This is a genomic window from Paracoccus sp. NSM (assembly GCF_052379855.1).
Classification (GTDB): domain Bacteria; phylum Pseudomonadota; class Alphaproteobacteria; order Rhodobacterales; family Rhodobacteraceae; genus Paracoccus.
The window spans coordinates 1-55,962 of sequence record NZ_JBQTCG010000008.1 but is presented as its reverse complement, the minus strand read 5'-3'; the positions used below and the strand labels follow the sequence as shown (position 1 = coordinate 55,962).

General features: G+C 67.2%; 53 protein-coding genes, 1 tRNA gene and 1 pseudogene (1 of these 55 only partly in view). 23 read left to right on the top strand and 32 right to left on the bottom strand.

Translation table 11 applies throughout. From position 1 onward, the window contains the following. A protein-coding gene (locus ACTZWU_RS12285) for a peptidoglycan -binding protein (RefSeq protein WP_444737652.1) crosses the window boundary here: on the top strand, nt 1–620 show its end. The gene continues 1,024 nt to the left of window position 1, outside the view; the window shows 620 of its 1,644 coding nt (coding positions 1,025–1,644); the start codon falls outside the window, past its left edge; it ends in the stop codon at nt 618–620. 9 nt (nt 621–629) lie between these two features. On the opposite strand, the gene ACTZWU_RS12280 is transcribed toward ACTZWU_RS12285, so the two are convergent. After that, entirely contained in the window at nt 630–1,667 is a 1,038-nt protein-coding gene (locus tag ACTZWU_RS12280) for a YihY/virulence factor BrkB family protein (RefSeq protein ID WP_444737651.1), read from the bottom strand. After that, nucleotides 1,664–2,323 (bottom strand): hypothetical protein, encoded by a 660-nt coding sequence (locus ACTZWU_RS12275; protein WP_444737650.1) that lies wholly within the window; start codon nt 2,321–2,323, stop codon nt 1,664–1,666. The genes ACTZWU_RS12280 and ACTZWU_RS12275 overlap by 4 nt, the downstream gene beginning before the upstream one ends. A gap of 141 nt (nt 2,324–2,464) precedes the next feature. On the opposite strand from ACTZWU_RS12275, the gene purB reads away from it, so the two are divergent. The 4 genes from purB to gap all read left to right on the top strand — a co-directional run bounded on the left by purB (nt 2,465) and on the right by gap (nt 6,175). After that, entirely contained in the window at nt 2,465–3,778 is a 1,314-nt protein-coding gene (gene purB, locus ACTZWU_RS12270; protein WP_444737649.1) for an adenylosuccinate lyase, read from the top strand. A 79-nt stretch (nt 3,779–3,857) separates the two neighbouring features. After that, nucleotides 3,858–4,871, top strand: coding sequence for a FliG C-terminal domain-containing protein (locus ACTZWU_RS12265; RefSeq protein ID WP_444737648.1), 1,014 nt, complete (start codon nt 3,858–3,860; stop codon nt 4,869–4,871). 63 nt (nt 4,872–4,934) lie between these two features. After that, on the top strand, nt 4,935–5,078 hold the full coding sequence (locus ACTZWU_RS12260; protein ID WP_444737647.1) for a hypothetical protein: 144 nt from the start codon (nt 4,935–4,937) through the stop codon (nt 5,076–5,078). A gap of 95 nt (nt 5,079–5,173) precedes the next feature. Beyond that, nucleotides 5,174–6,175 (top strand): type I glyceraldehyde-3-phosphate dehydrogenase, encoded by a 1,002-nt coding sequence (gene gap, locus ACTZWU_RS12255; protein WP_444737646.1) that lies wholly within the window; start codon nt 5,174–5,176, stop codon nt 6,173–6,175. Between the two features lie 65 nt (nt 6,176–6,240). On the opposite strand, the gene ACTZWU_RS12250 is transcribed toward gap, so the two are convergent. Continuing rightward, nucleotides 6,241–6,558: an antibiotic ABC transporter gene (locus ACTZWU_RS12250; protein ID WP_444737645.1), complete on the bottom strand. Its 318-nt coding sequence runs from the start codon at nt 6,556–6,558 to the stop codon at nt 6,241–6,243. A gap of 153 nt (nt 6,559–6,711) precedes the next feature. On the opposite strand from ACTZWU_RS12250, the gene pyrC reads away from it, so the two are divergent. The 9 genes from pyrC (at nt 6,712) to ACTZWU_RS12205 (ending at nt 16,799) form a co-directional block, all read left to right on the top strand. Beyond that, entirely contained in the window at nt 6,712–7,755 is a 1,044-nt protein-coding gene (pyrC, locus tag ACTZWU_RS12245) for a dihydroorotase (protein WP_444737644.1), read from the top strand. Continuing rightward, complete coding sequence (locus ACTZWU_RS12240) at nt 7,752–8,423, top strand: orotate phosphoribosyltransferase (protein ID WP_444737643.1); 672 nt, start codon at nt 7,752–7,754, stop codon at nt 8,421–8,423. Before pyrC ends, ACTZWU_RS12240 begins: the two co-directional genes overlap by 4 nt. A gap of 112 nt (nt 8,424–8,535) precedes the next feature. Beyond that, nucleotides 8,536–10,020: a replicative DNA helicase gene (locus ACTZWU_RS12235; protein ID WP_444737642.1), complete on the top strand. Its 1,485-nt coding sequence runs from the start codon at nt 8,536–8,538 to the stop codon at nt 10,018–10,020. A gap of 375 nt (nt 10,021–10,395) precedes the next feature. Beyond that, nucleotides 10,396–11,592, top strand: a complete 1,197-nt coding sequence (locus ACTZWU_RS12230; protein ID WP_444737641.1) for a multidrug effflux MFS transporter — start codon at nt 10,396–10,398, stop codon at nt 11,590–11,592. A gap of 160 nt (nt 11,593–11,752) precedes the next feature. Further along, nucleotides 11,753–13,150, top strand: coding sequence for a helix-turn-helix domain-containing protein (locus tag ACTZWU_RS12225; protein WP_444737717.1), 1,398 nt, complete (start codon nt 11,753–11,755; stop codon nt 13,148–13,150). A gap of 187 nt (nt 13,151–13,337) precedes the next feature. Then, nucleotides 13,338–14,627, top strand: a complete 1,290-nt coding sequence (locus tag ACTZWU_RS12220; protein ID WP_444737640.1) for a DUF5930 domain-containing protein — start codon at nt 13,338–13,340, stop codon at nt 14,625–14,627. Next, nucleotides 14,617–15,120: a polymer-forming cytoskeletal protein gene (locus ACTZWU_RS12215; protein ID WP_444737639.1), complete on the top strand. Its 504-nt coding sequence runs from the start codon at nt 14,617–14,619 to the stop codon at nt 15,118–15,120. Before ACTZWU_RS12220 ends, ACTZWU_RS12215 begins: the two co-directional genes overlap by 11 nt. Nucleotides 15,121–15,231: 111 nt before the next feature. After that, entirely contained in the window at nt 15,232–16,083 is an 852-nt protein-coding gene (locus ACTZWU_RS12210; protein ID WP_444737638.1) for a fumarylacetoacetate hydrolase family protein, read from the top strand. Then, complete coding sequence (locus tag ACTZWU_RS12205; RefSeq protein ID WP_444737637.1) at nt 16,080–16,799, top strand: SDR family oxidoreductase; 720 nt, start codon at nt 16,080–16,082, stop codon at nt 16,797–16,799. Before ACTZWU_RS12210 ends, ACTZWU_RS12205 begins: the two co-directional genes overlap by 4 nt. Here ACTZWU_RS12205 and ACTZWU_RS12200 read toward each other — a convergent pair. The 4 genes from ACTZWU_RS12200 to ACTZWU_RS12185 all read right to left on the bottom strand — a co-directional run bounded on the left by ACTZWU_RS12200 (nt 16,781) and on the right by ACTZWU_RS12185 (nt 19,687). Next, a complete protein-coding gene (locus ACTZWU_RS12200) occupies nt 16,781–17,602 on the bottom strand; it encodes a DUF2189 domain-containing protein (protein WP_444737636.1) in 822 nt (273 codons plus the stop codon). The two genes, ACTZWU_RS12205 and ACTZWU_RS12200, sit on opposite strands and share 19 nt — an antisense overlap. 69 nt (nt 17,603–17,671) lie before the next feature. Further along, the gene (coaD, locus tag ACTZWU_RS12195) at nt 17,672–18,163 is read right to left on the bottom strand and encodes a pantetheine-phosphate adenylyltransferase (RefSeq protein WP_304616515.1); all 492 of its coding nucleotides are present in this window, start codon (nt 18,161–18,163) and stop codon (nt 17,672–17,674) included. A gap of 96 nt (nt 18,164–18,259) precedes the next feature. Continuing rightward, the gene (locus ACTZWU_RS12190) at nt 18,260–18,721 is read right to left on the bottom strand and encodes a CBS domain-containing protein (RefSeq protein ID WP_444737635.1); all 462 of its coding nucleotides are present in this window, start codon (nt 18,719–18,721) and stop codon (nt 18,260–18,262) included. Nucleotides 18,722–18,775: 54 nt separating this feature from the next. Continuing rightward, nucleotides 18,776–19,687, bottom strand: coding sequence for a LysR family transcriptional regulator (locus ACTZWU_RS12185; protein ID WP_444737634.1), 912 nt, complete (start codon nt 19,685–19,687; stop codon nt 18,776–18,778). A gap of 102 nt (nt 19,688–19,789) precedes the next feature. Between ACTZWU_RS12185 and ACTZWU_RS12180 the strand changes: the two genes are divergently transcribed. The 5 genes from ACTZWU_RS12180 (at nt 19,790) to mmsB (ending at nt 25,629) form a co-directional block, all read left to right on the top strand. Continuing rightward, nucleotides 19,790–21,289, top strand: a complete 1,500-nt coding sequence (locus ACTZWU_RS12180) for a CoA-acylating methylmalonate-semialdehyde dehydrogenase (RefSeq protein ID WP_444737633.1) — start codon at nt 19,790–19,792, stop codon at nt 21,287–21,289. Nucleotides 21,290–21,392: 103 nt separating this feature from the next. Further along, nucleotides 21,393–22,520 carry a carboxylate-amine ligase gene (locus ACTZWU_RS12175; RefSeq protein WP_444737632.1) on the top strand — a complete coding sequence of 376 codons (1,128 nt, stop codon included), beginning with the start codon at nt 21,393–21,395 and terminating at the stop codon, nt 22,518–22,520. A gap of 86 nt (nt 22,521–22,606) precedes the next feature. Next, entirely contained in the window at nt 22,607–23,752 is a 1,146-nt protein-coding gene (locus ACTZWU_RS12170) for an acyl-CoA dehydrogenase family protein (RefSeq protein WP_444737631.1), read from the top strand. A gap of 3 nt (nt 23,753–23,755) precedes the next feature. After that, nucleotides 23,756–24,763, top strand: a complete 1,008-nt coding sequence (locus ACTZWU_RS12165; RefSeq protein ID WP_444737630.1) for an enoyl-CoA hydratase/isomerase family protein — start codon at nt 23,756–23,758, stop codon at nt 24,761–24,763. Next, nucleotides 24,760–25,629, top strand: a complete 870-nt coding sequence (gene mmsB / locus ACTZWU_RS12160) for a 3-hydroxyisobutyrate dehydrogenase (RefSeq protein ID WP_444737629.1) — start codon at nt 24,760–24,762, stop codon at nt 25,627–25,629. The genes ACTZWU_RS12165 and mmsB overlap by 4 nt, the downstream gene beginning before the upstream one ends. 28 nt (nt 25,630–25,657) lie before the next feature. On the opposite strand, the gene recN is transcribed toward mmsB, so the two are convergent. The 17 genes from recN to ACTZWU_RS12075 all read right to left on the bottom strand — a co-directional run bounded on the left by recN (nt 25,658) and on the right by ACTZWU_RS12075 (nt 45,225). After that, nucleotides 25,658–27,304, bottom strand: a complete 1,647-nt coding sequence (gene recN, locus ACTZWU_RS12155; RefSeq protein ID WP_444737628.1) for a DNA repair protein RecN — start codon at nt 27,302–27,304, stop codon at nt 25,658–25,660. 29 nt (nt 27,305–27,333) lie between these two features. Then, a complete protein-coding gene (locus ACTZWU_RS12150; protein ID WP_444737627.1) occupies nt 27,334–28,182 on the bottom strand; it encodes an outer membrane protein assembly factor BamD in 849 nt (282 codons plus the stop codon). 180 nt (nt 28,183–28,362) lie between these two features. Continuing rightward, nucleotides 28,363–29,307: a UDP-3-O-acyl-N-acetylglucosamine deacetylase gene (lpxC, locus tag ACTZWU_RS12145; protein ID WP_444737626.1), complete on the bottom strand. Its 945-nt coding sequence runs from the start codon at nt 29,305–29,307 to the stop codon at nt 28,363–28,365. A 230-nt stretch (nt 29,308–29,537) separates the two neighbouring features. Continuing rightward, nucleotides 29,538–31,112, bottom strand: a complete 1,575-nt coding sequence (gene ftsZ / locus ACTZWU_RS12140) for a cell division protein FtsZ (RefSeq protein WP_444737625.1) — start codon at nt 31,110–31,112, stop codon at nt 29,538–29,540. Between the two features lie 223 nt (nt 31,113–31,335). Then, a complete protein-coding gene (gene ftsA, locus ACTZWU_RS12135; protein ID WP_444737624.1) occupies nt 31,336–32,670 on the bottom strand; it encodes a cell division protein FtsA in 1,335 nt (444 codons plus the stop codon). Nucleotides 32,671–32,688: 18 nt separating this feature from the next. Beyond that, nucleotides 32,689–33,624 (bottom strand): cell division protein FtsQ/DivIB, encoded by a 936-nt coding sequence (locus tag ACTZWU_RS12130; RefSeq protein ID WP_444737623.1) that lies wholly within the window; start codon nt 33,622–33,624, stop codon nt 32,689–32,691. Continuing rightward, complete coding sequence (locus ACTZWU_RS12125) at nt 33,612–34,547, bottom strand: D-alanine--D-alanine ligase (RefSeq protein ID WP_444737622.1); 936 nt, start codon at nt 34,545–34,547, stop codon at nt 33,612–33,614. The genes ACTZWU_RS12130 and ACTZWU_RS12125 overlap by 13 nt, the downstream gene beginning before the upstream one ends. Before the next feature lie 221 nt (nt 34,548–34,768). After that, nucleotides 34,769–35,704, bottom strand: coding sequence for a UDP-N-acetylmuramate dehydrogenase (murB, locus tag ACTZWU_RS12120; protein ID WP_444737621.1), 936 nt, complete (start codon nt 35,702–35,704; stop codon nt 34,769–34,771). Between the two features lie 48 nt (nt 35,705–35,752). After that, complete coding sequence (locus ACTZWU_RS12115; protein ID WP_444737620.1) at nt 35,753–36,502, bottom strand: universal stress protein; 750 nt, start codon at nt 36,500–36,502, stop codon at nt 35,753–35,755. A gap of 76 nt (nt 36,503–36,578) precedes the next feature. After that, nucleotides 36,579–36,926 carry a hypothetical protein gene (locus ACTZWU_RS12110; protein ID WP_444737619.1) on the bottom strand — a complete coding sequence of 116 codons (348 nt, stop codon included), beginning with the start codon at nt 36,924–36,926 and terminating at the stop codon, nt 36,579–36,581. Next, nucleotides 36,923–37,189, bottom strand: a complete 267-nt coding sequence (locus ACTZWU_RS12105; protein ID WP_444737618.1) for a DUF2484 family protein — start codon at nt 37,187–37,189, stop codon at nt 36,923–36,925. The genes ACTZWU_RS12110 and ACTZWU_RS12105 overlap by 4 nt, the downstream gene beginning before the upstream one ends. Then, nucleotides 37,186–38,613, bottom strand: a complete 1,428-nt coding sequence (gene murC / locus ACTZWU_RS12100) for a UDP-N-acetylmuramate--L-alanine ligase (RefSeq protein ID WP_444737617.1) — start codon at nt 38,611–38,613, stop codon at nt 37,186–37,188. The genes ACTZWU_RS12105 and murC overlap by 4 nt, the downstream gene beginning before the upstream one ends. Continuing rightward, nucleotides 38,610–39,695, bottom strand: coding sequence for a UDP-N-acetylglucosamine--N-acetylmuramyl-(pentapeptide) pyrophosphoryl-undecaprenol N-acetylglucosamine transferase (locus tag ACTZWU_RS12095; RefSeq protein WP_444737616.1), 1,086 nt, complete (start codon nt 39,693–39,695; stop codon nt 38,610–38,612). The genes murC and ACTZWU_RS12095 overlap by 4 nt, the downstream gene beginning before the upstream one ends. Next, a complete protein-coding gene (gene ftsW, locus ACTZWU_RS12090) occupies nt 39,695–40,858 on the bottom strand; it encodes a putative lipid II flippase FtsW (protein WP_444737615.1) in 1,164 nt (387 codons plus the stop codon). Before ftsW ends, ACTZWU_RS12095 begins: the two co-directional genes overlap by 1 nt. Before the next feature lie 111 nt (nt 40,859–40,969). Beyond that, nucleotides 40,970–41,836, bottom strand: a complete 867-nt coding sequence (locus tag ACTZWU_RS12085) for an urea carboxylase-associated family protein (protein ID WP_444737614.1) — start codon at nt 41,834–41,836, stop codon at nt 40,970–40,972. Between the two features lie 53 nt (nt 41,837–41,889). Beyond that, nucleotides 41,890–42,633, bottom strand: a complete 744-nt coding sequence (locus ACTZWU_RS12080; RefSeq protein ID WP_444737613.1) for a cytochrome c biogenesis CcdA family protein — start codon at nt 42,631–42,633, stop codon at nt 41,890–41,892. Nucleotides 42,634–42,753: 120 nt separating this feature from the next. Then, the gene (locus tag ACTZWU_RS12075; protein ID WP_444737612.1) at nt 42,754–45,225 is read right to left on the bottom strand and encodes an Rne/Rng family ribonuclease; all 2,472 of its coding nucleotides are present in this window, start codon (nt 45,223–45,225) and stop codon (nt 42,754–42,756) included. A 611-nt stretch (nt 45,226–45,836) separates the two neighbouring features. On the opposite strand from ACTZWU_RS12075, the gene ACTZWU_RS12070 reads away from it, so the two are divergent. Next, on the top strand, nt 45,837–46,757 hold the full coding sequence (locus tag ACTZWU_RS12070; RefSeq protein ID WP_444737611.1) for a hypothetical protein: 921 nt from the start codon (nt 45,837–45,839) through the stop codon (nt 46,755–46,757). A gap of 5 nt (nt 46,758–46,762) precedes the next feature. On the opposite strand, the gene ACTZWU_RS12065 is transcribed toward ACTZWU_RS12070, so the two are convergent. From ACTZWU_RS12065 to ACTZWU_RS12055, 3 genes are read right to left on the bottom strand one after another with little or no spacing between them, the layout of a single operon-like run. After that, nucleotides 46,763–47,416, bottom strand: coding sequence for an inner membrane-spanning protein YciB (locus ACTZWU_RS12065; protein ID WP_444737610.1), 654 nt, complete (start codon nt 47,414–47,416; stop codon nt 46,763–46,765). Between the two features lie 22 nt (nt 47,417–47,438). After that, nucleotides 47,439–48,341: an EamA family transporter gene (locus tag ACTZWU_RS12060; protein ID WP_444737609.1), complete on the bottom strand. Its 903-nt coding sequence runs from the start codon at nt 48,339–48,341 to the stop codon at nt 47,439–47,441. A 42-nt stretch (nt 48,342–48,383) separates the two neighbouring features. Beyond that, nucleotides 48,384–49,406 (bottom strand): DUF1223 domain-containing protein, encoded by a 1,023-nt coding sequence (locus ACTZWU_RS12055; RefSeq protein ID WP_444737608.1) that lies wholly within the window; start codon nt 49,404–49,406, stop codon nt 48,384–48,386. A gap of 213 nt (nt 49,407–49,619) precedes the next feature. On the opposite strand from ACTZWU_RS12055, the gene acnA reads away from it, so the two are divergent. From acnA to ACTZWU_RS12040, 3 genes are all read left to right on the top strand, one after another. Next, nucleotides 49,620–52,397, top strand: coding sequence for an aconitate hydratase AcnA (acnA, locus tag ACTZWU_RS12050; RefSeq protein WP_444737607.1), 2,778 nt, complete (start codon nt 49,620–49,622; stop codon nt 52,395–52,397). Between the two features lie 167 nt (nt 52,398–52,564). After that, entirely contained in the window at nt 52,565–53,125 is a 561-nt protein-coding gene (phaR, locus tag ACTZWU_RS12045) for a polyhydroxyalkanoate synthesis repressor PhaR (protein WP_444737606.1), read from the top strand. A gap of 44 nt (nt 53,126–53,169) precedes the next feature. Further along, a tRNA-Ser gene (locus ACTZWU_RS12040) sits at nt 53,170–53,259 on the top strand. A gap of 132 nt (nt 53,260–53,391) precedes the next feature. On the opposite strand, the gene ACTZWU_RS12035 is transcribed toward ACTZWU_RS12040, so the two are convergent. From ACTZWU_RS12035 to ACTZWU_RS12015, 5 genes and pseudogenes are all read right to left on the bottom strand, one after another. Beyond that, a complete protein-coding gene (locus tag ACTZWU_RS12035) occupies nt 53,392–54,021 on the bottom strand; it encodes a hypothetical protein (RefSeq protein ID WP_444737724.1) in 630 nt (209 codons plus the stop codon). A 59-nt stretch (nt 54,022–54,080) separates the two neighbouring features. Continuing rightward, the gene (locus tag ACTZWU_RS12030; RefSeq protein ID WP_444737723.1) at nt 54,081–54,500 is read right to left on the bottom strand and encodes a hypothetical protein; all 420 of its coding nucleotides are present in this window, start codon (nt 54,498–54,500) and stop codon (nt 54,081–54,083) included. Nucleotides 54,501–54,927: 427 nt separating this feature from the next. Then, nucleotides 54,928–55,209, bottom strand: a pseudogene (locus ACTZWU_RS12025) (relaxase/mobilization nuclease domain-containing protein); the annotation flags it as partial. Nucleotides 55,210–55,358: 149 nt separating this feature from the next. Next, complete coding sequence (locus tag ACTZWU_RS12020) at nt 55,359–55,667, bottom strand: hypothetical protein (RefSeq protein WP_444737605.1); 309 nt, start codon at nt 55,665–55,667, stop codon at nt 55,359–55,361. Then, on the bottom strand, nt 55,664–55,962 hold a 299-nt coding region (locus ACTZWU_RS12015), incomplete at its 5' end, for a helix-turn-helix transcriptional regulator (protein WP_444737604.1). The genes ACTZWU_RS12020 and ACTZWU_RS12015, both read right to left, overlap by 4 nt.

Genomic DNA, 55,962 nt, shown 5'->3' with positions numbered 1-55,962 from the left:
TGGAGGTCGCGGGCGAAGAGCAGGCTCAGGCCGAATTGCGCGTGGCAGAACTGGGCCAGCAACTCAACGCCGCCCTTCTGCGCAATGCCGAGGAAACGCAGCGCCGCTTGGCGCTTGAGGAAGAGGCCCGCCTGCGCGCCGAGGCCGAGGCACAGGATCTGGCGCGCTATCGGTCGGAATTCTTCGGCCGGCTGTCGCAGATCCTGTCGGGGCGCGAGGGCGTGCAAGTCGTGGGCGACCGCTTCGTATTCCAGTCCGAGGTGCTGTTTGCCCCCGGCGAGGCCGCCCTTTCGGATGCAGGCCGCGATCAGGTGGCGGGTCTTGCGCGGCTGCTGGCCGACATCGCGGACGAGATCCCGCCCGAGATCGACTGGATCATCCGCGTGGACGGCCATACCGACAACATCCCCCTATCGGGAACGGGCCGGTTCCGCGACAATTGGGAATTGTCGCAGGCCCGCGCGCTGGCGGTGGTGCGCTATCTCACCGACGATCTGGGCTTTCCCGACACGCGGCTGGCGCCCACGGGCTTTGCCGATACGCGCCCGATCTCGACCGAGGACAGCGCCGAAGGGCGCGCCCTCAATCGCCGGATCGAGCTGAAGTTGACGGAACGATAGGGCGCGCTGTCAGAGCCGCGCGACCTCGGCCTTCAGCGCCTCGGCCTTGGGATCGGGCAGGCCCGCCATGCGGCGCAGGTGACGCTCCAATTCGGAATTCAGCTCGGCGCCGACCAGAACGATGGTCGCGTTCAGCCACAGCCAGGTCATCAGCGCGATCACCGCCCCGAGCGAGCCGTAAGTCTCGTTATAGCTGCCGAAATTCGCAGCATACCACGAGAAGAGGATCGAGGTGATGACCAGCGCAACCCCGGCAAAGACCGCGCCCGGCGAGACCCAGTGCCAGCGCGAGGCGTGCCGTGATGGACCCCACCGATAGACCGCCGCCAGTGCAAGCACGAGAACCGCGAACATGATCGGCCAGCGGATCAGGTTCAGCATCGTCTCGTTCGTAGGCGCCATCGGCACCCATCGCAGCAGCGCCGGGATCACCGCGACCACCGCCAGCATCACCGCAATCAGGATCAGCCCCGCGATGGTGAACCCCATCGACACGAGGTTGAACTTGACGAGGCTGCGCGTCTCTCGCTGGTAGAACGCGACGTTCAGCGCCGAAAGCAGCGCCTTCATCCCGCCATTCGCGGACCACAGCGCGATCAGCAGCGCCACTACCCCGGCAAGCGACAGGATGCCCGCCGGGCTGGCGGCGATGGTGTTGACCTGCGCGCTGATGATCTCCAGTCCGCCCTCGGGCAGCAGGTCCGACAACAGCGCCAGATGCCCCTCGATCGTGGCCGGATCGGCCATCAGACCGTAAAGCGAAACAAAGGCCGTGATCGCCGGAAACAGCGACAAAAGGCCGAAAAACGTCACGCCGCCGGACACGTAGGTCACGCGGTCCTCGCCGATCTGCTCGATGGTCGATTTCCCGACCGCCACCAGATCGGGCAACCGCAGATCGCGCAGGCCGACATCGCGGCCCTTCGGGCTGGGACGGTCGTCCGGTGCTGGATCAGCACGCTGGCCAAAGGGCCGCCCGGTGCGCGGATCGACCGAGCCGAACAGCGCGTCCAGAACGCCCGGACCTGACCTGTCGCGACGGCTCATCCGCGGCTCTGGTCGCGAGGATCCTGGGACCGGCCTTGTCGCGTGCCCGCCACGTCGCGGATCTGGTCCGCGGTCCGGGTGAACTGATCGACGACGCCGCGCGCCTGACTGGCCACGGTGTTGAAGGCCTCGAAGGCGCTCAGGACCGAGCCCACCACGGCGTTCAGCCCGGTCGAGACCTCGTTGGCGGTGTCGGTCAGGCGCTGTGCGGGCGTGCCCCGGCTGCGCGATGCCTTGGCACGCAGGCGGGCGGCGGCTTCGGCGTCCGCGCGGGCCTGGGCACGGACACGGCGGCGCATCGCCTCGCGTTCATCCTCGTCGATCTGGGCGAAGCGCGGCGCGACATGCGCGCGTTCTTCCGGGCGGTCATTCCCGGCGATAGCGCGACCCACGGCCACCCCCGCCGCCGTCAGCCCTGCGACGCCGGCCGCGACCCCGCCCCAGACGATGATCCGCGCCGCCAGCGACGGGCGCGGCCAGACATGCCGCCCGTCCGGCGAGACCTCGCCCGAGGGCGGAATGCGCGACGACACCATCTTGCGGTGCGGATAGGGGCTTGCGGTGCGATGCCCCTCGGGGACGCGGCGGGTGCCGAACCGGGTCTGGCTGTCGCGGTCGGCCTCGGTCAGGTGCGGATGGGGGTCTTGGGGGCGCATATGCGATCTCCGGCTGGCAAGGTGTCGCCATTCAAACCCGCATCCGGCGGGGAATGTTCCGCGATCAGGCCCCGGCCCGCATGAAAACTTGCCCCCCGGCCCCGCCAAGGCTATGCCGCGCCCATCGACAAGGAGCCCGCCATGATCCCTCGCTATGCCCGCCCCGAAATGGTCGCCATCTGGTCGCCCGAGACGAAGTTCAAGATCTGGTACGAGATCGAGGCCCATGCCTGCGACGCGCAGGCCGATCTGGGCGTGATCCCGCGCGAGAATGCCGAAGCCGTCTGGCGCGCCAAGGATGTCCAGTTCGACGTGGCCCGCATCGACGAGATCGAGGCCGTCACCAAGCATGACGTGATCGCCTTCCTGACCCATCTGGCCGAGCATGTCGGCAGCGACGAGGCGCGTTTCGTGCATCAGGGCATGACCTCGTCCGACGTTCTGGACACGACGCTGAACATCCAGCTGGTGCGCGCCGCCGACATCCTGCTGGCCGACATGGACCGCGTTCTGGCCGCGCTGAAGACCCGCGCTTACGAGCACAAGGACACGGTCCGCATCGGCCGCAGCCACGGCATCCATGCCGAACCGACGACGATGGGCCTGACCTTCGCGCGCTTCTACGCGGAAATGGCGCGCGGCCGTGCGCGCCTTCAGGCCGCGCGGGCCGAGGTGGCCACCGGCGCGATCAGCGGCGCGGTCGGCACCTTCGCCAATATCGACCCGGCGGTCGAGGAACATGTCTGCGCGAAACTGGGCCTGCGCCCCGAGCCGATCAGCACCCAGGTCATCCCGCGCGACCGCCATGCGATGTTCTTCGCCGTGCTCGGCGTCATCGCCTCCTCGATCGAGAATATCGCCATCGAGATCCGCCACATGCAGCGCACCGAGGTGCTGGAGGCCGAAGAGTTCTTCAGCCCCGGCCAGAAGGGCTCGTCGGCCATGCCGCACAAGCGCAACCCGGTCCTGACCGAGAACCTGACCGGCCTTGCCCGTCTGGTCCGCATGGCCGTGATCCCCGCGATGGAGAACGTGGCGCTGTGGCACGAGCGCGACATCAGCCATTCCTCGGTCGAGCGCGGCATCGCGCCGGATGCGACGATCACGCTGGATTTCGCGCTGAACCGACTGGCGGGCGTGATCGAGAAGCTGGTGATCTACCCTGACAACATGCTGGCGAACATGAACAAGTTTCGCGGTCTGGTCATGTCGCAGCGCGTGCTGCTGGCCCTGACGCAGGCGGGCGTGTCGCGCGAGGACGCCTATCGTCTGGTTCAGCGCAACGCGATGAAAGTCTGGGAGAAGGGCGCCGATTTCCGCGAGGAATTGCTGGCCGATGCGGAAGTGACCGCCGCCCTGTCGCCCGCCGAGATCAACGAGAAATTCGATCTGGGCTACCACACCAAGCATGTGGACACGATCTTCCGCCGCGTTTTCGAGGCTGATCCGGTCTGATAACCGGGCGGCGCTAACCGAATCTTAGGCCCTCTGTCGCATCCTGCCGCTAATCGGGATTGTGACAGGGGGCCTTTGCATGGGCGCAGCCATGATGTTGAACCAGCGGCAGAAGGCGGCGGTGATCGTGCGCCTGTTGCTTGAGGAAGAGGAAGGCATCAGCCTCGAACAATTGTCGGGCGATTGCCAGACCCTGCTGGCGCAGGAAATGGCGGCGATGGACATGATCGACCGCCAGACCCGCGACGCGGTGATCGACGAATTCTGCGAACATCTCGAATCTGTGGGGGTGACCTTTCCGGGCGATCTGGACGGCACGCTGGCCATGCTGGGCGCCAGTATCTCGGATGCCAGCAGCGACCGGCTGCGCAAGGCCGCCGCGGTCGAGGGGCGCGCCGATCCATGGCAGCGCATCGCCGCACTGCCGGCCGAGACGCTGATCGCGCTGGCCAAGGGCGAGGCCGCGGAACTCGTGGCGCTGCTTCTGTCGAAACTGCCGGTCGAGCAGGCATCCGAGGTTTTCGTCGCGCTTCCCCGCGACCGGGCGCGGGCCGTGGCGCAGGCCATGCCGATGACAGCGGGCGTCAACGCGGCCTCGTTGCACCGGATGGGCCGTGTGCTGCTGCAGGCCGCCGATGCCCTGCCCCGCCCCGCGATCGCGACCCCCGCGACCAGCCGGATGGGGGCGATTTTGAACTTCGCCTCGGCCGATCTGCGCGATCAGGTGCTGGAAACGCTGGAAGGCGCCGATCGAGGCTTTGCCGACGAAGTGCGCAAATCGATCTTTCTCTTTTCGCATATCCCCGCCCGCGTCTCGCCCCGCGATGTCCCCCGCATCCTGCGCGAGGTCGAGCAGCCCGTCCTGCTGCGCGCCCTCTCGGCGACCGAGGATGCGGATGGCGCGGCCGTGGCCTTCCTGATGGAGAACATCTCGCAGCGCATGGCCGACGGCCTGCGCGAAGAGATCGAGGCCATGGGCAAGCAGCGCCCCAAGGATATCGAGGATGCCATGACCGAGATGGTCTCGGCCATCCGGCGCCTCGAAGAGGCAGGCGAGATCGTCCTGGCCCTGCCCCAGACCGACGAGGGTTGAGATCACCGATCCGCTTGCCAGCGTCCCCGTCCGGCGCGATAACGGCGCCACTCGGAGGCCCGCATGACGAACCAGATCGCGATTGCCCTGCTGCTGCTGATTGCCGCGCTTCTGCTGGCCGATCACTTCTGGCTGCAGATGGACATGCCCATGTTCCTGGCCCGCCAGCTGGACCGGTTCATCGAGTATCTCAGCTTTTGGCGCTAGGCCGGTCACGCTGGCTGTTAGCGCGATCCGCATTTGCATCGCGCCTGCTTGTTGGCTAGAGGGTGGCAACCGTCATCTGCTCAGGAGGGGTACCCATGGCAGTCAAGGTCGCCATCAACGGCTTCGGTCGCATCGGACGCAACGTGCTGCGCGCCATCGTCGAATCGGGCCGCACCGATATCGAGGTCGTCGCCATCAACGATCTGGGCCCGGTCGAGACCAACGCCCATCTGCTGCGTTACGACAGCGTGCATGGCCGTTTCCCGGCGACCGTCACGGTCAGCGGCTCGACCATCGATGTGGGTCGCGGCCCGATCGAGGTGACTGCGATCCGCAACCCCGCCGAACTGCCCTGGGGCCATGTCGATGTCGTCATGGAATGCACCGGCCTCTTCACCTCGAAGGACAAGGTTCAGCCGCATCTGGCCACCGGCGCCAAGCGCGTGCTGATCTCGGCGCCCGGCGACAATGCCGACAAGACCATCGTCTATGGCGTCAACCATGACAGCCTGACCGCCGACGATCTGGTCGTCTCGAATGCCAGCTGCACGACGAACTGCCTGTCGCCGGTCGCCAAGGCGCTGAACGACGCCATCGGCATCACACGCGGCTTCATGACCACGATCCACAGCTATACCGGCGACCAGCCCACGCTGGACACGATGCACAAGGACCTGTACCGCGCCCGCGCCGCCGCGCTGTCGATGATCCCGACCTCGACCGGCGCCGCCAAGGCCGTGGGTCTGGTGCTGCCGGAACTCAAGGGCAAGCTGGACGGCGTCGCCATTCGCGTCCCCACCCCGAACGTGTCGGTCGTGGACCTGACCTTCGAGGCCGCCCGCGACACGACGGTCGAGGAAATCAACGCCGCCATCAAGGCTGCGGCCGACGGCCCGATGAATGGCGTTCTGGGCTACACGACCGAACCGCTTGTTTCGTCGGATTTCAACCACGACCCGCATTCCTCGGTCTTCCACATGGACCAGACCAAGGTGATGGAAGGCCGTCTGTGCCGCATCCTGACCTGGTACGACAACGAATGGGGCTTCTCGAACCGCATGTCCGATACGGCGGTCGCGATGGGCAAGCTGATCTGATCAGCCCCTCCGGAACGCAGAAAGGCCCCCGCTTCGGGGGCCTTTTTCATGCGCAAACGCCCCGCTCAGCGCGGCTTCGAGGTCGTCAGGCGGCGCGAATTGGCCCGGGTGCGGCGACCATAGGGGCGCAGGGCCGCCGACAGGACGCGTTCGGCGCTGTGCCCGCGCATCCCTGCACTGGCCATGGCGTAGAGCGCCTCGCTCGCAGCGGCCTGTTTCTCGGCCACCATCCGGAACGGCTCGCCGGGGGATTGGGCCATGATGCCCATCATGCCCGCCATGCGCAGGCCGATGACCGTATTGGCCTCGATCGCCATGCGGGCGAATTGGGTGACAAGACGCATCTGGGCGGCTGGCAGGATCAAGGGAAGAATCGGGGTCATGCGGAAGTCCTTGTTTTGCCGGACGAAGACCGCCGGACCGCGCGATTGTGCATTTGAAAGCGCCTTCATACAACTGCCACTTCGGTACAGTGTTCCCGAATTCTTGATAGGCCCGCTTGGCAAGAGGGGCATGTCATGGTTAGAGGCAGGCTCATGACACAGACCCTGACCCTCCGACGCCCGGACGACTGGCACCTGCATCTGCGCGACGGCGCGATGCTGGCGGCGGTCGCGCCCCATTCCGCGGGCTTCGGCCGCGCGATCATCATGCCCAATCTGGTGCCGCCGGTCGTGACCGGCGCCCAGGCCGCCGCCTATCGCGACCGCATCCGCGCCGCCCTGCCCCAGGGCGCCGCGCTCGAGCCGCAGATGACGCTGTACCTGACCGACACGACCGACCCGGCCGATGTGGTCGCCGCCTTCCGCGAGGGCATCATCCGCGCGGTCAAGCTCTATCCGGCGGGGGCCACGACGAACAGCGCCTCGGGCGTGACCGATTTCGCGCGCGTCCAGCCCGTGCTGGAGGCCATGGCCGAGGCGGGCGTGACGCTCTGCGTGCATGGCGAAGTAACCGCGCATGAGGTCGATATCTTCGACCGCGAGGCCGTCTTCATCGACAAGGTTCTCGATCCGCTGCGCCGCCGCACCCCCGGCCTGCGCGTCGTGATGGAGCATATCACCACCCGCGAGGGCGTCGCCTATGCGCGTTCGGGCGGCGACGATCTGGCCGCGACGATCACCACGCATCATCTGGTCATCAACCGCAACGCGATCCTCGCAGGCGGCATCCGGCCCCATTACTACTGCCTGCCCGTCGCCAAGCGCGAGGAACACCGGCTGGCCCTGCGCGAGGCCGCGACCTCGGGCGAGGGGCGGTTCTTCCTTGGCACCGACAGCGCGCCCCATGCCGACAGCGCAAAACTGCAACCCTGCGGCTGCGCGGGCTGCTTCACCGCGCCCAACACGATGTCGATCCTGGCCCAGGTCTTCGAGGACGAGGGCGCACTGGACCGGCTGGAGGCCTTCACCAGCCTGAACGGCGCGGCTTTCTATCGCATGGCCCCGAACGCGGACCGCATCACCCTGACCCGCCGCGACATTCCCGCCGAATACCCCGCCCGGATCGAGGCGGGCGGCGAGACGGTCACCGTCTTCGACCCCGGCTTCCCGCTCTACTGGCATCTGGAGGACAAATGAGCCTGACCTTCCCCGCGCGCGACGAAATCGCCCGCCTGACCGCCCGGATGCTGCTGGAGATCAAGGCCGTCGATTTCAACGCCGCCCAGCCCTTCACCTATGCGTCGGGCCTCAAGGGGCCGACCTATGTCGATTGCCGCCGCATCATCAGCTTTCCGCGCGTCCGCGCCTCGCTGATGGATTTCATGGCCGCAACCGTGCTGCGCGATGCGGGTTTCGAGGCATTCGACAATGTGGCGGGCGGCGAGACCGCGGGCATCCCCTTCGGCGCGCTGGTCGCCGAACGGCTTGGCCTGCCGATGACTTATGTCCGCAAGAAGCCCAAGGGTTACGGCCGAAATGCCCGGATCGAGGGCGTGATGACCGAAGGCCAGCGGGTTCTACTGGTCGAGGATCTGACCACCGATGGCGGCAGCAAGCTGTCCTTCGTCGATGCGATCCGCGAGACGGGGGCGACCTGCGCGCATACGGCGGTTGTCTTCTATTACGGCATCTTCCCGGAAACCGTGCAGCGCCTGGCCGATCACGGCGTCACGCTGCATCACCTCTGCACCTGGTGGGACGTGCTGGCCGAGGCCCGCGCGCAGGGCGCTTTCGACGAGGCCACGCTGGCCGAGGTCGAGACCTTCCTGAACGACCCGCGCGCCTGGCAGGCGGCCAACGCCTGACTTATCCACAGCTTCTCCACAGAAGCGCACACCGGAATTTGCGGCGGGCCGATTTCGCGGCCCGCCGCTTTGCTTTACACTGGGCGCAACCAGAACAAGGACAGGATCGGCCATGAGCAGCATCCGCGCAATCGTCCCCGGCCAGACCGAGGACGACGCCAAGCAGGCAGTCCCCTTTTCCCTGGAAGCCGAGCAGCAGCTTCTGGGCGCGCTTCTGACGAATAACGACGTGTTCGACCGCGTCAGCCAGATCATCCGCGCCGAACATTTCTACCACCCCGTCCATGCCCGCATCTTCGAGATCTGCGCCGAACGCATCCGTCGGAACGCGCTGGCCAGCCCGGTGACGATCAAGGCGTTTCTGGAACATGACGAGGGGCTCAAGGATCTGGGCGGCCCGGCCTATCTGGCGCGCATGGCGGCCGCCGCGATCAGCGCCTACGCCGCGCGCGACTACGCCCAGATGATCCGCGAATTCGCGCTGCGCCGCGAACTGATCCAGCTGGGTCAGGACATCTCGGCCCGCGCTGCCACTGTCGAGGTCGGCGACGAGGCCGAGGAACAGATCAAGGCCGCCGAACAGACATTGTATAAACTGGGCGAGGCAGGCGTCGCCGAGCGCGGCTTCCAAAGCTTCCTCAAGGCCGTGACCGGCGCCGTTCAGGCCGCCAATGCCGCCTATCAGCGCGACGGCAAGCTGTCGGGGATCTCGACCGGTCTGATCGACCTGGATGCCAAGATGGGCGGTCTGAACAATTCCGACCTCATTATTCTTGCCGGGCGTCCCTCGATGGGGAAAACCTCGCTTGCGACGAACATCGCCTTCAACATCGCCAAGGCGCACAAGATGGGCGAAAAGCCCGACGGGACCCACGGCACGGTCGAGGGCGGCATCGTCGGCTTCTTCAGCCTCGAGATGTCGGCCGAGCAGCTTGCCGCGCGCATCCTCTCCGAAGCCGCCGAAGTGCCAAGCGAACGCATTCGCTCGGGCAATATGGACGAGGCCGAATTCCGCCGCTTCGTCGAGGCCGCACATGCGTTGCAGAACTGTCCGCTCTATATCGACGACACGCCCGCTTTGCCGATCAACCAGCTGGCCGCCCGCGCGCGCAAGCTGAAGCGGACGCAGGGGCTTGATGTGCTGATGGTGGACTACCTTCAACTGCTGAAGGCCGCGACCGCCAAAGACAGCCGCGTCAACGAGGTTTCCGAGATCACGCAGGGCCTCAAGGCCATCGCCAAGGAGCTGAACATCCCCGTCATCGCCCTGTCGCAGCTGTCGCGTCAGGTCGAGAACCGAGAGGACAAGCGCCCGCAGCTTTCGGACCTGCGCGAATCGGGCTCGATCGAACAGGACGCGGACATCGTGATGTTCGTCTTCCGCGAGGAATATTACAAGGAACGGGAAAAACCTTCCGACAGCGATCTGGACGCGATGGCCAAGTGGCAGCAGGTCATGGAGGCCGTCCACGGCAAGGCTGAGGTGATCCTGGGCAAGCAGCGCCATGGCCCCATCGGCACGGTGGAACTGGCCTTCGAGGGGCAGTTCACCCGCTTCGGCAACCTTGCCAAGGATCGCCAGAGCCAATGGGACTGAGCCTGCCCTCCGCGTCATGATGCCGGTGACCAGCAACAGCATCATGCACGAGCATTTCGGCGCGGCGCTGCTCAAGACCCGGAGGTGGTCGGCCTCTTGGTCTTTGCCATCTTCTCGTGACTCCATCTGGGCGAAAGGCTGGGCTGGCAACAGGGCGCAGGCTTCTCACCGATCTGCGTCGGCATTCGGTTCATCTTCGACGATTTCGGCTTAACCAACCCGCGGGAGAGGCCCGGAGGGGGCGCCGCCCCCGCCGGCAGGGGGACCGGGGGGCGGCGCCCCCCGGCCTGTCGCGGGACGCAAACAATCGCGCTCCGATCAGCCGGGCTTGCAGCCCTCTGCACATGATGCAATTCCTTGCATCAGGAGAACCCCATGCCCGCCATTCGCACCCCCCCGCACCTCTTGACGCTGGTCGCCCTGTCAGGGGTCTCGGCGCTGTCGATGAACGTGTTCCTGCCCTCGCTTCCCGGCATGGCGCGCGATTTCGATGTCGATTACGGCGTCATGCAACTCTCGGTCTCGGCCTATATCGGTGCCAGCGCGGTGCTGCAGCTTCTGGGCGGCCCGATCAGCGACCGCTACGGGCGCCGCCCGGTGGTGATCTGGGGCCTGATCGGCTTTCTTCTTGCCACGATCGGCACGCTTCTGGCGACCACCGCGACGGTCTTCCTGATCTTCCGCCTGCTTCAATCGGTCATCACCGTCTGCATGCTGGTCCCGCGCGCCGTGATCCGCGACCTCTATGACGGTGACCGCGCCGCCTCGATGCTGGGCTATGTCACGATGGGCATGGCGGTCGTGCCGATGATGGCACCGGTCTTCGGCGGCGTCCTCGACGAGTTGTTCGGCTGGCAGGCCAATTTCGCGGTCATGGGCCTGCTGGGCATTGCCGTTCTGGTCGTCACCTGGCGCGACATGGGCGAGACCGTCCGCGGCGGAGGCCTGCCCATGCGTCAGCAGATGCAGAACTACCCCGCCCTGGCCCGCTCGCAGAGATTCTGGGGCTATTGCCTCGCAGCTACGCTGTCCTCGGGGGCGTTCTTCGCCTATCTCGGCGGCGCACCCTTCGTTGGCGACCAGGTCTTCGGGCTGACCCCGGCGCAGGTCGGCTACTGGTTCGCCGCGCCTTCGGTCGGCTATGTGCTGGGCAATTTCCTGTCGGGCCGCTACTCGGCGCGGCTGGGGCTGAACAGGATGATCCTGATCGGCGCGTCCTTGTGCTTTGCCGCGCTGACGCTGGCGCTGCTGGCCGATATGGCGGGCCTTTTGCGGCCGCTCGCATTCTTCGGCGCCATCGCCTTCATGGGGCTTGGCAACGGCATGGTCCTGCCCAATGCCAATGCCGGGATGATGAGCGTGCGGCCTGAACTGGCGGGCACAGCCTCGGGCCTGGGCGGTGCGCTGGCCGTTGCGGGGGGCGCGGCGCTTTCGGCTCTGGCGGGCGCGCTCTTGCAGCCGGGCAGCGGCGCGGGGCCGCTTCTGGTGATCATGTGCGGTTCGGCGCTTGGGTCTCTGGTCGCGGTGTTCTGGGTGCTCTTGCGCGAAAGACGCCTCGGGCTGGGGTCGTGACAACCCTATCTTAAACCTTTTGCGGCAGGGTTCGGGGATGGATCATCGCCCCGCCCTTGCGCTGCTGCTGTTCGTGACCCTGCTCTGGCAGGCCATGCAGCCCCTTGCGGCAATGCCTTTGCAAAAGCTAACGCTTGATTTGCAAAGGTTGGAGGCAAGGATGGCGGTGCAAAAGATCTATGCGGGCAGTGCGCTGCGCGAAACGCGGGCGCGGACGGGGCTGACGCAAAGGCGCTTTGCCGAAACGCTCGGGGTCTCGCTGCCCTATCTCTCGCAGATGGAAAACAACCACCGGCCGATCAGTGCCGGTGTCCTGCTGCGACTGGCGCAGGAATTCGGCGTCGATCTGACGACGCTTGCGGCGGGCGACGCGGAACGCATGGTCATCGACATGCAAGAGGCGCTGGCCGACCCGCTTTTCGACGCCACCCCACCCCTGGCCGACCTGCGGCTTGCGGCGACCAACGCGCCGGTTCTGGCGCGCGCCTTTCTGGACCTGCACCGCGCCTATCGCGAGGGGCAGGAGCGCCTTGCCGCGCTGGACGAGGCCATCGGCGCAGCCAGCCAGAGCACCCTGACCACGCCCTGGGAAGAAGTGCGCGACTTTTTCCACTATTGCGACAACTACATCGACGCCGTGGACCGCGCAGCCGAGCGTTTCGCCTGCCCCGACGGTCGGCGCGCTGACCCTTGGGCGCGCGCGGTCGAAGCCTTGAACAGCCGCGACATCCGCGTTTCGGTGGTCGAGCTTCCCGCCAATGCGGTCTTTCAGCGGGACGGGCGCGAGCTGCGCGTGAACGCCGCGGCCGAGGCGCCGACACGGCTGTTCCAGCTGTTGCATCTGGTCGCGCTTGAACGCCAATCGGACCTGCTCGAGGCAACGCTGGATCTGGGGCGGTTCCGCAGCAGCACCGCGCGCGAGATTGCGCGTCTGGGACTGGCCAATTATTTCGCGGGCGCCGCGCTGATGCCCTACCGCGCCTTTCTGGCCGCGGCCCAATCCGAACGGCACGATCTGGAACGGCTTGCGCATCTTTTCGGCGCCTCGCTGGAACAGGTCGCGCATCGCCTCTCAACCCTGCAGAGGCCGGGCGCCAAAGGTGTACCGTTCTTCTTTGTACGCGTCGATCAGGCAGGCACGATCACCAAGCGCCATTCCGCGACGCGACTGCAATTCGCGCGGTTCGGCGGCGCCTGCCCGCTCTGGAACGTGCATCAGGCCTTTGAACAGCCCGGCCGTTTCCTCAGACAACTGGCCGAGACGCCGGACGGCGTGCGCTATCTGCTGCTGTCGCGGGACGTGTCCAAACACGCAGGCGCCTTCAATGCGCCTGTCCGCCGCTTTGCCATCGGCTTGGGTTGCGAGGTGACGCATGCCTCGGGGTTGGTCTATGCGGACGGTTTGGACCTGACGCGCCCCCGCGCCTTCAAGCCGATCGGCATTTCCTGCCGAATCTGCCCCCGCCCCGATTGCCACCAAAGGTCTGTCCCCCCGATCGATAGGCCACTTCGCATTCCGAATGACCGTAGCGGATACCTTCCATATGAAATTGCGTGACAATTTCGACAAATACGAACTGGTTTCGGCGGAAATTCGCGCAGAAAGGCAGGTATCCGCCCATCTGCGGCGCGCGCGCCTGATGGTCTGTTGCCACGAAGGCACAGGTCCTGTTTACCCGACCTCGAATGGAACGACCGCGCCGCTGCCTGAACGATGGCGCACCGTCCGGGGACAGGGAACGCCTATGAAAGTCTATGACCGACTGAACGCGTCACTTGGCAAATGGTTGCCCGAAAAACGCATCTTCATTCGATCAGAAGACGGCACCCGTTTTCTGCGGCTTCGCCCGCTGACTCAGCTGACCGGCCTTGGCGGCCTGACGCTGGTCTTCGGCTGGACCCTTTTCTCAAGCTCACTCCTCGTGATTGACGCGGTCAGCGCGGGATCGTCCCGTGATCAGGGCCAGCACGCCCAAGCCTCGTTCGAACAGCGCCTTCTGGACCTGTCGGCCGAACGCGACACGCGTGCGGCCGAGGCCATTGCGGCGCAGAACCGCTTTGCCGTCGCACTGGAGAAAGTGTCGCAGATGCAATCGCAACTGCTGCAATCCGAAGAACAGCGCCGCGAGCTCGAGGCCGGGTTGCACAGCATCCAGGCCAGCCTGTCCGAATCGCTTGCTGAACGCGAAACGATCCAGCGTATCATGGGCCAGACCGATCCGCTCGACGCCGACCGGACCGAGGAGTTCTCGGTCGCGCTGGACATCCTGTCGGGAGAATTGCGTCAGGCCGCGGACCAGCGCGCCGCCGCCGTCCAGCAGGCAGAGGAAGCCCGGATTGCCGCCGAGGAACTGGCCGTCGAACGCGACCAGATCCTGGCTCGCAACGACGAGATCCTGACCCAGCTTGAGAACGCCGTGACGGTCTCGGTCAAGCCGCTGGACGACGTGTTCCGCTCGGTCGGGATGAACCCGGACGAGGTGCTGCGCACGATTCGTCGCGGCTATTCGGGCCAAGGCGGTCCGCTGACGCCGATCTCGTACTCGACGCGAGGCAACGCCGCACTGAGCGAGGGCGAGGTCAAGGCGCGTCAGATCGTCGTGACGCTGGACCAGATGAACACCTACCGCATCGCGATGGAAAAGCTGCCTCTGGCGATGCCTGTGCGACAGAATTTCCGGTATACTTCGGGCTTTGGCCGCCGGTGGGGTCGGATGCACGAAGGCATCGACATGGCGGGTCCCGTCGGCACGCCCATCCACGCGACCGGCGACGGGGTTGTCGTCTTTTCGGGGCGCCAGGGCGCCTATGGCAACCTCATCAAGATCCGGCACGAGCTGGGAACCGAGACCCGCTATGCCCACCTGAACCGCATCTCGGTCCGCGTCGGCCAAAGGGTGTCGCAAGGAGAGCGGATCGGTGATATGGGGAACACCGGACGCTCGACCGGGCCACATCTGCACTATGAAGTGCGTGTGAACGGCCGGGCCGTTGACCCGATGAGCTTCATCAAGGCAGCAGAGAATGTTCAGTAAGACACGCGTGACCGAAACCCGCCCCTCGACAAGCCCGGCACCGGCCGGCACCAGCGCCGCGCCCGACCAGCCCCTGCCCGAGCGCCCCACCCCTGAAATGGCGGCCGCCCCCGTTTCGGCCCCCAAGCCGCGCAGCGCGCCCTCGATCCTGTCGGCCGACCTGCATGTGACCGGCAACCTGAAGACGCAGGGCGATGTCCAGATTGAGGGCATCGTCGAGGGCGACATCCGCGCCCATCAACTGACCATCGGCGAATCGGCCACCATCAAGGGCGAGATTGTCGCCGATGACGTGGTGGTTCATGGCCGCGTCGTGGGCCGCCTGCGTGGCCTGAAGGTGCGTCTGACCGCATCGGCCCGCGTCGAGGGCGACATCATCCACAAGACCATCGCCATCGAATCGGGTGCCCATTTCGAGGGCTCGGTCCAGCGTCAGGACGACCCGCTGAGCAACGGCATCACGAAGAAGCTCGCACCGCCCACCTCCGACTGAGCCCTCATTGCCCTTTGCATCTGGCCCGCCTTGGCGGGCCTTTTGCTTGGCCGGTCTTGACGGCGCCGACCTGTCGGTCTTCCCTGCCCGCGAATACCAAGGGAGGATGCGATGAAATTGCTGCGACACGGGCCCAAGGGTCAGGAAAAGCCGGGCCTGCTGGACGCCGGGGGCCGCGTCCGCGATCTTTCGGCGCATATCCCCGACCTGTCGGGCGATGTTCTGACGCGGGCCGGGCTGGCGCGGCTTGCGGCACTGGACCCGGCCTCGCTGCCCGTCGTGGCCGGGACGCCGCAGCAGGATCTGCGTCTGGGCCCCTGCGTCGGCGGGGTCGGCAAGTTCATCGCGGTCGGCCTGAACTACGCCGATCACGCGGCCGAGGCCGGAATGCCCGTCCCGTCAGAGCCTGTCCTCTTCAGCAAATGGACCAGCTGCATTGCCGGGCCGGATGACGATCTGCGCCTGCCGCCGGGTTCGGTCTCGACCGATTGGGAGGTCGAGCTGGGCATCGTCATCGGCGATGGCGGAAGCGACATCCCGCAGGACAGCGCCCTCGATCATGTGGCGGGCTATTGCGTGGTGAACGACATTTCCGAACGCGACTGGCAGATCAACCGCGGCGGGACCTGGGACAAGGGCAAGGGTTATGACGGTTTCGGCCCGATCGGCCCCTGGCTCGTCACCTCGGACGAGATCCCGGACATCGCCGACCTGACCCTGTGGCTCGAGGTGGACGGCCAGCGCCGCCAGCACGGCTCGACCGCGACGATGGTCTTTGGCCCCGCCGAAATCGTCGCCTATTGCTCGCGCTTCACGCGGCTGATGCCGGGCGACGTGATCACGACAGGCACGCCGCCGGGCGTCGGCATGGGGCAGAAGCCGCCGGTTTATCTGCGCGGCGGTCAGGTCATGCGGCTGGGCATCGACGGGTTGGGCCAGCAGACGCAGCGGGTCCTGGCATGAGCGCGCCCTCGATCATCGTCACCGGCGCGGGCAGCGGCATAGGGCGCGACACCGCACGGCTGTTTCTGGCCGAAGGCTGGCGCGTCGGTCTGATCGGCCGCCGCGCCGAGGCGCTTGCCGAAACGGCGCAGGGCCAGCCCGCCCTGATCCTGCCCTGCGATGTGACCGACACGCAGGCGGTCGAGGCGGCCTTTGCGCGCGCCGAGGCGGAGTGGGGCCGTCTGGACATGCTGTTCAACAATGCGGGCATGGCGCTGAAGGCGGCGCTGCCCGATCAGGTCTCGCCCGAGGATTTTCGCGCTGTGATCGACGTGAACGTCACCGGCATGTTTCTCTGCGCGCGGGCGGCGTTCGGGCTGATGCGGCGGCAGCAACCGCGCGGCGGGCGGATCGTGAACAACGGCTCGATCTCGGCGCATGTGCCCCGGGCCGGGTCGCTGGCCTATACGGTGTCGAAACATGCGGTGACGGGGCTGACGCGCAGCCTGTCGCTGGACGGGCGCGATCACGACATCGCCTGCGGGCAGATCGATATCGGCAATGCGGCGACGATCCTTCAGCAGCAGGCCGCTGCCGCCAATCCTGACGCCGAGCCGGTGATCGACGCGGCGCTGGTGGCCGAGGCGGTGCTGAACATGGCACGCCTGCCCCTGTCGGCCAACGTGCAGTTCATGACGCTGATGGCGACGCGGATGCCCTATATCGGGCGCGGTTGATCGCGCTCGGGATCGGGCATCAGCCGCCGATAGAGGTGCCAGGTCGCATGGCCCAGCACCGGCAGCACGATCAGCAGCCCCAGAAACATCGGCAGGATCGCGGCGAAGATCAGCGCCGCGATCATGGCGCCCCAGATCGTCAGCACGCCGAAATTCAGCCGCACGGCCTCGATCGAGGTGATGATCGCGGTGATGAAGTCGGTCTCGTAATCCAGCAGCAGCGGCAGGCCGACCACGGTGAAACTGAACAGCGCCAGCGCGAAGCCAGCCCCGATCAGCGTACCGATGGCCAGCATGGCCAGCCCCCTGCCCTCGAACAGAAGCGCGGCAGAACTGGTCACATTGGTCAGCGACGCCGTCCCGAGAAAAATCGCAAAGGTCGTATGCGCGACAAAGACCCAGAACATGAACATCAACAGGATGACCATCGCCATGGAGGGGATCTGCCTGTCCTTCTGCGCGATCACGATGCGGCTGACGCTGCGCCAGTCCAGTTCCTGACCCAGCTCGATCCGGCGGCTGACCTCGTAAAGTCCCACGGCGGCGAAAGGGGCGATCAGCGGAAAGCCGAGGATGAAGGGGATCAGCCACCAATCGCTGCCAACCGCCGTCGCCACCGCGAACAGCGCCAGCCCGCCCAGTACATAGAAGGCCGAGAACAGCAACCCGAAGGCAGGCGCCCGGCGAAAGTCACGCCAGCCCGCCACCAGCGCGAAACGAAGATCGGACGTTGTTATCCTGACCGGATCGGGCAGCAGATCGGGTTCGTCTTTCAATTGTCCGGGCATGTCGGATCGCGCCATCATTTCACCTCGAATTCAGCGCGTTCGAGGAAAGGATAACGCCCGATCCATCCCTGGCGCAACGATTCGTCAGGCGTAGCGATCGACCAGAGCCGCGCAGACGGCGGGGCTGACGAACTTGGACACATCCCCCCCGAGGCGCGCGATTTCCTTGACCAGTTTCGAGGCGATGGCCTGACGGCGGGCATCGGCCATCAGAAAGACCGTCTCGACCCCGCTATCAAGGGCGCGGTTCATCCCGACCATCTGGAATTCGTATTCGAAATCCGCGACCGCGCGCAGGCCGCGCACGATCACGCCCGCGCCGACATCACGCGCGCAGTCGATCAGCAGGTTCTCGAAAGGATGAACCAGGATCTCGCCGCCGGTGCGGGCGGCGATCTCGGCGCATTCGGCCTGCACCATCGCGACACGTTCCTCGAGATCGAACAACGGCCCCTTGTCGCGGTTGATCGCAACGCCGATCACCAGCCGGTCGACCAACGCCATGGCGCGCTGAATGATGTCGATATGGCCCAAGGTGATCGGGTCGAAGGTGCCGGGATAGAGGCCGATGCGCATGAAATCGCGTCCTTGGTCAGGGTCGTGTGCTCAGGCAAAGCGCATTTGCCCCCTGATTGCAAGAATGTGACCGCCAACGGCCGGGCTGGCCTTGCGTCACGCTCCCATGATCATCCCGGTCAGGGCCTCTTTCTCGGCGGCCAGTTCCTTCAGGCGACCGCTGACGGCATCCCCGATCGAGATGACGCCCAGCATCTCGCCCTGCTCGTCCACCACGGGCATGTGGCGGAAACGGCCTGCGGTCATACGTTCCAGGATAGTCAGCGCATCCTCGCCGGTGGTGCAGGTCTGCACCGCCTTGGTCATGAACTCGCTGACAGGGTGGGACAGCATCTCGGCGCCGTGCTTGCCCAGCTGCCGCACGATGTCGCGTTCGGACAGGATGCCGTCGGGGCGCTTGCCGTCGGTCGAGACCACGACCGCGCCGATGCGCTTTTCGGCCAGCAGGCGGGCGGCGTCGCCCATCGTCGTGTCGGGCAGGATCGTGACGATCAGGGACGGATCGATCCAGGGTTTCGCGCTATCCGATTTCATCGACAGCAATTGCCTGACCAGCATGGCGCCCTCCTTGCGACTTGGTTGATCTCATCCTTTTCGCCGAATCGGCTTACGTCAAGTAGGCGTGTCACCAGCGTCCAAAACCAGCGCCTCGAGGCGCGCGACCTCGGCCCGGATGCCCTGGGCCAGCGCATCCGCCAGAAGGCTCAGCCGACGCGAGGCGCGGTCATCGGCATGCCGGATCAGCCAGAAGCTGCGGCGCAGCGCGATGCGGTCCGTCAGCACCCGCCGCACGCCCGGCGCAAAGGGAATGGCGAAGTCGTGCACGATGCCCAGCCCGGCCCCCGCGCGCACCGCCTGCATCTGCACCGCGACCGAATTGCTGCTGATCTGCGCGACCTCGACCCCGGTGGCCGACAGGTAATCCAGTTCGCGGTCAAAAATCATGTCGGGGATGTAGCCGATCATCCGATGGCCGCGCAGGTCGTCAAGCCCCCGCAGGGCCGGGTGGCGCGCCAGGTAATCCACATGCCCCGCCAGATGCAGCCGGTAATCCGCAAGCCTTTGCACCATCAGCCGCCCCGTATCGGGAGGCGAGACCGCAATGGCCATGTCCGCCTCGCGCCGGGTCAGGTTCACCACGCGCGGCAGGGCGACGATCTGCACCTCCAGCCCAGGATGCGCGGCGCAGAGATCCCGCGCCACCTGCGGCAGCAGGTAATTCGCACAGCCATCCGGCGCGCCGATCCGCAATTGCCCCGTGATCCCCGCCTCTTGCGAGATCGCCTCGGCGGCGGCGGCGGCGGCCTGCTCGGCGGCCTCTGCAGGCGCGACAAGACGCGCACCCTCAGCCGTCAGCGCATAGCCCTGCGGGGTCTTGAGAAACAGCGGCGCACCGACCGCGCCCTCCAGCCGCGCGACACGGCGCCCCACGGTCGAGGCATCCATCCCCAGCCGCCGCCCTGCGCCAGACAGGCTTTCGGTCCGCGCCACCGCCAGAAAGATCCGCAGGTCGTCCCAGTCCATTACCCGGCCCTTTGCATAATCGCAAAACCTATTTGCTACCTTGCCCCTTTATCCGGCAATTCCGCAAGACTAACCTGCGCCCAATACCTTCAGGAGGATAGGATGAAAGAGATTCACCACTGGATCGACGGCGCCGAATACAAGGGCAATTCGGGCCGCTTCAGCGACGTGTTCAACCCCGCCACCGGCGAGGTCCAGGCCCGCCTGTCGCTGGCCACCAAGGCCGAGCTTGACCACGCCATCGCCCGCGCCGCCGAAGCCCAGGTCAAATGGGGCGCCACCAACCCGCAGCGTCGCGCCCGCGTGATGATGGAGTTCGTGCGCCTGATCAACCGCGACATGGACAAGCTGGCCGAGGTTCTGTCCTCGGAACACGGCAAGACCTTCCCCGACGCCAAGGGCGACATCCAGCGCGGCCTCGAAGTGATCGAATTCTGCGTGGCCGCCCCCCACATGCTCAAGGGCGAATTTACCGACAGCGCGGGCCCCGGCATCGACATGTATTCCATGCGCCAACCGCTTGGCGTCGTGGCGGGCATCACGCCCTTCAACTTCCCCGCCATGATCCCGCTGTGGAAGATGGGCCCGGCCCTGGCCTGCGGCAACGCGATGATCCTGAAACCCTCCGAGCGCGACCCCTCGGTGCCGCTGATGCTGGCCAAGCTGCTGCAAGAGGCCGGCCTGCCCAACGGCGTGCTGCAGGTCGTGAACGGCGACAAGGAATCGGTCGATGCGATCCTCGACAGCCCGGTGATCCAGGCCGTGGGCTTCGTCGGCTCGACGCCCATCGCGCAATACATCTATGAACGCGCGGCCGCGACCGGCAAGCGCGCGCAGTGCTTCGGCGGCGCCAAGAACCACATGATCATCATGCCCGACGCCGATCTGGACCAGGCCGCCGACGCGCTGGTGGGCGCGGGCTACGGGGCGGCGGGCGAACGCTGCATGGCGATCTCGGTCGCGGTGCCGGTCGGCGAAAAGACCGCCGACGCGCTGATCGAAAAGCTGGTCCCGCGGATCGAAAAGCTGAAGGTCGGTCCGTGGACCGCGGGCAACGACATCGATTACGGCCCGGTCGTGACCAAGGCCGCCAAGGAAAACATCCTGCGCCTCGTGCAATCGGGCGTGGATCAGGGCGCCGAACTCGTGGTCGATGGTCGCGATTTCAACCTGCAAGGCTACGAGAACGGCTTCTTCGTCGGCCCGCACCTCTTTGACCGCGTGACCCCGGATATGGACATCTACAAGACCGAGATCTTCGGCCCCGTCCTCTCGACCGTCCGCGCCGGCAGCTACGAAGAGGCGCTGAAACTGGCCATGGACCACGAATACGGCAACGGCACGGCGATCTTCACCCGCGACGGCGACACGGCGCGCGACTTCGCCAGCCGGGTGAATATCGGCATGGTCGGCATCAACGTGCCGATCCCGGTTCCGCTGGCCTACCACACCTTCGGCGGCTGGAAGAAATCGGGCTTCGGCGACCTGAACCAGCACGGCCCGGACGCGTTCCGCTTCTATACGCGGACCAAGACCGTGACGTCGCGCTGGCCCTCGGGCATCAAGGAAGGCGGAGAGTTCAACTTCAAGGCCATGGACTGATCCTCTTCTTCACGAAAATATCCCGCGGGGGGTCCGGGGGGCGCGAAGCCCCCCGGCCGTCGCGGGACGCAGAAACGCCACGGTCCCCAACAGGGGCTGAACCATGACCGAACCCGACTTCACCCTCGGCATCGAAGAGGAATATCTGCTCGTCGATGCCGAAACCGGCGATCTGGCGCCCGCGCCCGATGCACTGATGGCGGATTGCAAGGCGGATCTGGGCGATCAGGTCAGCCCGGAATTCCTGCGCTGCCAGATCGAGATCGGCACCCCGGTCGCACCAGACATCCGCACCGCGCGCGAACATCTGCGCCACCTGCGCGCGACCGTGGCCCGCCATGCCGCGCGGCACGGGCTGGCGCCGATCTCGGCTTCCTGCCACCCTTTCGCGGATTGGCGCGATCAGGACCACACCGACAAGGACCGTTACAACCAGCTGTCCCGCGACATGGGCGGCGTGGCGCGGCGGATGCTGATCTGCGGGATGCATGTCCATGTGGGCATCCCCGAACAGGCGCAGCGCATCGACCTGATGAACCAGTTCACCTATTTCCTGCCGCATCTTCTGGCGCTGTCGGCCTCCAGCCCCTTCTGGCAGGGCGAGGATACGGGCCTCGCCTCGTATCGCACCACGGTCTTCGGGGACATGCCGCGCACGGGCCTGCCGCCCGCCTTCGTATCCTGGGACGAATATGACCGCTCGGTCGCGGCGCTGACGCGGCTCGGGATCATCGAAGACAGCAGCAAGATCTGGTGGGATCTGCGCCCCTCGTGCAAATTTCCCACGCTGGAAACGCGGATCTGCGATGCCTGCCCGCGCCTTGAGGATGCGATCACGCTGGCCGCGCTGATCCAGGCGACGCTGCGGATGCTGTGGCGCCTGTCGCGGCGGAATTTGCGTTGGCGGCATTACGACAGCTTCCTTCTGGCCGAGAACCGCTGGCGTGCCGCGCGCTACGGCACGACCGAAGGCCAGATCGATTTCGGCGCGGGTGCGATCATCCCGTTCGAACAGATCGCCGAGGATTGGCTGGCGCTGATCGCCGAGGATGCCGACGCACTGGAAAGCCAGCCCGCCGTCGCCCGCCTACGCGAGATGGCCGCCCGCGGCACCTCGGCCGAGGCGCAGCGCGCCACCGCGGCCCGCGCCCGCGAGGCCGGTGCCGATCCGGGGCAGGCCCTGCGCGCCGTCACCCGCCACCTGATCGAGGAATTCCGCCATGACCTTTAGACGCAGCCGGGGCTCTTGCAACATTCTGGCAATATCTGCCAATTAAACACTCGTTCAATTCGGGCTCATCTGGGGAGGGATGCCGCATGGATTTTGCGCTCAGCGAGGAACAGCAGGCCATTTTCGACATGGCGCGCGATTTAGGGCAGGCCCGGATCGCCCCCCATGCCCGCGCCTGGGAAGACGCCGGGACGATCCCGCGCGACCTGTGGTCCGAGGTGGCCGAACTGGGCCTTGGCGGCATCTATGTCTCCGAGGATCACGGCGGCACAGGGCTGTCGCGCCTTGATGCCACGCTGGTCTTCGAGGCTTTGTCGATGGCCTGCTCCTCGGTCGCGTCCTTCCTGTCGATCCACAACATGTGCGGCGGCATGATCGACAAGTTCGGCGATGACGCGGCCCGCGAACGCTGGCTGCCGCGCCTCTGCCGGATGGAGACGATCTTCAGCTATTGCCTGACCGAACCGGGCAGCGGATCGGACGCGGCGGCCCTGCGGACGCGCGCGGACCGCGACGATCAGGGCTGGCGGCTAAACGGCAACAAGGCCTTCATCTCGGGCGGCAGCTATTCGGACGCCTATATCGTGATGGCCCGCACCGGCGCCGAAGGTCCGCGCGGCATCAGCGCGGTGATCGTCGAAAACGGCACCCCCGGCCTCAGCTTCGGCGCGCTGGAACACAAGATGGGCTGGCGCTCGCAGCCGACGACGCAGGTGCAGTTCGACGATTGCGTGATTCCTGCGGCGAACCTTCTGGGCGAGGAAGGGCGCGGCTTTGCCTATGCGATGGCCGGTCTGGATGGCGGTCGGCTGAACATCGCGGCCAGCGCGCTTGGCGGCGCGCAGGCGGCTCTGGACGCGACGCTGACCTATATGGGCGAACGCCGCGCCTTCGGCCAAAGCCTCGACCAGTTCCAGGCGCTGCAATTCCGCCTGGCCGAGATGGAGACCGCGCTGCAATCCGCCCGCATCCTGCTGCGTCAGGCCGCGTGGAAGCTGGACAACGGCGCCAAGGACGCCACCAAGTTCTGCGCCATGGCCAAGCTGCATGTCACCGACCGCGCCTTTGAGGTCGCCAACCAATGCCTGCAACTGCATGGTGGCTACGGCTATCTGGCCGATTACGGGATCGAAAAGATCGTGCGCGACCTGCGCGTCCATCAGATCCTTGAAGGCACGAACGAGATCATGCGCCTGATCATCAGCCGCGCCCTGCTGGCCGAACGGAGCTGACGGATGGAAGACCTGAACATTCGCATCACGGGACGGGCGGGGCGCATCACCTTCACCCGCCCCAAGGCCCTGAACGCGCTGTCGCATCCGATGGCTTTGGCGATCCATGCCGCGCTGGACCAGTGGCGCGACGATCCGGCCGTGGCGCTGGTCATCATCGACGCCGAGGGCGACCGCGCCTTTTGCGCCGGCGGTGACATCGCGGCGGTCTATCACGCGGGCCGCGCGGGCGATCACGCCGAGGGGCGCGAGTTCTTCCGCGACGAATACCGCATGAACGCGGCGATCGCGGATTATCCCAAGCCCATCGTGGCCTTCATGCAGGGTTTCGTGATGGGCGGCGGCGTGGGCGTGGGCGGTCATGCCGGGCATCGCGTGGTGGGCGACACGACGCGCATCGCCATGCCCGAAAGCGGGATCGGCCTGATCCCCGATGTCGGCGGCACATGGCTTCTGGCCCATGCGCCGGGTCGGATCGGCGAATATCTGGCGCTGACCGGCGCGCGCATGGGTCCGGGCGATACGATCCATGCCCGCTTTGCCGACAGCTACCTGCCCGAATCCGAATGGCCCGCCCTGATCGCAAGGCTCGAGGAAACAGGCGACGCGACGCTGATCCAAGGCCTGACCCCGCCCGAAAGCCCGCTGGCCACGCGCGACCTGTCGCATTTCGGGGGCGCCGACCTGCCCGCAATCATCGCCGCGACCGAGGCCGCGGGCGACGACGAATCGCTTCAGGCGCTGCGGCGCAACTCGCCCCTGTCGATGGCGGCGGGGCTGGCGATGGTGCGCGCAGCGCGGCAGGATGGCCGGATGCAGGATTCGCTGGCACGCGAATACCGTTTCACTTACCGCGCCACCGCCGAAAGCGACTTTCTCGAAGGCGTGCGGGCGCAGATCATTGACAAGGACCGCCAGCCCCGCTGGCAGGCCCCTGCCACCCCCGAGGCGGTCGCGGCCATGCTGGCCCCGCTTGGCGACCACGAACTGACATGGAAGGACAGCGCATGAAGATCGGCTTTATCGGGCTGGGCAATATGGGCGCGCCCATGGCCCGCAACCTTGCCGCCGCCGGGCACGAGGTCACGGGCTACGACACCGCCGCCCCCGACCCCGAAGGCGTGACCCCCGCCATCAGCGCCGCCGAGGCCGCGCGCGATGCCGATGTGGTCATCACCATGCTGCCCAATGGCCAGATCCTGCGCGCGGTGGCCGATCAGGTGATCGCCGCGATGAAGCCCGGCGCGGTCCTGTGCGATTGTTCGACCGTGGATGTGGACAGCGCCCGCGCGGTTGCGGATCAGGCCCGCGCGGCGGGTCTGGGCGCGCTGGACGCCCCCGTCTCGGGCGGGATCGGCGGGGCGCAGGCGGGAACGCTGACCTTCATGGTCGGCGGCTCGGATGCCGATTTCGCCCGCGTCCTGCCCCTGTTCGAGGTGATGGGCCAAAAGGCTGTCCATTGCGGCGATGCGGGCGCGGGACAGGCGGCCAAGATCTGCAACAACATGATCCTGGGCGTCACCATGATCGCCACCTGCGAGGCCTTTGCGCTGGCCGACAGGCTGGGCCTTGACCGGCAGAAGATGTTCGATGTGGTCTCGACCAGCTCGGGCTACAGCTGGAGCCTGAACGCCTATTGCCCCGCCCCCGGCGTCGGCCCGACCTCGCCCGCGGACAATGATTACCGGCCGGGCTTTGCCTCGGAACTGATGCTGAAGGACCTGAATCTGGCGCAGCAGGCGGCGGGGTCTGCGGCTGCGGAAACGCCCATGGGCGCGCTGGCCCGGCAGATCTACGAGGATTTCGTGGAACGAGAGGACGGCAAGGGCCGCGACTTTTCCGCGATGCTGCCGCGCTTCGTGGCGCGGAACGGCTGAACCGGTCAGGCGGCCCGAAAGGGTCGCCCTAGCCCTCCAGCAAGGCGCGTGCCGCCTGCGAGGCCGCGTCGGTGATCGTCTCGCCCGACAACATGCGCGCGATCTCGGTCACGCGCTCGGGTTCGGACAGGGCGCGAACGGTCGATTGCGTCATCCCGTCCGCGACCGATTTCGACACCTGGAAATGCACCGCCCCAAGCGCCGCGACCTGCGGCGAATGGGTCACGACCAGAACCTGCGCGCCCTCGGCCAAAGCCTTCAGGCGCCGCCCCACCGCATCGGCGGTGGCACCGCCGACGCCACGGTCGATCTCGTCGAAGATCATCACCAGCGCGTCATTCCCGCGCGCCAGACAGACCTTGAGCGCCAGCAGAAAGCGCGACAATTCCCCGCCCGAGGCGATCTTGTCCAACGGCCCGGCAGGCGCGCCGGGATTGGTCGCCACGGTGAAGGCCACGGCATCGGCGCCGTCAGGGCCGGGCTCGGCAGGCGTCACGCGGGTCTGAAAGACCGCGCGTTCCATCCGCAGAGGCGCCAGTTCGGCGCTGACCGCCTGATCCAGCCGCGACGCGGCCTGAGCACGGGCGGCGCTCAGATCGGCGCTGGCGGCGGCATAGGCGGCCTCGGCCTCGGTCGCTGCGCGGCGCAGCGCGTCGATCCGCGAGGCCCCCGCGTCGATCCGCGACAGGCGGTCGCGCAACTGATCGGCCAGACCCGCCAGATCGTCGGGCAGAACGTCATGCTTGCGGGCCAGCGCGCGCAGGGCGAACAGCCGTTCCTCGGTCGCCTCCAGCGCGGCGGGGTCGAAATCCAGCGCCGACAGCGCATCCTCGACACCGCGATGCGCCTCGCCCAACTCGATAAGCGCGCGCGACAGCGCGGCAAGGGGTTCGTCCAGCCGCCCCTCGGCACGGTCGGCGGCGCCTTCCAGCCAGCGGTTCGCGTCCAGCATCGCGCCCTCGGCCCCCTCGGCGCCCAGCATCTGCAAGGCGCGGGCGACATCGCCCCGGATGCGCTCAGCCGCCTGCATCGAGCGGCGGGCGATGTCCAGCTGCGCCTCTTCGCCCGCAAGGGGGGCCAGCGCGTCCAGTTCAGCGACCGCGTGGCGCAGGAAGTCCTCTTCGGCGCGGGCGGCTTCCAGCGCGGCCTCGGCCTCGGCCAGATCGCGCATCGCGGTGCGGCGCGCGGCCCATGCGGCGCGCACCGGGCCCAGATCAAGCGCGCCGAACGCGTCCAGCATCGCGCGATGCCCGCGCGGGTTCAGCAGGCCCCTGTCATCGTGCTGGCCGTGCAGTTCCACCAGCACCTCGGAGAGGGCGCGCAACACCTCGCCCGAGACGCGGCGGTCATTGACCCAGCCGGTCTTGCGCCCGTCCAGCGCGTTCACGCGGCGCAGGATCAGTTCATCATCGTCAAGCTCGATCCCGGCATCGGCAAGGATCGTGCGGGCGGGATGGGCGGCGGGCAGGTCGAACACCGCCGTCACCTCGCCCTGGCTCGCGCCGCCGCGGACCAGATCGGCACGCCCGCGCCAGCCCAGCACGAAGCCCAGGCAATCCAGCAGGATCGACTTGCCCGCGCCGGTCTCGCCGGTCAGCACGTTCAGACCGGGGCGAAAGGCCAGGTCCAGCCGGTCGATCAACAGCATGTCGCGGATATCCAGCGATCGCAGCATGTCGAGGCCTCAGACGCCGGGGCGTGGCATCACAGCCAGCGCCCCTGAATGGTCTGGCGATAGATGTTGGTCAGCCAGCTTTCGCCGCGCATCTCGGGCGACAGGCCGCGCCCGCGCAATTGCCGGAACGCATCCTCGTAGAAGGGCGAGGACTGGAAGTTGTGGCCAAGGATCGCACCCGCCGTCTGCGCCTCGTCCAGCAGGCCAAGGGCCAGATAGGCCTCGACCAGCCGCATCAGGGCCTCGGGGGTCATGGTGGTGGTCTGGAATTCCTCGACCACGACGCGGAAGCGGTTGATCGCCGCCGTGTGGTGGCCCCGCTTGAGATAGTAGCGGCCGATCTCCATTTCCTTGGCGGCAAGGTGGTCGAAGGCCAGGTCGAATTTCAGGATCGCGCTGCGGGCATATTCGCTGTCGGGATATTCCTCGATCACGGTCCGCAGGCTGCGCAGCGCCTGGAAGGTCAGGCCCTGGTCGCGGCCCACATCGTCGATCTGGTCGTAATAGGACAGGGCCAGCAGGTATTGCGCATAGGCCGCCTCTTCGTCGCCGGGATAGGTGTCGAGGAAACGCTGCGCGGCGCCGCGGGCCTCTTCGTAATTGGCCGCCTTGTGGTGGCCATAGGCCTGCATGATCAGCGCCCGGCGCGCCCATTCGGAATAGGGGTAAAGACGCTCGATCTCGCTGAAGTAGAAGACGGCATCCTCGGGCCTGCGGGTATTCTCAAGCTCGAATTCGCCGCGCTTGTAGATCTCTTCTGCGGTGAACTGGTCGAGGTTCTGCCGCAGCACGCCGTCGCGGCTGCCCGAGCAGCCCGACACGATGCCACCCGCCAGAACGACCGCCACCACCGAAGCCAAGAATTTCGAGCGCGCCATCCTGATCCTGTCCTGCGATGTCACCAGTAATCCCGCCTGAGGCGGCGATGCCGGCACCTCCTAGCACAGAACATCAGGGGGCGCAAAATGGCAATCCGTTGAATTCGGCCCCGCTTTGGCCGCGATCATGGGCCGCGCATCCCGCCTTGGGCGCCGGGCGCGCGGGAAGCCGCCGCTGTCTTACTCGGCGGCGACGTGCATCGTGCGGACAAGCCCCGCATCGGGGCCATAGGCCGCAACACCCGCGCCCGGCAGGCGCCCCTCCAGCGAGGGGGTGCATTCTTCCCAACGCCATGCGGTCGGGTCCGCAAAGAGCGCGCGCAGCAGACGGTTCGTCATCGCATGGCCCGCACGGTTTGCCTGATAGCCCGCCAGAAGCGGTGCACCGGCCAGCGCCAGATCGCCCACGGCATCCAGCATCTTGTGGCGCACGGCCTCGTCCCGGTGGCGCAGCCCGCCCGGAGACAGGACGCGCGCCCCGTCCACGACGACCGCGTTCAGATAGGTGCCGCCCAGGGCCAGACCGGCCTTGCGCATCGCCTCGACGTCAGAGGCGCGGCAGAAGGTGCGGCTGTCGGCCAGTTCGCGCAGGAAAGCGCCGTTGGCCATGTCCAGATGCAGTTCCTGATGCCCGATCGCGGCATCGGTGAAGTCGATGGCGAAGTCGATCTCCAGATGGTCGCCCGGCACGAGTCGGGCCCAGGCCTCGCCCTCGCGCAGTTCGACCGGGCGCAGAACGCGGATCGCGCGCAGGGGCGCCGCCTGGATCTGGATTCCGGCCTCGATGATGCCCGCGACGAAGGGCGCGGACGAGCCGTCGAGGATCGGCACTTCGGGGCCGTCCACCTCGATCAGGGCGTTGTGGATGCCGGTTCCGGCCAGCGCGGCCATCACATGCTCGACCGTCGAGATCGTGGCGCCCGCACCGTTATCCAGCAGCGTGCACAGCTTCGAGGGCGTGACACGGTCCCAAAGGGCCGGGATCAGCGGCTGGCCGTCAAGATCGGTGCGGCGAAAGACGATGCCATGGTCGGCAGGGGCAGGCAGGATCGCAAGCTGCACCTGGACGCCAGAGTGAAGCCCGGCACCGGCAAAGCAGATTTGGTGTTTCAGCGTAGCCTGCATGACCCGCACTCCGAAAAATTCGTCCCGACAGGGCAGTGCCCCATCGTCAGGGATCAGCTAGGCAGAGCCACTCATCCGTTCAATTAACGATTTGTGACGAGGTGTAACATAGGCCGAACCCCGCCGGAAACCCGGGGCTGGACTTGGTGCATGTGCCTGTTCTCAAATACGAAACGGGCCACCCAATGGGCGGCCCGTCCGGTTCTGCATGCCAGCTATGTGAGCCCGCGTCAGTTTGCCTGACGGCGCAGGAATGCCGGGATCTCGACATTGTCCTGGGCATTGTCGGGGCTGGCCAGATCGTCGAAATCGGCCTCTTGCTGACGGGCGCGCACGGCGACACGTTCGCTGACGCGCTCTGCGATCGAGGACGCAGGCGGTTTAGCGGCGCCTTCGCCACCGTGACCGGCCATCCGCTCCAACATGCGGCCAAGGCCGCTCATCCGGCTGTTGGGCTGCTGGGCCTGAGGCTGCGGCGCGGCGGGACGCGAGGCCTGACCGTGATTCTCGACGGCGCGGCGCAGACGGTCCATCACCTCGGGGGCGGGCTGGCCGGGACGGGGCGCGCGCGGGGCGACAAAGGCCGAGGCGTCATCCTCGATCCGGACGGCATTGGCGCGGGGCGCTTCCTTGGGCTGATAGGCCGGCTGGGGCATGTCGTCCTCGACGCGGGCCTCGGGGGCCTGCGGGGCGGCCACGGGGGCGCGCGGTGCCTCGGCCGCCGGGGCGGTGCGGCGCGGCGGAACCGGCTCTTCGGCGTCCTTCTGCGTCAGCGAGGGGTTCTGCGTCAGCGGCGCGGCCATGCTGCGGCGGGGCGAGGGAACCTCGGCCACGGCGGCACCTGCGTCGATGCCGGTCGCCACGACCGAAACGCGGATCGAGCCGTCCATGTCCGGGTCCAGCGTCGAGCCGACGATGATGTTCGCGTCCTGATCGACCTTGTCGCGGATGACGTTGGCGGCCTCGTCCAGTTCGAACAGGGTCATGTCGTAGCCGCCGGTGATGTTGATCAGCACGCCCTTGGCGCCGTTCAGGCTGATCTCGTCCAGAAGCGGGTTGGCGATGGCGCGCTCGGCGGCTTCCTGGGCGCGGTTCTCGCCCGAGGCCTCGCCGGTGCCCATCATGGCCTTGCCCATCTCGTCCATCACCGCGCGCACGTCGGCGAAGTCCAGGTTGATCAGGCCGGGACGGACCATCAGGTCGGTCACGCCCTTGACGCCCTGATACAGCACGTCGTCGGCCATGGCGAAGGCTTCGGTGAAGGTGGTCTTTTCGTTGGCCAACCGGAACAGGTTCTGGTTGGGGATGATGATCAGCGTGTCCACGACCTTTTGCAGGGCCTCGACGCCCTCTTCGGCCTGACGCATCCGCTTCGAGCCCTCGAACTGGAAGGGCTTGGTCACGACGCCGACGGTCAGGATGCCCATTTCCCGGGCAGCCTGTGCGATGATCGGGGCCGCGCCGGTGCCGGTGCCGCCGCCCATGCCGGCGGTGATAAAGCACATATGCGCGCCCATCAGGTGATCGACGATGTCCTCGATCGTCTCCTCGGCGGCCTTGGCGCCGATCGTGGGCTTGGCGCCTGCGCCCAGACCCTCGGTCACTTTCGGCCCCATCTGGATGCGCGAAGTGGCACGCGACTGCTGAAGCGCCTGCGCGTCAGTGTTGGCCACCACGAATTCGACGCCTTCGAGCTGCTTTTGGATCATGTTGTTGACCGCATTGCCGCCCGCGCCGCCGACACCAAAGACGGTGATGCGCGGCTTCAGCTCTTCTTCGTCGTTCATCATCAGATTGAGGCTCATGGTTTCCGCCTTTTTTTCGCTGCTGCCCACGGGCGCGGTCTGCCCGCTCGAATCCCCGGATTTAAACGTAACCGTAACCTTTGCCAGCCTCCGCGTCATCCCAAAAACAGGGTTCAGCCGCAAAATCTGGGCAGGTTTCCTGCAACCCTCGGCGGTATCTTGCCAAGCCCGCAGAATATGGTGGCCGCACCCGCAGCCAGCCATAGCGATAGGGTCTGCACAATCACCAGTTGTTTCGGAACCAGCGATAGGCGCGGCGCAGGGAACGCGCCGGATAGCGGTCGGACGGCATCTCGAAATCCCACCATTCGTCCTGCGGATGGGCCGCGAACAGCGCCAGACCCACCGCGCTGGAGAAGCTGGGATCGGTCAGCTGATGGGCCAGGCCGTCGATCCGCAGCGGCCTGCCGCAGCGGATGTTTGGACCAAGGATGCGGGTCGCCAGACCGTCCAGACCGGGGATCTGGCTGCCGCCCCCCGTCAGGACAATCTGCTGACTTGGCATGTAATCGAAGCCCGCCGCGTCCAGAACCTCGCGCACGTTTTCCAGGATTTCCTCGACACGGGGGCGCATGATGCCGATCACGTCGGCGCGGCTGACCTGACGGCGGTCGGTTTCCCAATCGCCCGTCTCGCCGCCCACATCGATCATCTCGCGGTCATCGCGGCCCGTCGCCTCGACCCCGCCGTTCAGCGTCTTGAGACGCTCGGCCACGGGCAGCGGCACGCGCAACCCCTGCGCGATATCCTGCGTGATCAGATTGCCGCCGATGGGGACGTGATCGGAAAAGATCATGTGCTTGCGGATGAAGATCGTGACGCCGGTGCCGCCGCCACCGAAATCGATGCAGGCGGCGCCCAGTTCCTGTTCATCCTCGACCAGGCTCGCGCGGGCCGAGGCATAGGGCGCCGAGGCGATCCCCGCCAGTTCCAGATCGCAGCGACGGATGCAGTGCACCAGATTGCCGATCATGTCGCCATCGACCGTCAGCACATGCATGTCGCAGAACAGCTTGTTGCCGACATGGTCACGCGGATCGGCAAGGCCCGAGCGGTTATCCACCGCGAAATTGACGGGCTGGGCGTGCAAAACCTCGCGGCCGCGCCCGAACTCGGGCGTGTCGCAGGCGGCAAGGACCGACGCGACCTCGTGATCGCCAACCTTGCCCGCCGGCAGCGAGATCTCGCCCGCCAGCCCGTAGGACGAGGGGCGCCCACCCGACAGGCAGGCAATGACGTGATCGACCCGCACGCCCGCCAGCTTTTGCGCGGTGGCCACGACGGTGCGGATCGCGCGCTCGGTCTCGGCCATGGTCTCGATCTCGCCGCGACGCATCCCGCGCGACCGGGTCGAGGCCGCGCCGATCACGCGAAAATTCACCTGCCCCGCCATCGGGCCGATCCCGTCCGTCTCGCGGAAGGTGCCGGTGCCGTCAAAGCGCAGCACCAGACAGGCGATCTTGGACGTGCCGATATCCAGAATGCCGATGACGCCGCGTTGCAGGGCGGCCCGGCGCATGTTTCGCATCGCGCGTTGCGTCTGATACAGGTCAGCCATTCGCCTTGCCTCCTCGCTCTAGCTTTCGGTCTCGGGCAGGACGCGACCGTCCGGGCCCAGCAGCGGCAGGCCGCGCGCCTGCCGGATCGTGTTTCGGGCATCCACCCCCAGCCGCAGCACCGGGCGCGAGGGGTGGCGCAGATCGACGACCGCGATGTCGCGGCCCAGCATGTCCTCGGCCCGGTCCAGTGCGATGACGGCCTCCAGCGCGGTGACGGCGCCGGTCGCGGGCAGCAGGATGCGCTGGTCGTGATCCAGCACCAGATCCCAACGCCGCTCGCCCCGCCGCACCAGCCCGCGCACGCGGGGCAGGATCGGCCCGGCCGCGTCGAACAGGGCAAGCGCCTCGGCGGTGGCGCGATCCGCCCCCTCGCCCGAGATCAGCGGCAGGTCCGGGCGCACCTCGCGCGAGGTGACGCTGGCGACGCGGTGGCCGCCCCCGTCCAGGATCTCGATCCCGCGCGCATGGCGCCACAGGATCGCGGGCTCGCGTTCCTTGACCACGGCCGACAGGATGCCGCCGGGTCGGATCCGCAGGTCGATGCTTTCGACCGCGTCAAGCTGCATCACCTGCAACCGCAACGCGGGCAGGTCGATCTCGAAGCTCGATGCAGGCAGATCGACGGGCAGCATGGCGCGCAACGCGCGATCAACGACGGGGCTTGCACCCTCGATCGTCATCATGCGGACCTGGAATTCCTCACGGCTCTGGATCTGCGTCACGACCGAGGCGATGGCCTCGGTCACCCGCACGCGCCGATCCTCGTCGGCCATCCACAACCCCGCGACCATCGCCAGTACGAAGGCCGGCAAACCCACGCGCACGACGCGCCGGTAAAGCGGCGTCAGCCACATGCGCTGCAGGCGATAGGTCAGCCGCGAGGGCGCGGGATCGCGCCGCGGCGCGGGCGCGGCGGGGGTGCGGTTCGGCCTGTGGTCGATCACGACCGGCACAGCGCGTCCTCCACCATCCACCGCATCAGCGCGGGAAAGTCGATACCCTGATGGGCGGCCTGTTCGGGGGCAAGGCTGGTGGGCGTCATGCCGGGCTGGGTGTTCACTTCAAGGATGATCAGCCCCGCAAGGCCGCGCGCCTCGTCCCACCGGAAATCGGTCCGGGTCAGGCCCTTGCAGCCAAGCGCCTTGTGCGCGCGCAGGGCCAGATCCAGACAAGCGGCGCGAATCTCGTCGGGGATCTGCGCGGGGATCATATGCCGCGACCCGCCCATCGTGTATTTGGCGGCGTAATCATACCAGCCCTCGGTCAGGATCTCGGTCACGTCCAGCGCGCGGTCGCCCATGACCGTGGTGGTCAGCTCGCGCCCGGGCGCATAGGTCTCGACCATCACGCGGTCCGGCATGTCGGGCGACAGGTCGGGCGGCTGGTTCGCGCCATCATGCACGATATAGACCCCGACCGAGGACCCCTCGTCATTGGGCTTCACCACATAGGGCGGCGGGATCACATGGCGGCGGCGCACCTCGCAGGCATCGGCGATCACGCTCTCGACCACGGGCAATCCAGCGGCGCGGAACGCGTCCTTGGCGCGGCTCTTGTCCATCGCCAGGGCCGAGGCCAGAACGCCCGAATGCGTATAGGGCAGGTCCAGCCATTCCAGCAGACCCTGCACGCAGCCATCCTCGCCCCACCGTCCATGCAGGGCGTTGAAGACGACATCGGGGGCAGCATCGCGCAGAAGCCCGGCCAGATCCTGGCCACGCGCCTTCTGCAGCACGATTTCGGTTACGTCATACCCCGCCACCCGCAGCGCATTCGCGCATTCGCGCCCCGATGACAAAGACACCTCATGCTCAGCCGAGGGTCCACCCATCAGAACAGCGACCGAGTGGGCTGTCCTGCTCGACCTGCCCGCCACTTTTTCGCCTTTCGCGCCCGGTTGCTCCGGGCTTGCCTGATCCTGCGCGACCTTTCACGGCCACGTCATTGCGTGCAGAATACTCGCAAAGCGCAAACCGCAAAAGCGGAATTTGGCCCACCCCTTTGCCTTGGTCCAAATATCCCGGGGGGAGTCGCGGAACGCGACGGGGGGCAGCGCCCCCCTCCCCGCCCGCAGCCCGCACTCAGGCAAACGCAGGCTCAGCCCTGATCGGGCGCGGGGTCGCCGATGCGGATGACCTCCCATTGCAGCTCATGGCCGCTTTCTTCCAGCACTCGCCGACGCACCAACTCGCCCAGGGCCTCCAGCTCGGCGGCAGTGGCGCCACCGGTGTTGATCAGGAAATTGGGATGCTTTTCCGACATCTGCGCACCGCCCCAGCTATGGCCGCGCAAACCGGCCGCGTCGATCAGCGCCCAGGCCTTCAGCTCGTGGGTGTCATCCGCCCGCCCGGTCGAACTGTAGCCCGCCGGGTTGCGAAAGGTCGAACCGGCGCTGCGATCCTTGGTCGGCTGGCTTTCGTCGCGGCACGCCAGCTGCTCGGCCATCCGGGAATGCAGCGCATCGGGATCGCCGGGGGCGGCACGAAACCGCGCCTCGGTGATCACCCAGCCCTCTGGCAGGTGGCTTTCCCGATAGCCAAAGCGCAAGTCATCGGGCGTCAGCCGGACGATGCGGCCATCGCGGGTAACGGCCTCGACGTCGATCAGATGGTCTGCCACGTAGCTGCCGTAGCAGCCCGCATTCATGCGGACCGCGCCGCCGATGCTGCCGGGGATGGTCCGCAGAAAGGTCAGGTCGCGCCCGGCCTCGGCCGCGCGGCGCGCGACCTGCGCATCCAGCGCGGCGGCGCCAGCGGTGACGACGTCACCCTCGACCGAGACGGCGTTGAAGGCGCGGCCCAGCCGGATCACCACACCCCTGATGCCACCGTCGCGCACGATCAGGTTGCTGCCCACGCCCATCGGAAAGACCGGCACGGCCGGGTCCAGATCACGCAGGAAATCGGCGAGGTCCTCGCGGTCGGCGGGCTGGAGCAGCCAGTCGGCGGGGCCGCCCACACGCAGCCAGGTCAGGCTGTCAAGACTGCGGTCCGGGATCAGGCTACCACGGGGGGTCGGAAGTTCGGCGCTCATGCCCATCTGGTAGCCAGCCCGCGCCATGGCGTCAACCAAGCCCCGCCCCTAGCGATAAAGCAGCACCGGAATCAGCGCCGCGCGGATCATCGCCGTCGTGGTCGAGCCGATGAACAGGTTGCGGATGCGCGAATGGCCATAGGCGCCCATGACCAGCAGGTCGAACCCTTCGTCAAGGACCAGCGGGCGCAGGATCTCTTGCGGCTCGCCCGGCATCTGGCGCAGCATCACCCGCAGCCCCGAGGCGACCAGTTCCAGGATCGCCTCGTCGATGGCCGCCGAGATGGCGGGCGTCGTGTCGCCCACGTGCAGCAGCGTGATCTCGACCCCGTGAAAGACCGGGCTTTTCGCCATCCGCGCCACCGCGCCCCGCGCCGATGCGCTGCCGTCAAAGGCCAGCAGCACGCGCTGCACCGGCCGGAATGCGCGCGAGGCGACGAGGACCGGCACCGTCGCGCCGCGCACGATCCCCTCAAGGTTGGACCCCAGCCGCCCCGAGGCGAAATCCGCCGATTCGCCCCGCTTGCCCAGCACGATGGCCCGCAGCTCGGGCGAGACCGCGCGGATCGTGGACATCAGCCCGCCCTGCCGCAGATGCAGCGCCGGGTCGGCCACGCCATGCGCCTCGATGATGCGCGCCGCCTCGGCCAGCACGATCTGCCCGCCCTCAAGCTCGGCGCTTTTGGCGACATGCAGCAGATCGACCCCAAGGCCCAGCCTTTCGGCCAGCCAGGCGGCATGGCGCGCCACGCTTGGCCCGTAGACCGAGCCGTCGACAAGCGCCAGAATTCTGCTCATGCACGGTCACTCCGGTTTGACATGTCGGAACTATGCCGGGGCCGGGCCGGGTTTTCCAGAGGCCGAGAGGCCCGGTTCAGATCAGGAAGGTCATCGCCGCGACCGCGCCCGCCACCAGCAGGCCCAAGGCGCTGATCGCCCCCGGCAGGCCACGCAAGGGCAGCGGATGGCCGCGCAGGCGCGCAAGGATCAGCCCCGTCGCCACGCCCAGAAGCGCGGGCGTCACCGTCAGGGCCTGCGCGATCAGCGCAGCCAGATCGTGCATCCCGTCCTGCCCGCGCGTCGCCAGGAAAAGCTGCGTGGCGATGGCCGCCAGCAGCACCGACAACGCGGCCAGGGGCCAACGCATCCGCAGCCGCGCCGCACCCCATGCGATGAAGCCCGCCCCCAGCAGGCAGGCCGCGCCGATGAGCCAGACATTCATGGATTGGCCTCGTGTCCCGCGCCCTCGGGCACCCTGCGGCGGCGGGTCGGCGGACGGTAGAGAACCAGCAGCCCAAGCGCGAAGCCCAGAACCCCCGGCCCGGGGCCCCAACGCAGCGTCAGCCAGCCCAGCAGCGGCACCCCCGCCAGAACCAGCGCGCCGATGAACAGCGCGCGCCCCCGCAGGGGCAGGCGGGGCACGGCGCAGGCAAGAACCAGCCACAGCCCCAGACTGGCCAGCCCCAGCCAGGCGGCGGAACTCACGCCGCGCGGCCCTGCAGGCGCATGGGCAACCCGTTCGCCCAGGCCGAGATCGTCCCTGCCCCCAGACAGACCACCATGTCGCCGGGCCGGGCCTGTTCGCGGACCAGCCGTTCCAGATCATCCTCGGACAGGATCGCGCGGGCATGGCGATGGCCGTGGGCGATCAGCCCGGCGACCAGATCGTCGCGGCTGGCGCCGGGGATCGGGTCCTCGCCCGCCGCATAGACATCGGCGATGGCGACCACGTCGGCCTCGTTGAAGCATGTGCAGAAATCGTCGAACAGGGTAGACAGACGCGAATAGCGATGCGGCTGATGCACCGCGATGACGCGGCCGCTGCTGGCCTGACGCGCGGCTTTCAGGACGGCGGCGATCTCGACCGGGTGGTGGCCGTAATCGTCGATGATGGTGACGCCGCCCACCTCGCCCACGCGGGTGAAGCGCCGGCCCACGCCGCCGAACTTGGCCAGAGCCTCGCGGATCTCGGACTTCTTGATGCCCAGATGCCGCGCCACGGCCACCGCCGACAAACAGTTCGAGACGTTGTGATCGCCGGGCATGGGCAGGGTGCAGCCCTCGATCATCTCGATCTCGCCGCGCTCGTTCGGGCCCTCGCCCTGAAGCGCGATGTCGAAATGCGCGATGCCGTTCTCATAGCGCAGGTTCACGCCGCGCACATCGGCCTGGGCATTGAAGCCGAAGGTCACGACGCGGCGGTCGGTCAGCTTGCCGACCAGCGCCTGAACCTCGGGGTGGTCGGTGCAGAGGACCGCCAGCCCGTAGAACGGAATCCCCGAGGCGAAATTGTAGAACCCCTGGCGCAGCGCGTCGAAGCTGCCCCAATGTTCCATATGTTCTGGGTCGATATTCGTGACGATCGCGATATCGGCGGGCAGGCGGTTGAAGCTGCCGTCGGATTCGTCGGCCTCGACCACCATCCATTCGCCCGCACCCGCCCGCGCGTTCGAGCCGTAGGCATGGATCACGCCGCCATTGATGACCGTGGGGTCCAGACCGCCCGCATCCAGAAGCGTGGCGACCATCGTCGTGGTGGTGGTCTTGCCGTGGGTTCCGGCGATGGCGATGTTGGACTTCATCCGCATCAGCTCGGCCAGCATCTCGGCGCGGCGGACGACCGGCAGGCCACGGCGGCGGGCTTCCTCCAGTTCCGGGTTGCCCTTCTTGATCGCGGTGGAGATGACGATGACGGCGGCCTGACCGATATTCTCGGCCCGCTGCCCCTCGAAGACCTGCGCGCCAAGCGTTTCCAGCCGGTCAGTGATCTTCGAGCGTTTCAGGTCGCTGCCCTGCACCTGGTAGCCAAGCGTCAGCAGAACCTCGGCGATGCCCGACATGCCGATGCCGCCGATGCCGACAAAATGGATCGGCCCCAGTTCTCCGGGCAGTTTGGTCGCTGCGTTCATCGCACAATCTCCTCGACGAGGTCGTATAGGCGCCGCGCCGCGTCGGGGCGGGCAAGGTCCAGCGCGGCGGCGGCCATGGCGGCGGCCTGCGCGGGGTCGGTCAGGATGGCGCGGATGTCGCGCGCAAGGCTTGTCGCGTCAAGCACGGATTCGGGATGGACATGCGCCGCGCCGGTTTCCGCCAATGCCTGCGCGTTCGCGGTCTGGTGATCGCCCGTCGCGGCCGCGAAGGGGATCAGGATCGAGGGCCGCCCGATCACCGTGATATCGGCCAGAGACGATGCGCCCGAGCGGCTGACGACCAGATGCGCAGCAGCGATCCGGTCAGGCACATCGGCGAAGAAGGGCTGCACCTCGGCCTCGATCCCGGCTGCGGCATAGGCGGCGGTGACGGCCTCAGCATCCTCGGGGCGGGCCTGATGGCTGACATGCAGGCGGGCGCGCAGATCATCGGGCAGGGCCGCGACGGCCTCTGGCACGACGCGGGACAGGACGCGCGCGCCCTGGCTGCCGCCGATGACCAGCAGACGCAACGGCCCGTCGCCGGGCGGCGCATAGGGCGCGCCCGCCTGCGCCAGAACGGCGGCGCGAACCGGGTTTCCGGTATGGGTGCCGCTGATGCCCGGAGGCAGGTCGGTCGGCCATGTGCCGCAGGCGATGCGGTGGACGCGGGGCGCAAAGAGGCGGTTTACCCGGCCCATCACCCCGTTCTGTTCATGGATCATGCGCGGCAGGCCCATCAGCCGGGCCGCAGCCAGCGCGGGGATGGTCGGATAGCCGCCAAAGCCGATCACCACGTCGGGCCTTTGCCGGGCAAAGGCGCGGCGCGCCGCCAGCACCCCCGCCGCGATGCGGAAGGGCGCGGCCAGCTTGCCCCAGCTGCCGCCGCGCGCCGTGGTGGCCGATGGCACGACCTGACGCGCGACCTCGGGCGGGAAGGCGCCGGCATAGCGGGCGCCGCGCTCGTCGGTGGACAGCGTGACCTGCCAGCCCTCGGCCAGCAGCAATTCGGCCAGCGACTGGGCCGGAAACATATGGCCGCCGGTGCCTCCGGCGGCGATCAGCGCGCGTTTGCCCGACATCAGCGCCCCCGCCGCAGGATCGCGGCCAGCTCGCCCTGAGGCCGGGTGCGGGTCAGCGCCAGAAGCATCCCCATCGCGATCCCCGAGGCGATCACGGACGAGCCGCCATAGCTGACGAAGGGCAGCGTCATCCCCTTGGCGGGCAAGAGGCGCACCGCGACGCCCATGTTGATCAGCGCCTGCACGCCGAAGGCACAGGCCAGACCCGTTCCGGCCAGCCGCGCAAAGGCATCGCGTTCACGCATCAGCCGCAGCAGCGAGCGGGTGACGATGGTGCAGTAAAGCGCGATGATGACCAGCACGAGGACAAAGCCGTATTCCTCGGCCGCGACGGCGATGATGAAATCCGTATGCGCGTCCGGCAGCGACCATTTCACGCTGCCCTCGCCCACGCCCACGCCGAAGAAGCCGCCCTCCTGGATGGCGTTGGTGGCATAGCCTATCTGCGTGCGCGGGTCGATTTCCGAGGACAGGAAGCCGTCGATCCGCCGGGCAAAGTGCTCGGACGAGCCATAGGCGAAGACCCCGCCCATCAGCGCCAGACCTGCCACACCCAGAAGCAGCATCATCGGCGCGCCCGCGACGAAATACATGACCAGCCACGAGAACAGCACCAGCGCCGCCTGCCCAAAGTCAGGCTGTAGCGCCAGAAGCACCACGACCACCGCCGCCACGCAGAACGAATAGAGCCGCCCCGAAGGACCGCCCACCTGCTGGCTGGCCGCCATGAACCAGGCGCAGAGCGCCACGAAACCGGGCTTGAGGAATTCCGAAGGCTGCACCGACACGAAGCCCAGGGACAGCCAGCGCGTCGCGCCCTTGCCGAAATCTGTGCCGACGAAGGGCAAGGCAAGGATCAGCAGGAACGAGGCCAGAAAGCCCAGCACCCCGATCCTCCGGATCTGGCGCGGCGACAGCATCGAGATGACGAGCATCACCACCAGCGCCAGGCCGCCGAACACCGCCTGACGCTGAACGTAGAAAAAGCGTGGCAGGTTGTTGCGTTCGGCCAGCGGCACCGAGGCCGCCAGCCCCAGCAGGATCCCGGTGGCGAACAGGCCGAAGACGCAGGCCAAGGCCCATTTGTCCAGCGTGCGCCACCAGCGCGGAAGAATCGGGTCAGCCGCCCTTGCGGGCGTGGTGCCGAAGACCATCTCGGTCATGGGAATACCGCCGTCACTGCCTCTGCCTGTCCGGTTTGCCCGGATCTGGGGCCGAGACTAGCGCGAAATGCGACCACACGCCACAACCGATTCCGCGGGCGGCGGATCTTGTCACCCCCCTGCCCCGTGGCTGCGGTCATAGCCGTTGGGTCGCGGCGCCTGCCAACCCTGCGGCGGCGCGACGGGGCGGAACACCTCGACCAGCAGCGGATGGCAGGCGGCCCGGTCCGAGGAATGGACCGTGCCGCAATCACCGCCCGGACAGGCAGACAGCCCGCCCAGAAGGTCGATCTCGGCGAAGAATTCGAGGTAATCCCCGGGGCGGACGGGGCTGGCCTTCATGAAATACTGCCCCGTATCGCGCGTGAAGCCCGTGCACATGAAGACGTTCAGGACGTCATGGACCAGCGGCTCGGCCTCGGTCAGGGACAGGCCGCGCGCCTCGGCCAGGGCGCGGGTCAGGTTGGAATGGCAGCAATGGTGATATTGCCCGCCATCCGACAACAGGTTGTGCGTATAGGGATCGCAGCGTGTGCCGATCACGTCATGCACGCTGCCGCCGAATGCGTCGAAGCCATACCAGTCAAGGCTGTCATCGGTGATCGTGGCCATGGGCCGCAGGGTGGGAAAGCCCGACCACATGCGGTCGCCGGTAGACAGATGCGTGCCGTGCAGAGCCCGCGTCTTGCCGGAATAGAACCGCTCGGACAGATCGGCCGACCACAGGTTCAGATCGCCCACCTGCGGCCCCTCGACCGAGGTGATGCGGAAGAAATGCCCCGCCGGCACCTCGAAACAGCGCGCGTCCCGCGCGGGCACCGCGACCTGGGCGATCCGGCTCCAGCCTTCTCGGGCGGCGCGCAGGGCTTTCAGGTCGGGGGGCACAAGGCTGTCCACGGGATAGCAGATCACCGGTTCGACGGCGCGGCGGGCATCGGCATCGGCGGGCGCTGAATGCTGGGGGTTCTGGGGTTTCATGGCTCCTCCTGTCGGGGCCATGGTGGCATGGAAATCGGCCGCGTAAAGGGGCCTCAGCCAAGCGCCGCCAGCGCCGGGAAGGTTTCAAGCAACCAGAAGCTGAAGGCCGAGAAGGCGCCGGTGATCAGCATGATCCCGACCACGACCAAGAGCGCGCCCATCACACGCTCGATCGTCTTGAGATAGGGCTTGATGCGGTTCATCAGGCCGATCGCACGGTTGATGAAAATGGCGGCCAGCAGGAAGGGAATGCCAAGCCCCGCCGCATAGACCGCAAGCAGCGCGGTGCCGCGCGACAGCTCGCCCCCCGTCGCGGCAAGGGTCAGGATCATGCCAAGCTGCGGGCCGATGCAGGGCGTCCAGCCAAAGGCGAAGGCAAGGCCCAGCACATACGCGCCGAACGCCCCGCCATCCTGCCGCCCGGCATTCAGCCGCGCCTCGTGATCCAGAATCGGGATGCGAATGATGTGCAGGAAATGCAGGCCCATCACGATGACCATGACACCCGCGACCTGGGCCAGCGTCTCTTGCCAGGCCAGAAAGGCGCGCCCAAAGGCCGAGGCCGCGAAGCCCATGACCAGAAACACCGTCGAAAGGCCCAGCACGAAGAACAGCGCCGGCAGGACTGCGCTGCGTTCGCGCGTCTTGAGGCCGTTCACGCCCACCCCGGTCATATAGGCCAGATAGGGCGGCACGATGGGCAGCACGCAGGGCGACAGGAACGAGAGCACGCCCGCCAGCAATGCGACGAAAGCGGCGGGCAGAAAGGCGGCGGTGGCGAGTTCGATTCCCAGCATGGCGGCACCTTACGGCATGGGCCGCCAAATCACAGGGGGCAACACGTCACGGATGCGTGGGCCGCCGCATGCAAAAGGGGCGCGACCATGCCGCGCCCCTCCGCAATCTTGTGTGAGCGGTCAGCTGCCCGCCGACCACCAGCCGCGCCGCTTGGGAGCGTCGGGCTTGGCCGCCGGCTCGGGCTGGTTCGCGGGCTCGGGCTGGTTCGCGGGCTCGGGCTGGGACGCAACCTCGGCCAGGACAGGCTCGGGCTGGCTTTCGGTCTGCTCTGCCTCGGTCTCGGCGACGGTTTCGGCTTCGGTTGCCGCCTCGACCGGCGCGGTCTCGGCTTCCTCGGTCGGCTCGGCCGCAGCCTCGACGGCGATCTCGGCGGGCGCTTCGGCGACAGCCGGGATGTCGGCATCGCGTGGCGCGTTCACCCCGGGCAGTTCCTCGGCGCGCACCTCATCGCCGGTTTCGGCCAGATCGACCACCTCGGGCAGGGGCGCGGCCTCGGATTGACGGCGCGAACGCGACCGGGACCGCGAGCGCGACCGGCCCGACGACTTGCCCTCGGGCTGCGCTTCGGCCTCGGTGCCCTCAGCCCGAGGTTCCTCGGCCGCATCGGCGACTGCATCTTCGGCGGCGTCGTCATCCTCGGTGCCATCATCCGAGCCTGCTTCGCCCGAAGCGGAATCCTCGCCCTCGGGGCGGTCCGAACGCCGGCGACGGCGGCGGCGGCGGCGGCGCGAGCGGCCCTCGCCGTTCTCGTCCTCGGCGGCAGGCGCGGTGGCCGTTTCGGGCGCTGCGGCCTCGGCCACATCTTCCACGACCTCGGCCTCGTCGATCTGGTCGTCCTCGTCGTCGATCCGGGCCATCAGCTCGGCATTCAGCGACAGGGGAACGTGGCTGACCTCGGGGACGGCGCGGGTTGCGGTCTTGAACTTCTCGATGCTGTAATCGGGCGAGACCAGCGAAGGATCGGCCTCGACGCGCACCGACATGCCATAGCGGGCCTCGATCCCGGCGACATGCTCGCGCTTGGCGTTCATCAGGAAGTTGGCGACGGCGACGGGCGCCTTGACCAGCACCTCGCGCGAGCGTTTGCGGGTGCCCTCCTCCTCGACGGCGCGCAGGATGGTCAGCGCAAGGCTGTCATCGCTGCGGATCAGGCCGGTGCCGTGGCAATGCGCGCAGGGCTGCGTGGTCGATTCCAGCATGCCCGGACGCAGGCGCTGGCGCGACATCTCCATCAGGCCAAAGCCCGAGATGCGGCCGATCTGGATGCGGGCGCGGTCGGATTTCAGCTTCTCCTTGATGCGCTTCTCGACGGCGGCGTTGTTCTTGCGCTCGTCCATGTCGATGAAGTCGATCACGATCAGACCGGCCAGATCGCGCAGGCGCAACTGCCGGGCAACCTCGTCGGCGGCCTCAAGGTTGGTCTTGAGCGCCGTTTCCTCGATCGAGCCTTCCTTGGTGGCGCGGCCCGAGTTCACGTCGATGGCGACCAGCGCCTCGGTCACGCCGATGACGATGTAGCCGCCCGATTTCAGCTGGACGACCGGGTTGAACATGGCCGCCAGATAGCTTTCGACCTGATAGCGGGCGAAAAGCGGCTGTTGATCGACGTAGTGTTTCACGTTCTTGGCGTGGGACGGCATGATCATCTTCATGAAGTCCTTGGCCACGCGATAGCCGCGCTCGCCCTCGACCAGAACCTCGTCGATGTCCTTGCTGTAGAGATCGCGGATGTTGCGCTTGATCAGGTCGCCTTCCTCGTAGATCGCCGTCGGCGCCACGGATTTGAAGGTCAGGTCGCGGATCTGCTCCCACAGACGCAGCAGGTATTCGTAATCGCGCTTGATCTCGGTCTTGGTGCGCTGGCTTCCGGCGGTGCGGATGATCAGGCCCGCGCCTTTCGGCACGTCGAATTCCGAGGCGATTTCCTTCAGTTTCTTGCGGTCGGCAGCGTTGGTGATCTTGCGGCTGATCCCGCCGCCGCGCGCGGTGTTGGGCATCAGCACGCAATAGCGGCCGGGCAGCGACAGATAGGTGGTCAGCGCGGCGCCCTTATTGCCGCGCTCTTCCTTGACGACCTGGACCAGCATGATTTGCCGGACCTTGATCACTTCCTGAATCTTGTAGCGGCGGGCACGCGGGCGGCGGGGGGCGCGGACCTCTTCGGTCACGTCCTCGTCGGCGACGGACTCGATCTCGTCATCGCTGTCCGAAGCCGATTGCGCGGTCTCATCGCCATCCTCGGCGGCTTCGGCGGCCGGGCGCTTGCGGGCGCGGGCGTTTTCCTCGGCCTCGGCCTCTTCGGCCTGGGCGCGTTCCTCGGCCATCAGCGCCTCGCGGTCGGCCGCGGGGATCTGGTAGTAATCGGGATGGATTTCCGCGAAGGCCAGGAAACCGTGGCGGTTTCCGCCGTAATCCACGAAGGCCGCCTGCAGCGAGGGCTCGACCCGCGTGACCTTGGCCAGATAGATGTTGCCAGAAATCTGGCGCTTGTTCAGGGTCTCGAAATCAAATTCTTCGACCTTGGTTCCGTCCACCACGACCACCCGAGTTTCCTCGGCATGGGTGGCGTCGATCAGCATTTTCATTGCCATTGAGATGTCTTTCGCGCAGGCGCCTTGCGGGCGGTGCCGGTGGCACGCCCCAAAGCGGGCTGCGTTGTGATGAGGACGCAGGCAGCGCGCCGGACATGACAAAGGGACCGGCCGGGCGCTCTGCCCTCCGGTGATCCGACATGTCTTCCTGTGCGCGCGTCATCGCGTCTGTTCCTTCGAATGACCCGGTGGCCGCAAGGGACCGGCCGGGCCGCTGTCTGTCGGCACCTCCGCGCGCGGTCAGCGCAGGCAGAGGGCGGGTTTTCCGCGTGGCACATGCTGCCTGCCCCTGTCGGGACGGGACCAGAGGTGCCGCGCTGCGAAACTGTCGGCGCGGGGGACGGCCCGATCTGCGGGACGCGTCGCGCGTAGGTCCAACATAGAGGCGAAGCACCGCATCTTTCAATGAGGAATCTGGCCGCCACGGGCGAGGGCCGCCCCTTTTGTCACAACTTATGCACGAAAAACGGTCAAAAGCCGCCTGTCATCGGTCACGTTAACAAGGTGTTGCCGCCAAGGATGCAACGGCGTCACGCCGCGTTAACGCATCCTTCACGGCGCTGTCGCAGGCTCGTGCCATCAGCCAACGCGACAGATGACAGGAGGCCGCGATGACCGTGATCCGGGTCAATGCCGGACATGCCCCGCCGCAAAGGCTGTGGCGGCTGGCGGCGGACCTGCCTCCGGGGGCGCCCGTCGTGGTGATGGTTCACGGCTACCGCTATTCGCCCTCGCATCCGCGTCACGACCCGCATCGGCACATCCTGTCGCTGGACCCGGCGCCGGGCGCGGCGCGGGTCGCGTCATGGCCTCGGGGTCTGGGCTTCGCGCCCGACAGCGACCGGGCCGGTCTGGCCGTGGCCCTGGGATGGGAGGCGCGCGGCGCGCTTGGCAGTGCCTACCGCCGGGCCGGCGAGACGGGCGAGGTGCTGGCGCGGCTTGCGGGCGATCTGGCGCAGGCCGCCGGGCGGCCCGTGGCGCTGATCGGCCATTCGCTTGGCGGGCGGGTCTGCCTGTCGGCGCTGGCCGGGGCCGAGGCGGGCAGCCTGTCGCGGCTGGTGCTGTTGAACGCCGCCGCCTTCCGCGACGAGGCGACCGAGGCGCTGTCGCGCCCTGCCGCCACAGGGGCCGAGATCCTCAACATCACCTCGCGCGAGAATGATCTGTTCGATTTCGGGCTGGAACAGGTGCTGGCGCTTGGGCGCCGCCGCGCGCTTGGGCTGGGACTGGGCGGCGCCGCGCGCAACTGGCTGGACATCCAGATCGACGACGCGGCGGTGCTGGACGCGCTGGAGGCCCTGGGCTTTCCGACCGAACGGCGCGCCGCGCGTCTGTCGCATTGGTCGTCCTATCTGCGGGGCGGTCTGTTCGACCTCTATCGCCGCGCCTTGTGCCAGCCGCGCGAATTGCCGCTGGCGCTGCTGCGGGCGCATCTGCCGCAGGATCACCAGCCCCGCTGGACCCGCCTCTGGTGGGCGCGGGACAGGCTGCGGCCTTCCGAACCGGGTGTCGCCGCCCTGCCCCTGCGCTGAACCGATCAGCCTTCGCCGTCGGCGGGGTTCGCGGCCTCGACCTCGGGCAGGGCATGGGCCTTGAACAGGCCCGCATTGCCCATCAGGAAGACGAAGATCAGGATTGGCTGACCGAAGGTCTCGAACCAGACCCAGGTCGTTTCGGACATGGTGCGCCAGACGATCTCGTTGCCGATGGCCATGGCGGCGAAGAACAGCGCCATGCGGATCGTCAGCAGGCGCCAGCCCTCGGGCGTCATCGGCAGGGCCTCGGACAGGACCGCGCCCAGCCAGTTGCGGCGCAGGAACAGTCCCGTCGCCAGAATCCCCGCAAACAGCGAAAAGACGATCGTCGGCTTGATCTTCAGGAAACGCGGGTCGTTCAGCCACAAGGTCAACCCGCCAAAGACCGTGACCAGGATCAGCGTCGCCACCTGCATCGGCGCCAGACGCCCGGTCAGGCGCCACAGGATCAGCAGCGCCACGATCATCACTGGCACGAAGGCCAGCGTGGCCAGCACGAAGCCCCCGTATTCGCGCCCCATCAGCACGACATTCTGGTCGCGGTAGAGCATGAACACCGTGAAGAACAGGATCAGCGGCCCGAATTCCAGCACCGTCTTGAGCCATGGCTTGACCGGAGGCCGCGTGCCGACGGATTGAACCTTGTCCTGCTTCATCGTCTCTTGTCCGTTCCTGCCCTCAGCGGGCTCCAAATTCCACCACCAGCGCGCCAAGCGCGATCAGCGCCATCAGCGCGGCCCTTCGCGCGCCCACCTTTTCGCCCAGCACGACCCAGCCGACAAGGGCGGCGAACACGGTCGAAGTTTCGCGCAGGACCGCCGCGCGGCCCACATCGTCGATCCGCGTCGCCAGCATGATTGAGCCGAAGCTGGCAAAGGCCACCAGCGCCCCGAACGTGCCGCGCGCCGCAAGGGGCGCGATCTCGGATCTGGGCAGCGCGCGCAGCCGCCGCAAGGTGAAAAGCGGCATGAACAGCGAATCCAGCAGGAAGAACCACGCCAGAAAGGTGAACGGGTTCTGCGCCAGACGGATGCCCCAGGCGTCGTAGGTCGTATAAAGCGCGACCATCCCGCCCGTCACCATCGCCCAGACCAGAGCCGGAACCAGCGTGTCGCGCCCGACCGTCAGCTTGCGCAGATTGTGGCCCGCCAGCCCGAAGATGCCGCCGACCAGCAGGACCAGCCCCGCCCATTGCAGCGCGTTGAACCTTTCGTCGAAGATCACCATCGCGGCCAGCACGGCAAAGAACGGCGCCGAGCCGCGCACGACCGGATAGACGACCGTGTAGGCGCCGCGCTGATAGGTCATCGCCTGCGCCAGCTTGTAGGCGATGTGAATGACCATCGCCCCCGCCAGAACCGGCCACAAGGCGGGTTCGGGCCAAGGCACCACGAACAGCGCGACCGGCAGCGCCATCAGCCCGTAGCAGATGTCGATGGCCGCGCGGCTGATCCAGGGATCGTGCCGCCCCTTCTGCAGCGCGCCGAAGAGGGCGTGCAGAAAGGCCGCCGACAGGGCGAGGGCCGAGGCGATGCGCGCGCCCTCGGGCGTGCCGGTGATCTGGTCGATCCATTCGGTCATCCGCGTCTCGTGGCGCGAAAGCACGACGACCGCAAGATCGGGTCAATCCAGCCGGATCGCCGCAAGGATCGGGCCGGGAAGCCCGTAGGGCTGCTGCATCTGCTGGATCAGCAGCGCGTGGCGCAGGTCGGGCGGCTGGTCGCTGGCGCCCTCTCCGGGGCGGACGGTCAGGCGCAGCGGCGCGACGCCGTCCCAGGCCGCCAGCGTCTCGACCGACTGGACGATGTTCACATGGGTGACGACGCGGCCGCGATTCTCGCCCGCCGTCACCTCGACCTCGCGCTCGGGCAGGTAGCGGACCATCGACACATCGACCCGGCCGCCCAGATCCGACAGCGGCATGACCTCGATCGTGCCGTTCAGCCCGTCGCCCTCGCGCTGGACGGTGACCATGGCGGGCCGGTAGCGCGCCGCGTCGATCAGCCCCATCAGCTGTGCCGGGCCGGGGGCCAGCGCCGTGTCGCGGCCCGCGACGATCAGCTGCGGCGTGTAGATCGAGCGTTCTCCGGCCGCGCGCGCATAGGCCTCTTGCCGGGCGGTGAATTCGGGCCGGGCGAAGACATCCGCCCAGCCGAGGTAATCCCAGTAATCGACATGATAGGCCAGCGCCAGGATCTGAGGGTCCTGCGCCATCATCGCCAGCATCGCATCTGCGGGCGGACAGGACGAGCACCCCTGCGAGGTGAACAGCTCGACCACGACCGGCAGCGCGGATGCCTGCGGCATGGCCGTCACCGCCGGGGTCTGCGCATCAGAGCCCGAAAAGCTGTTGAAGGCGGGCGCGCCCTGCCCCGAAAAGATCGCATCGGGCGACGTGCGCCCGGGATAATCGGGGGCCGATATGACAGGCGCATAATCTGCCGCGTAATCTGGTGCATAGTCCGGGGCATGGTCGGGCGCCCGGTCGGGTGCAGGGTTCCCGGCGGCAGGGCCAGCCTCGACCTGCGACGCGGCCTGATCATGCGTTTCGGCCAGCGGCTGCGTCGGCGACATCAGCGCCAGCACGGCCACGAAGGCACCAAGGCGGACGGTCGGAAAGGCCATGATCTGTCGGGTCGGTTTCATCACGACGACCTTCATAGCCAATCACCGCCCAAAGGAACAATCAACGCTTTGTCAGGCCCGCGCGACACTGCGCTCCGTGCCTCTTGAGCAACAGGCCCGCATCTGGTATGCGATTGCATACAATCTAGCGTCGCCGCCCTTGCGCAATGCCCCCCGATGGGGCAAAGCAGGGGCACGCCGGACCCATCCATTCTTGCAGACAGGGAGGCCCTGATGCCCATCCAGACCGGAACCGACACCGCCAAGACGCGCCGCACGCTGAACGCGGGCGCGGCCAGCGTTGACTATTACTCGATCGCCGCCGCCACCGAGGCGGGCCTTGGCGATTTCTCGAAACTGCCGGCCGCGCTGAAGGTCGTGCTTGAGAACATGCTGCGCTTCGAGGATGGCGGCCGCACCGTGTCCGTCGAGGACATCAAGGCCTTCGCCGAATGGGCGACGCTTGGCGGCAAGAACCCGCGCGAGATCGCCTATCGCCCGGCCCGCGTGCTGATGCAGGACTTCACCGGCGTTCCGGCGGTCGTCGATCTGGCCGCGATGCGCGACGGCATCAAGGCCTTGGGCGGCGACGCGCAGAAGATCAACCCGCTGAACCCGGTCGATCTGGTCATCGACCACTCGGTCATGATCGACGAGTTCGGCACCCCCCGCGCCTTCCAGCGCAACGTCGAGCTGGAATACGAGCGCAACATGGAGCGTTACACCTTCCTGAAATGGGGTCAGAAGGCGTTCAACAACTTCCGCGTGGTCCCGCCCGGCACCGGCATCTGCCACCAGGTGAACCTGGAATACCTGGCCCAGACCGTCTGGACGGACACGGACCAGAACGGCAAGACCGTCGCCTATCCCGACACGCTGGTCGGCACCGACAGCCACACGACCATGGTCAACGGCCTTGCGGTCCTGGGCTGGGGCGTGGGCGGGATCGAGGCCGAGGCCGCGATGCTGGGCCAGCCGATTTCGATGCTGATCCCCGAGGTCGTGGGCTTCAAGATCACCGGCGCGCTGCGCGAGGGCGTGACCGCCACCGACCTGGTGCTGAAGGTCGTGCAGATGCTGCGCAAGCACGGCGTCGTGGGCAAGTTCGTCGAGTTCTACGGCGAGGGCCTGGACAACATGCCGCTGGCCGACCGGGCGACCATCGCCAACATGGCCCCTGAATACGGCGCGACCTGCGGCTTCTTCCCGATCGACGACGAGACGCTGCGCTATCTGCGCCAGACCGGCCGCGAAGAGGACCGCATCGCCCTGGTCGAGGCCTACGCCAAGGAAAACGGCTTCTGGCGCACCGCCGATTACGCGCCGGTCTATTCCTCGACGCTGGAACTGGACCAGAGCACCGTCGTCCCGGCGATCTCGGGCCCCAAGCGCCCGCAGGATCACGTGCCGCTGACCGACGCCGCCAGCGCCTTTGGCGAATATATCCGCGGCCTGCGGGCGGCGCCTTCGGTTCCGGCGACGGAAAAGGCCAAGATGACCGCCGAGGCGGGCTCGCCCGATCCGGCCCCGGCCGAGATCCCCGGTCACGACCAGCACATGACCGACGCTGCCGTCGAAGGTCAGGATTACAAGCTGCGTGACGGTTCGGTCGTGATCGCCTCGATCACCTCCTGCACCAACACTTCGAACCCCTATGTGCTGATGGCCGCGGGTCTGGTGGCGCGCAAGGCGCGTGCGCTTGGCCTGACCCGCAAGCCCTGGGTGAAAACCTCGCTGGCCCCCGGCAGCCAGGTGGTCGAGGAATACCTGAAGGCCGCGAACCTGCAGGACGACCTGGACGCGCTCGGCTTCAACCTCGTTGGCTTCGGCTGCACCACCTGCATCGGCAACTCGGGCCCGCTGCAGCCCGAGATCTCGAAGGCGATCAACGACAACGACCTGGTCGCGGTGTCGGTCCTGTCGGGCAACCGCAACTTCGAAGGCCGCATCTCGCCCGACGTGCGCGCGAACTACCTGGCCTCGCCGCCGCTGGTCGTGGCCTATGCCATCGCGGGCGACATGAACATCGACGTGACCAAGGACCCGCTGGCCCATACGCCGGACGGCAAGCCGGTTTACCTCAAGGACATCTGGCCGACCTCGAAAGAGGTGGCGGATCTGGTGGACACCATCGTCACCCGCGAGATGTTCCAGAAGAAATACGCCGACGTCTTCAAAGGCGACGAGCGTTGGCAGGGCGTCGAGATCACCGACAGCGAAACCTACGACTGGCCGGCTTCCTCGACCTACATCCAGAACCCGCCCTATTTCCAGGGCATGTCGAAAGAGCCGGGCGTGATCCACGACGTCAAGGGCGCCCGCGTGCTGGCGCTTCTGGGCGACATGATCACGACCGACCACATCTCGCCGGCCGGTTCGTTCAAGCCGACCACCCCCGCCGGGCAATACCTGACCGAGCGTCAGGTGGCGCCCAAGGATTTCAACAGCTACGGCTCGCGCCGCGGCAACCATGAAATCATGATGCGCGGCACCTTCGCCAACATCCGCATCAAGAACGAGATGCTGGACGGGGTCGAGGGCGGCTATTCGAAAGACGCCTCGGGCAACCAGGCCGCGATCTATGACGCCGCGATGTCCTTTGTCGATCAGGGCACGCCCCTCGTCGTCATTGGCGGCATCGAATACGGCGCCGGGTCCTCGCGCGACTGGGCGGCCAAGGGCACGAACCTTCTGGGCGTCAAGGCGGTCATCGCCGAAAGCTTCGAGCGCATCCACCGTTCGAACCTGGTCGGCATGGGCGTCATCCCGTTCGAGTTCACCGGCGGCGACAACCGCAAGACGCTGAACCTGAAAGGCGACGAGGTCGTCTCGATCGAGGGTCTGGCCGGCGACTTCAAGCCGCTGTCGCTGGTGCCCTGCACCATCACCTATGCCGACGGCACGGTGAAGCAGATCCAGCTGAAGGCCCGCGTCGATACCGAGGTCGAGATCGATTACCTGAAGAACGGCGGCGTGCTGCATTACGTGCTGCGCAACCTCGCCGCAGCCTGATCTTCGGGCGATAAAGCTGCGAACCCCCGGCGTCCCGCGCCGGGGGTTTTTCGTTGCCGACCCCCTGCCCGTTCCCTTACGGGACTGCTTGAAGACTCGGCTTTTTTCTTTTGCCTTTTCCGGTTGCAGCTTTCATCATGCGCGGACGGAACAGCAAGGAAGCCGCAATGGCCACACAAGACGCGCCGCTGCTGATCAAGCGCTATGCCAGTCGCAGGCTCTACAACACCGAGACCAGCGATTACGTCACGCTCGAGGACATCGCGGCCTTCATTCGCGACGGCCGCGAGGTCAAGATCGTGGACCTGAAGTCCGGCGACGATCTGACGCGTCAATACCTGCTGCAGATCATCGCCGAGCATGAAAGCCGGGGCGAGAATGTCCTGCCTCTGGATGTGCTGACCGACCTGGTGCGCAGCTACGCCACGAACGCGCAATCGGTCGTTCCGCAATTCCTGGCCGCCAGCTTCGAGATGCTGCGCGAAGGCCAGTCCAAGATGATGGAGAACATGGCCTCGATGCCGAATCCGATGGCCAAGATGCCCGGCTTCGACGCGTTGCAGCGACAGCAGCAGATGTTTCTCAAGGCAATGATGGGCGGCTGGCGCGGCGGCTCCGGCCCCGAGCCCGACCAGGAGAACGCCTCCACAGCCCCGGCCGAGGGCGAAGACATGGAGGAGATCAAGCGCCAGCTCGCCGAGCTGCAGCGCCGAATTTCGCGCTTGTGATCGGTCTTGCACCCATGCCGCAGAGCGGCTAGACGAACGACATCGGAGCGGTGGCCGAGTGGTCGAAGGCGCACGCCTGGAAAGTGTGTAGGCGGGAAACCGTCTCGAGGGTTCGAATCCCTCTCGCTCCGCCACTTCCCTTTTCCAAGTTGTTGATATTCATCCGGTTTCTGGTCCGCATGAGTTGCGGGGTAGCGACCGGGGTAGCATTGCGTCTCTTTGAGGTGCTTGGCCCCCCGCTCGGTCAGCATAGGGGCCCACACCCGCTAGTGAAAGTCGGGACCCGGATCCTTGCCCTTTTCGGGCGGGTTCATCTCAACCACGCGATCCGCCTCTTTCGAGCGTGATTGCACGAACTCCTTCAGCCGGTCCATCGACAACAGGCGCGGCACGCCATCCTGCGTCAGGAAGGCTGCGACGATGATCTTGGGGTGTCGGGCCGAGAGCGCCTCGATCCGCGCCATGGTCCGGGCGCCGGGGGTTGCGAGCGCCCGGAGGCATCGCGGGCTCAGGACAAGCACCACGTCGCTGTGCCCCGCCACGTCGGGAGGCGCCCCCACGAAGTCTGTCCAGATCGCTGCCGCTCGCTGGTGCAGGACGGGGTCGTCAGCAAGGCAGACCGGCCTGCACCCCCGCAGCATTACGGCCATGTGCGCACGCAGCGCTTCCTTGGTGCCCGCAAGGGGCGTTCCGAGGCCGTTGGGACGAGGCTGCGGCAATGCCATGTCCTCCGTGCCGCTAATCCAGCGCTTCGCCTGTGCCAATGCCCGCGCAAAGCTGCGCGCCATGGACACGGGTGCGATGCCGCGCCGCTGCAGCAGAACGATGTCCGGGTGGATGCGGACCGCGCTGCCGTCCTCGAAGCCGATCCCGACCGAGGGGGCACCGCGACGCATGGCCGGGCGGGCTGCCAGGCCAAGCCCTAGGCAGATGCGCCGCGCGAGCAGGAGCAGGTCTAGGACGCGCCTTCGCTTTCGAACAGGTCGTCGCCGAGCGCGGTGATGGTGCGGTTCAGGGAGGCCTGGCCGCTGATCAGACGATGCTGCGACGCCTCGATTGCCTGAAGCCGCAGCGCCTGGGTCCGCAGCTGCTGCTGCAGGTCGTGCTGGGCCGAGACCAGGATTGCCGTGTCCCGCGCGGTGGCCTGGACCGACACGAGGATCTGGCGCAGGGCTTCGGCCAGCTGCCGGCCCAGCTCCTCCTGATCCTTCGGGCGATGCAGCAGGTCCAGAAGCGCCGTCAGCGGCAGGACCGTCTGGTAGGTCTCGCCGGAGAGGTGCCGGATCTCCTGCTGACGGTCCACGAGCAGGCGCAATGCCTGCATGATCTCGGGGGTCGTCGCTGCCCGCGAAGGCGGTTCGGTTGTTTCGGTCATTCGGGATCCTTCTGTAGATGTCCTGCAGCGCGGCATCGGCCGAGGCCAAGGCCGTCAGGAGATTGCGCTGGTCGATGAGGCCCCGAAGACGACGGGACCGCCTCGCATGATCCAGGATCGACAGCAGGTTGTTCCGGTCCAGTTCGTCGCTCAGCGCGCGGCCGGGAAGCTGCGTCTGGCCCATGCTGAACGTGATCACGTGGTGATCGTCTTTCTTGACCTGCCGCACCCGCACCGGCGAGCCGGAGGCGACGAGGGCCGCTTGCAATCCGGGCAGGCTCGTCGGCTGCCACCGGACCAGGGCGGTGCCGATGTCCGAGGCCATCCGGCGCCGGTCCGCGCCTCGCAGGCGCCGCGACGGGCAGAACACCGCGAGGCGCGGCCCTGCCGCCGGTCGGTGATAGCGGGGCGGCGTGAGGCCGAGATGGCGGCAGAGGCGGACATGCACCTCATCGCAGCGCTGCTGCAGATCGGGCAGTCGAAGCGTCCGGCCCGCGAATGTCGCGGCCATCAGCATCATGTGCAGGTGGTCGCAGGTCGTGTCGCGGTGCCGGAAGGCCAGCCAGGGGATGCGCCGCGCCGGCAGGCCCAGCCCGCCGATCGCCATCCGCGCCATCTCCGCCCAGGCAGGGCGGTCCGCGGTCATGCCCTCGGGCAGCGAGAGCGTCACGTGGAGGACGTTCTTCGCATGGCGCGACGGGCGCGGCATCCGCTGCGCGTGATGCAGCGTCGGGCCGAGGCCAAGCCAGGGAATGGTGCCGCCGATCGGCTCGGGCGGGCGGATGGCGCCGGGCTTGTCGGTCTGGGTCAGGTAGCCCAGCACCGTCGCGACGGAGCCGTGGAAGGTCAGGTGCGGCCTCAATCCAGCCCCCTGCGGTTCAGGTCCCGCAGGATCCGGCGCATCAAGGCCGCCCCCTCGGAGACGAGGCGGGCGAGATCGCCGCCAGCCGCGTCCCCGCCCCTGGGCGCCGCCTGCGCGATGTCGTTCAGAACGAGGCCAAGCTGACCCAGTTCCTCGGTCAGCCGGTCGGCCCGACCCGCGCGCCCGGCCAGCAGGCAGTCGCGCAGATGATCCGCGCGGCTGGCCGCGCCCCGCAGGCGCATGTCGGCGAGGACCGCATCCGCCTCGTCGCGCGTCAGCCGAACCTCGAAGCGGAGGGTGCTCACTGATCCTCCAGGGCCAGTTCACCCGTCGGATCGAAAGCGTGATCCTCATAGGCCACATGCGCCAGCTGCCGGATGAAGCGCGCCACCTCGTCCTCGACCCACCGGATCGAACCGGGGCCGAGGCGGCGCGGCTGCGGGAAGGTCGGATCAGAGCGCAGCCAGCGATCGATCGAGGCCTCGCTGGCGGCGAGGCGGCGGCAAAGCTCGTGCTTGGTGATCAGCCTGAGGTAATCCCCCCGAAAGCAAGGGGCTGCATAAGTAGAATTTTCTCGGCGGGATGGACGAGGAGATTTCG

What these genes read in the sequence shown, in the direction of transcription:
- ACTZWU_RS12280 (WP_444737651.1), bottom strand. Translation starts at nt 1,667, where the DNA reads ATGAGCCGTCGCGACAGGTCAGGTCCGGGCGTTCTGGACGCGCTGTTC.
- ACTZWU_RS12275 (WP_444737650.1), bottom strand. Translation starts at nt 2,323, where the DNA reads ATGCGCCCCCAAGACCCCCATCCGCACCTGACCGAGGCCGACCGCGAC.
- purB (WP_444737649.1), top strand. Translation starts at nt 2,465, where the DNA reads ATGATCCCTCGCTATGCCCGCCCCGAAATGGTCGCCATCTGGTCGCCC.
- ACTZWU_RS12265 (WP_444737648.1), top strand. Translation starts at nt 3,858, where the DNA reads ATGGGCGCAGCCATGATGTTGAACCAGCGGCAGAAGGCGGCGGTGATC.
- ACTZWU_RS12260 (WP_444737647.1), top strand. Translation starts at nt 4,935, where the DNA reads ATGACGAACCAGATCGCGATTGCCCTGCTGCTGCTGATTGCCGCGCTT.
- gap (WP_444737646.1), top strand. Translation starts at nt 5,174, where the DNA reads ATGGCAGTCAAGGTCGCCATCAACGGCTTCGGTCGCATCGGACGCAAC.
- ACTZWU_RS12250 (WP_444737645.1), bottom strand. Translation starts at nt 6,558, where the DNA reads ATGACCCCGATTCTTCCCTTGATCCTGCCAGCCGCCCAGATGCGTCTT.
- pyrC (WP_444737644.1), top strand. Translation starts at nt 6,712, where the DNA reads ATGACACAGACCCTGACCCTCCGACGCCCGGACGACTGGCACCTGCAT.
- ACTZWU_RS12240 (WP_444737643.1), top strand. Translation starts at nt 7,752, where the DNA reads ATGAGCCTGACCTTCCCCGCGCGCGACGAAATCGCCCGCCTGACCGCC.
- ACTZWU_RS12235 (WP_444737642.1), top strand. Translation starts at nt 8,536, where the DNA reads ATGAGCAGCATCCGCGCAATCGTCCCCGGCCAGACCGAGGACGACGCC.
- ACTZWU_RS12230 (WP_444737641.1), top strand. Translation starts at nt 10,396, where the DNA reads ATGCCCGCCATTCGCACCCCCCCGCACCTCTTGACGCTGGTCGCCCTG.
- ACTZWU_RS12225 (WP_444737717.1), top strand. Translation starts at nt 11,753, where the DNA reads ATGGCGGTGCAAAAGATCTATGCGGGCAGTGCGCTGCGCGAAACGCGG.
- ACTZWU_RS12220 (WP_444737640.1), top strand. Translation starts at nt 13,338, where the DNA reads ATGAAAGTCTATGACCGACTGAACGCGTCACTTGGCAAATGGTTGCCC.
- ACTZWU_RS12215 (WP_444737639.1), top strand. Translation starts at nt 14,617, where the DNA reads ATGTTCAGTAAGACACGCGTGACCGAAACCCGCCCCTCGACAAGCCCG.
- ACTZWU_RS12210 (WP_444737638.1), top strand. Translation starts at nt 15,232, where the DNA reads ATGAAATTGCTGCGACACGGGCCCAAGGGTCAGGAAAAGCCGGGCCTG.
- ACTZWU_RS12205 (WP_444737637.1), top strand. Translation starts at nt 16,080, where the DNA reads ATGAGCGCGCCCTCGATCATCGTCACCGGCGCGGGCAGCGGCATAGGG.
- ACTZWU_RS12200 (WP_444737636.1), bottom strand. Translation starts at nt 17,602, where the DNA reads ATGGCGCGATCCGACATGCCCGGACAATTGAAAGACGAACCCGATCTG.
- coaD (WP_304616515.1), bottom strand. Translation starts at nt 18,163, where the DNA reads ATGCGCATCGGCCTCTATCCCGGCACCTTCGACCCGATCACCTTGGGC.
- ACTZWU_RS12190 (WP_444737635.1), bottom strand. Translation starts at nt 18,721, where the DNA reads ATGCTGGTCAGGCAATTGCTGTCGATGAAATCGGATAGCGCGAAACCC.
- ACTZWU_RS12185 (WP_444737634.1), bottom strand. Translation starts at nt 19,687, where the DNA reads ATGGACTGGGACGACCTGCGGATCTTTCTGGCGGTGGCGCGGACCGAA.
- ACTZWU_RS12180 (WP_444737633.1), top strand. Translation starts at nt 19,790, where the DNA reads ATGAAAGAGATTCACCACTGGATCGACGGCGCCGAATACAAGGGCAAT.
- ACTZWU_RS12175 (WP_444737632.1), top strand. Translation starts at nt 21,393, where the DNA reads ATGACCGAACCCGACTTCACCCTCGGCATCGAAGAGGAATATCTGCTC.
- ACTZWU_RS12170 (WP_444737631.1), top strand. Translation starts at nt 22,607, where the DNA reads ATGGATTTTGCGCTCAGCGAGGAACAGCAGGCCATTTTCGACATGGCG.
- ACTZWU_RS12165 (WP_444737630.1), top strand. Translation starts at nt 23,756, where the DNA reads ATGGAAGACCTGAACATTCGCATCACGGGACGGGCGGGGCGCATCACC.
- mmsB (WP_444737629.1), top strand. Translation starts at nt 24,760, where the DNA reads ATGAAGATCGGCTTTATCGGGCTGGGCAATATGGGCGCGCCCATGGCC.
- recN (WP_444737628.1), bottom strand. Translation starts at nt 27,304, where the DNA reads ATGCTGCGATCGCTGGATATCCGCGACATGCTGTTGATCGACCGGCTG.
- ACTZWU_RS12150 (WP_444737627.1), bottom strand. Translation starts at nt 28,182, where the DNA reads ATGGCGCGCTCGAAATTCTTGGCTTCGGTGGTGGCGGTCGTTCTGGCG.
- lpxC (WP_444737626.1), bottom strand. Translation starts at nt 29,307, where the DNA reads ATGCAGGCTACGCTGAAACACCAAATCTGCTTTGCCGGTGCCGGGCTT.
- ftsZ (WP_444737625.1), bottom strand. Translation starts at nt 31,112, where the DNA reads ATGAGCCTCAATCTGATGATGAACGACGAAGAAGAGCTGAAGCCGCGC.
- ftsA (WP_444737624.1), bottom strand. Translation starts at nt 32,670, where the DNA reads ATGGCTGACCTGTATCAGACGCAACGCGCGATGCGAAACATGCGCCGG.
- murB (WP_444737621.1), bottom strand. Translation starts at nt 35,704, where the DNA reads ATGAGCGCCGAACTTCCGACCCCCCGTGGTAGCCTGATCCCGGACCGC.
- ACTZWU_RS12115 (WP_444737620.1), bottom strand. Translation starts at nt 36,502, where the DNA reads ATGAGCAGAATTCTGGCGCTTGTCGACGGCTCGGTCTACGGGCCAAGC.
- ACTZWU_RS12110 (WP_444737619.1), bottom strand. Translation starts at nt 36,926, where the DNA reads ATGAATGTCTGGCTCATCGGCGCGGCCTGCCTGCTGGGGGCGGGCTTC.
- murC (WP_444737617.1), bottom strand. Translation starts at nt 38,613, where the DNA reads ATGAACGCAGCGACCAAACTGCCCGGAGAACTGGGGCCGATCCATTTT.
- ACTZWU_RS12095 (WP_444737616.1), bottom strand. Translation starts at nt 39,695, where the DNA reads ATGTCGGGCAAACGCGCGCTGATCGCCGCCGGAGGCACCGGCGGCCAT.
- ftsW (WP_444737615.1), bottom strand. Translation starts at nt 40,858, where the DNA reads ATGACCGAGATGGTCTTCGGCACCACGCCCGCAAGGGCGGCTGACCCG.
- ACTZWU_RS12085 (WP_444737614.1), bottom strand. Translation starts at nt 41,836, where the DNA reads ATGAAACCCCAGAACCCCCAGCATTCAGCGCCCGCCGATGCCGATGCC.
- ACTZWU_RS12080 (WP_444737613.1), bottom strand. Translation starts at nt 42,633, where the DNA reads ATGCTGGGAATCGAACTCGCCACCGCCGCCTTTCTGCCCGCCGCTTTC.
- ACTZWU_RS12075 (WP_444737612.1), bottom strand. Translation starts at nt 45,225, where the DNA reads ATGGCAATGAAAATGCTGATCGACGCCACCCATGCCGAGGAAACTCGG.
- ACTZWU_RS12070 (WP_444737611.1), top strand. Translation starts at nt 45,837, where the DNA reads ATGACCGTGATCCGGGTCAATGCCGGACATGCCCCGCCGCAAAGGCTG.
- ACTZWU_RS12065 (WP_444737610.1), bottom strand. Translation starts at nt 47,416, where the DNA reads ATGAAGCAGGACAAGGTTCAATCCGTCGGCACGCGGCCTCCGGTCAAG.
- ACTZWU_RS12060 (WP_444737609.1), bottom strand. Translation starts at nt 48,341, where the DNA reads ATGACCGAATGGATCGACCAGATCACCGGCACGCCCGAGGGCGCGCGC.
- ACTZWU_RS12055 (WP_444737608.1), bottom strand. Translation starts at nt 49,406, where the DNA reads ATGAAACCGACCCGACAGATCATGGCCTTTCCGACCGTCCGCCTTGGT.
- acnA (WP_444737607.1), top strand. Translation starts at nt 49,620, where the DNA reads ATGCCCATCCAGACCGGAACCGACACCGCCAAGACGCGCCGCACGCTG.
- phaR (WP_444737606.1), top strand. Translation starts at nt 52,565, where the DNA reads ATGGCCACACAAGACGCGCCGCTGCTGATCAAGCGCTATGCCAGTCGC.
- ACTZWU_RS12035 (WP_444737724.1), bottom strand. Translation starts at nt 54,021, where the DNA reads ATGCGTCGCGGTGCCCCCTCGGTCGGGATCGGCTTCGAGGACGGCAGC.
- ACTZWU_RS12030 (WP_444737723.1), bottom strand. Translation starts at nt 54,500, where the DNA reads ATGACCGAAACAACCGAACCGCCTTCGCGGGCAGCGACGACCCCCGAG.